The following is a 55355-nucleotide window of genomic DNA, read 5'->3' on the forward strand; positions in this document are numbered from 1 at the left end:
CGTGGTGCGGCACCCCTTCGGCGGCGAGCGCCTCGTCGAGCAGACGACCGAGGGTCTCGGCGTTGCGGTCCAGGGCGGCGTAGACCTCGGCGTCGGCGGCACGCAGGCTCGCGAGGCCGGCGGCGACGGCGACGGGATTACCGGACAGGGTGCCGGCCTGGTAGACCGGCCCGCTCGGGGCGAGATGGGCCATGACGTCGGCGCGACCACCGAAGGCCGCGGCGGGCAGACCACCGCTCATGACCTTGCCGAAGGTCATCAGGTCGCCGGAGACGCCGTCGATGCCGTGCCAGCCGGTCGGGCTCGCGCGGAAGCCGGTCATCACCTCGTCCATGATCAGCAGCGCACCGTGCTCACGGGTGAGCTCGCGCAGGCCCTCGTTGAAGCCGGGCACCGGCGGGACGGTGCCCATGTTGCCGGCGGCGGCCTCGGTGATGACCGCGGCGATCTCACCGGGGTTCGCCTCGAAGGCGGCACGCACGGCAGCGAGGTCGTTGTAGGGGACGACGACGGTGTCGCCCGCCTGGGCGCCCGTGACGCCGGGCGAGGTGGGCAGACCGAAGGTGGCGAGGCCGGAACCGGCGTCGGCGAGCAGCGCATCGACGTGACCGTGATAACAGCCCGCGAACTTCACGATCTTCGATCGTCCGGTGAATCCGCGCGCGAGACGGACAGCGCTCATCGTCGCCTCGGTGCCGGAGTTGACGAGCCGGACCTGCTCGACGGGCGCGATGCGGGCGACGATCTCCTCGGCGAGTTCGACCTCACCCTCGGTGGGGGCACCGAACGACAGACCCGCCACGGCGGTGGATCGGACGGCCTCGACGACCGCCGGATGCGCGTGCCCGAGAATCATCGGACCCCAGGAACACACCAGGTCGACGTAGGTTTTTCCGTCGACGTCGGTGAGCAGCGGACCCGATCCCGATGCGAAGAAGGGAGGATTGCCGCCGACCGATCCGAACGCGCGGACCGGAGAGTTGACGCCCCCCGGTGTCACCTTCGATGCCCGGTGGAAGAGTGCAGCGGATCGAGTGTCGTGGGTGGACGAAGCATCGGGGGTCGCAGTCACGACTTCCAGTGTCCGTAGTTTCGCGGGATTTGCCAAAAACAGCGGTCCTCAAACCTCATGTGTTTTTTCTCCCTTACCAGGAAAAAGGGACACCGTGAGTGACGTGTCGCACCTATCGTCTGAGGCATGCCGACGACAGCCGAACACCTGCGCATCGCACTCGACGGTGCGTGGCACGAAGCCCGCGAACGCGCCCGCAAGGATCTCGCGCACGAGAAGTTCGCGCCGCACTACACCCCCGAGACCGACAAGGCCCGCGCCATCACGCTCGAGCAGATGCGCATCCTCGCCGAGCACGGCTACGCCGCGGCAGGTTTCTCCGTCGAGTCCGGCGGCACGGGCGACGCGGGCGGTGCGGTCGCATCCATCGAGATGCTCGCGATGTCCGACCTGTCGCTGATGGTCAAGGCCGGCGTGCAGTGGGGACTGTTCGGCGGTGCCGTCGAGAACCTCGGCACCGAGCGGCACCACGAGAAGTACGTCAAGCGGCTCATCGATCTCGATGTGCTCGGTTGCTTCGCGATGACCGAGACGGGGCACGGCAGCGACGTGCAGTCGCTCGAGACCACGGCGACCTACGATCCGGACAGCCAGGAGTTCGTGATCCACTCCCCCACCCCGTCGTCCCGCAAGGACTACATCGGTGGCGCGGCGCAGCACGCCCGGTTCGCGTCGGTCTTCGCGCAGCTCGTCACGCAGGGTGAGACACATGGCGTGCACTGTTTCGTCGTCCCGATCCGCGACGAGGACGGCAACGACCTGCCGGGCGTGACGACCTCCGACTGCGGTTACAAGGGCGGCCTGCCGGGTGTCGACAACGGCCGCATCGTCTTCGACCAGGTCCGCATCCCCCGGGAGAACCTGCTCAACAAGTACGCCGACGTCGAACCGGACGGCACCTACGTCTCGGACATCGACAACCCGAGCCGGCGGTTCTTCACGATGCTCGGCACGCTCGTCCGCGGTCGCATCACCGTCGGCGGCTCGGCGGGTGCGGCGGCGCGGGTCGCGCTGAGCATCGCCACCCGCTACGCCGAGAAGCGCCGCCAGTTCGACGCCCCCGGACGCGACGGTGAGGTGCCGATCATGGACTATCTCGTCCACCAGCGTCGCCTGCTCCCGCTGATCGCCCGCTCGTACGCGCTCGGCTTCGCCCAGAACGAGCTGCTCACGACGATGCACCGGCTGCAGTCGACGTCGCTGCAGGAACTCGACGCGCAGGAACAGCGCGAACTCGAGGGTCGCGCGGCGGGCCTCAAGGTCGCCAACACCTGGCACGCGTCGCGGGCGATCCAGGAGTGCCGCGAGGCGTGCGGTGGTGCCGGTTACATGGCCGAGAACCGGCTGACGGCGCTGCGCGCGGACGTCGACGTGTTCACCACCTTCGAGGGCGACAACCACGTCCTGACCCAGCTGGTCGCGAAGGAACTGCTCACCGCCTACGCCGACGAGGTGCAGGGCATGAGCCCGGTGGAGTGGATGCGCTTCGCCGCGACCACCATCTCCGACATCGTCAAGAAGCGCACCGCGGCGCAGCAGATCATCCAGACGATCGTCGACACCCGCCAGGACAACGAGGAGGACGGCAGCCTCTTCAACCGCGGCACCCAGGTAACGATGTTCGAGGACCGCGAGCAGTACCTGCTGTCCACCGCGGCCCGGCGCCTGCAGGCCGCGATGAAGCGCGAGGACAACCCGTTCGACGCCTTCAACTTCGTGCAGGACCACGTGCTGCACGCCGCCCGCGCCCACATCGACCGCGTCGTGCTCGAGGCGTTCGTCGCCGCGATCGAGGACTGCAAGGACGAGACCGCCGGCGACCTGCTGTCTGAGCTGTGCGATCTCTACGCGCTGACGATCATCGACGAGGACAAGGCGTGGTTCATGGAGCACCGCCTGCTGTCGGTCGAACGTGCCAAGGCCGTCACGCGCGGGATCAACGAGCGGTGCCGCAGCCTGCGTCCGCACGCGCTGACGCTCGTGGACGGGCTGGGTGTGCCCGACTACCTGCTCGGCTCGGCCATGCTCGACCGTGAGGGAGCGGTCGTCCCGCCTCAGGAAGTCGCGGTCTGACCCGGGTCGCCGACGAGCTCACCGAGCCGTGCTCGCAGCTCGTCGGCGTCCTTCGCCCACGCCCGCACGAACGTCCCTCCGGTGAGCCGTAGTCCGACGGGCTTGCGGCCGCGCGGCACGTCGGCCAGTTCGCCGAGGCTCCGGGCGGTCTCCCAGCGTTCCGGATCGCGCCGGTCCTCCGGTGGCGGCGGCAGCACCGCCTCGATCTCGGCGACCGGTAGTTCCTCGGTGCCCTGCCGAAGGGTCGTGGAGGTGAGCTCGACACTGACGTGCCGACGGGCCGCCACGACCATCACGTAGGAGAAACCGGCGAGCACGATCGCGATGATCGGCAGTGCCGCCCAGTGCACGACGGGACCGGTGAGCAGTTCGACGACCAGGGCCACGACGCAGAACAGCGGACCGATGGCGACCGTGCGCCATCGCGCCCCGGGTTCGTGGAACAGCGGCCCGGTCGCGTCGGTGCCCATCGGGTCGGGGGTCGTCGGGTCGGTCAAGCGGCGAACGCGCCGGGGATCACCAGCAGCACGGTGGTCACCAGGCCGAGGAGGGCGATGAGAGCGATCAACACCAGTTCGCGACGGCGCCCATAGGGCCGCGGTTCCACCTGCATGACGTCCTTTTCGCTCGACGGAAAGGGCCGTGCGGCCCACATGGTGAGCCCACCGTACTCTTCCGTCGCGCCCGACGAAACCGAGTGGTACGTCTATTCTTCCGGCAGTCGCAGGAAGAACCGGTTGGCATCCCGCCGGTGCATCAGCACGATCGCTCCGACGGTCGCGACGGCTTGCAGAATGCCCACCACACCGAGTATCCAGCCCGCGCCGCCCTCCCCGACGCCCACACCGAAGACGGTGGGCAGGGTCGACAGCGACATGAACACCCCGAGCAGGGTGAGCAGCATCCGGGCCCAGTTCTTGGCCTTCAACAGCTGCCTGACCACCAGATACAGCAGTCCGACGATCACCAGGCCGATGCCGGCGGTCAGCGCGACCAGCACCGGAACCGCCGATTCGAGCTGCTCCGTCGTGACCCCCTCGACGGCCTGATCGGTGGCCATCATCGTCATCAGATCGAGCAGTTCGTCGCGTCGACCGAGCAGATCGGCGAGACTTGCCGCCAAACTCACGACGGCGAGAGCGAGTACCCCGCACCACAATTGGTAGGCCGTCGTGACGTCTCCGGGAACGGGACGATTCGCCGCGGGACCGGGCCCGACAGGAGGTGCGGGGAAGCTCATGACAGGCGACCCGCGACCTCGGCGGCCCAGTAGGTGAGGACGACGTCCGCGCCGGCCCGCCGGATGCCGACCAGCGATTCGAGGATCGCCGCGTCGCGATCGATCCAGCCCTTCTGCGCGGCCGCGGTGATCATCGAGTACTCCCCCGAGATCTGGTAGGCGGCCACCGGGACGGGCGATCGGTCGGCGACCTCGCGCAGCACGTCGAGGTACGACATCGCCGGCTTGACCATCACCATGTCGGCGCCCTCGGCGAGGTCGAGGTCCACCTCGTGCAGCGACTCGCGACGGTTCGCCGGATCCTGCTGGTAGGTGCGGCGATCGCCCTCGAGGGACGAGCCGACGGCGTCGCGGAAGGGACCGTAGAACGCCGAGGCGTACTTCGCGGAGTAGGCGAGCTGACCGACCTCGGTGTGCCCGGCCTCGTCGAGCGCCGACCGGATGAAGCCGATCTGACCGTCCATCATGCCGCTCGGGCCGAGCAGATGCGCTCCGGCCTCGGCCTGCGCGACGGCCATCTCGGCATAGCGCTCCAGGGTGGCGTCGTTGTCGACGACACCGGTGTCGGTGAGCACACCGCAGTGGCCGTGATCGGTGAACTCGTCGAGGCAGGTGTCGGCCATGATCACCGTGGAGTCGCCGAGTTCGCTGCGCAGCGACCGCAGCGCGCGGTTGAGCACACCGTCGGGATCGCTCGCCGCGGAACCGCGGGCGTCCTTGTCCTCGGGGCGCGGCACACCGAAGAGCATCAGGCCGCCGACACCGGCGGACACGGCCTCGGCCGCGGCCTTGCGGAGCGAATCGGCGGTGTGCTGGTACACACCGGGCATCGACGCGATCTCGCGCGGCTCGTCGAGACCGTCGGCCACGAACATCGGTAACACGAGGTGGCGGGGTTCGAGGGAGGTCTCTGCCACGAGTCGTCGGATGGCAGGTGTGCTGCGAAGCCGGCGGGGACGGATGTCGGGAAACATGGGGAGAACACCTTCCATACGGGCCGTGCGCGGCCCCGGTAGTGGCGACTACCGGAACCGCGCACGGATCATCGGATCACGAGAGATCAGCGGCGGGCGCGGGACTTCTTCCGCGGCGGGGGCAGCGCGCCCTCGGCGCGGAGCCGGGCCGCGTGCTCGGCGAGCGCGTCGACCAGGGGCCCGATCTGCGCGGTCTCGGGCTGCACGTCCACCCGCAGACCGAACTCGATCGCCGTCTCGGCCGTCTTCGGGCCGATGCACGCGACGATCGTGCGGGCGTGCGGCTTGCCGGCGATACCCACGAGATTGCGGACCGTCGACGACGACGTGAAGCACACCGCGTCGAAACCACCGGTCTTGATCATCTCGCGGGTCGCGGCCGGCGGCGGAGCGGCACGCACGGTGCGGTAGGCGGTGACGTCGTCGATCTCCCAGCCGCGCTCGCGCAAGCCCTCGGCGAGGGTCTCGGTGGCGATGTCGGCGCGCGGCAGCAGCACCCGGTTGACCGGGTCGAAGACGTCGTCGTACGGGGCGAACTCCGCGAGCAGGCCGAGGCTGGACTGTTCGCCGCTGGGCACGAGCTCGGGGATGATGCCGAACGAGCGCACCTTCGCGGCGGTGGCCTCACCGACGCACGCGATCTTGACGCCGGAGAACGCCCGCGCGTCGAGACCGAACGCCTCGAACTTCTCCCACACCGCACGCACCGCGTTGGTAGAGGTGAAGACCACCCACTGGTAGCGGCCGTCGACCAGTCCCTTGACCGCGCGTTCCATCTGCGCGGGACTGCGCGGCGGCTCGACCGCGATGGTCGGCACCTCCATCGGGATGGCGCCGTGCGTGACGAGCCGCTCGCTCATCTCGCCGGCCTGATCCTTGGTGCGGGGCACGAGCACGGTCCAGCCGTACAGCGCGCGCGACTCCCACCACGACATCTTGTTGCGGTGCGAGACGACCTTGCCGACGGTGACGACGAGCGGCCCGACGAGCTCGGAACCCGCATCGTTCAGGGTCGCGAGGGTGGCCTCGACGGTGCGCTGCTGGCGGGTGGTGCCGCGCACGGTGATCGCGGCGGGGGTCTGCGGCGCGAGACCGTGCTCGACGAGCGCGCTGGCGGTCTCGGCGAGGTGACCGGAGGTCGCGTGGAGAACGAGGGGGCCGGGGGCTGCGGCGAGCGCGGCCCAGTCGACCTCTCCGCGCACGTCGACCTCGGTGTGGCACGAGCCGAGCGCCATGCCGGCGTAGCTCGGCACCGACGACCCGGCGGGCAGGCCCGGCAGGACCTCGAAGACCACCTGGGTGCGGGCGACGGCGTTGACCTCGGCGATCACCGAGTCGGTGGTGAGGGGGTCACCGGCGACGAGGCGCACCACGTCGCGTCCGGCCTTCGCCTCGGCGACGAGCGTCTTGGCGACCTCGGCGGGCTCGCCGAGCGCGGGGCGGACCTCGGCGACGGGCTCACCGGTCTCCGGGTCGGTGCCGTGATCGACACCGACGAGGGCCACGACACCCTTGTCGACATCGGGGTCGGTGAAGGCGATCGTGGCGCCCGCCAGCACGTCACGCGCGCGCACGGTGAGCAGCGCAGGATCGCCCGGACCCGATCCCACGAACAGGATGCGCCCGGGGTTGTGCTTACGGACTCGGCTCATCGGTCATTCTCCAGTGCGGTCAAATCAGCGGTAAGGGCAAATCGGGTGACGGTGACGGCTGGGTCAATCATCGGCAGGTCTCGTCTCGGGGACGACCCCGTGCTCGACCATGAGCTCGCGCGCACCGAGCTCGAGCAGTTCGCGGGCGACACGACGACCGAGTTCCTCGGCCTTCTCCGGCGCCCCCACCGCGCTCGCTCGCAGCACATCCGATCCGTCCATGGCGGCGGCGCATCCACGCACCGACAGTTCCTCGATCACCCGGCCGTCGTCGTCGAGCGACTCGACGACGTCGGCGATCGCCCCCACCGGTGCGGTGCATCCGGCTTCGAGTTCGGCGAGCAGCGAGCGCTCCGCGACGACGGCGGCGCGGCTCGGCGCGTGGTCGAGTCCGGCGAGCAGCTCGATCATCTCGGGATCGTCCGACCGGCACTCGACGGCGAGTGCACCCTGCGACGGCGCGGGCAGCATCTGCACCGGTTCGAGGGACTCGGTGACGCGGTCCAGGCGTCCGATGCGCGACAGTCCGGCCCGCGCGATGACGATCGCGTCGAGTTCGCCGGAGTCGACCTTGCCGATGCGGGTGTCGATGTTGCCGCGCAGCGGTTCGATCTGCAGTCCCAGGCCGAGCGCGGCGAGTTGTGCCCGCCGGCGCGGCGCCGAGGTACCGACCTTCGAGCCGGGCGGCAGCTCGCCGAGGACGAGTCCGTCGCGGGCGACGAGCGCGTCACGCGGATCCTCCCGCTCGGGGACGGCCGCGACGACCAGACGCGGATCCTGGAAGGTCGGCAGGTCCTTGTAGGAGTGCACGGCGACGTCGACCTCACCGGCGAGCAGCGCCTCGCGCAGCTCGGCGGTGAACACGCCGACGCCGATGCGCTGCACCGGGCCGGGCGTCACGTCGCCCTTCGTGGTGATGACGACGAGCTCTGCCGGGCGACCCGCGGCGATGAGTGCGTCGCGCACGGTACCGGCCTGGGTCGTGGCGAGCACGCTGCCGCGGGTACCGATCCGCAGAGGACGATCCTGCCGAGCAACATCGTCGCGGGAAACCGATGCGGCTTCGGTGCTCATGCGGTGCCGTCCTTTCGTGAGGCCTGGAGTTCGGTGGTGACAGCGGGGTCCAGCGCGGCGGACAGATCCCCCGAGAGGGTGGGATCGGTCAGCGAGCTCAGATCCTTGGTGGGTGTCGCGACCGCCTCGACCGAGCCCGGGCGCAGCTCGAACAGCTCGCGCAGGGCCTCGGCGTACTGGTCGCCTCCCGGCGTCGACGCGAGCTGCTTGACGCGCACCGTCGGGGCGTGGAGGAGCTTGTCGACGACCCGGCGCACGGTGCGGGCGACCTCGCCGCGCTGGCCGTCGTCGAGATCGGGCAGTCGCGATTCGAGGCGCATCAGTTCGCCCTCGACCACCTCGGCGGCGCGCTGACGCAGTGCCGTCACGGTGGGGGTGACCTCGGCGAGTCGCTGCGCGGTGAGGTACTGCGACAGCTCGGCGGCGACGATCTTGCGGGCGGCCTCCGCGTCGGTCGCGGCGGCACCGGCCGACGGGTCGCGTTGCAGCGACTCCATGTCGAAGACCTGCACGCCCGGCAGACCGGCCACGGCGGTGTCGACGTCGCGGGGCAGACCGAGATCGCAGATCGCGAGGGGGCGTTCGCCGCGGCCGGGCTGCGCGAGTGCGCGGTGCGCGTCGGCGAGGGTGACGACGGCGCCCACCGCTCCGGTGCAGGTGACGGCGACGTCGGCGCGGCTCAGCGCGGTCGCGAGATCGTCGAATCCGACGACCTCGGCGTCGACACCGGCGGCCCGTGCGGTCTCGGCGAGTCGCTCGGCACGGTCGCGGGTGCGGTTGGCGACGACGATCGAGCCGACCTCGGCGCGGACGAGATGCGCGACCGCGAGGCCGCCCATGGCGCCGGCGCCGATCACCGCGGCGGTGCGACCCTTCAGGTCGCCTCCGAGGAAGTTCGCGGCCTTCTCGAGCGCGACCGACACGACGGACGCACCGGCGGCGTCGATGCCGGTCTCCGAGTGCACCCGCTTGCCGACGCGCAGCGCCTGCTGCGCGAGTTCGTGCAGGGTGCGGCCCGCGGCCTGCTGGGCGTCGGCGGCGGCGTAGGCGGTGCGGATCTGGCCGAGGATCTGCTGCTCCCCCACGACCATCGAGTCGAGCCCGCTGGCGACGGAGAAGAGGTGTTCGGCAGCGGCCTCGCTGTACCGGACGTAGGCGTGCTTGTGCAGTTCGGTGACGGGCAGACCCGAGTGCTCGGCGAGCAGTTCGCTGACCGCGGCGAGCGCGCCGTGGAAGGCGTCGACCACCGCGTAGATCTCCACCCGGTTGCAGGTGGAGACGATCATCGCTTCGGAGATCTTGTCCGACGCCAGCATCTTGTCGGTGAGCTTGGGACGGTCGGTGTCCGTGACCGCCACCTTCTCGAGCACCGGGACCGGTGCGCTCCTATGCGATATCCCGACGAGGAGAACACTCACGGTGCGATCACCGATCCGTTTCTGGTCGCGGCCGAGCCCATCGGACCCGCCTTTCCTGTTGTGGTACGCCGTGCAGAGCTCCGGGTGGACACCCGCGGGATGCCGGCGGGGCGTACGTCGCCGGCTGCAGGACGAACGTCAGCGGTCGCGGCGCGGGGGGTCTCCCCGTTGCGCGTGCTGTTGAACGAGAGAACCTGCATCTCGACGGACAGATCGACGCGTCGGATCTCGACGTGGTCGGGGACATCGAGTTCGACGGGAGCGAAGCTCAGGATGCTGCGCACTCCTGCGAGCACGAGCCGATCGCACACCTGCTGCGCTGCCTCGTCGGGGGTGGCGACGACACCGATGGTCGCGCCGAGTTCACGGGCTCCGTTCTCGAGATCGTCGACGTGACGCACGACGAGATCGCCCACACGTGTGCCCACCACGTCGGGATCGGAATCGAAGAGTCCGGCCATCGTGAATCCGCGGCGGTCGAAGCCCGGATACCGGGCGAGGGCGCGGCCGAGGCTGCCCACTCCGACGAGCACGACACGATGGCCCCGGTCGAGTCCGAGAGCTGCTTCGATGCGGGACTGGAGGCGCAGGACGTCGTAGCCGACGCCGCGCACTCCGTTGGGTCCGAGGAAGGACAGATCCTTGCGCAGTTTGGCCGAACCGACCCCGGCCGCGGCCGCGAGTTCCTCACTGGAGACGATGAGGGTGCCCGCTTCGGCGAACGCACCGAGGACCCGGAGGTAAGTGGCGAGACGCGTCACAGTAGCCTGTGGGATATCGCGGACCGGAGGGGTGGGAGTGGCACCCTCGCCGGACTCGGCGGTGCCGCGAGCGTCCTCGCCCTGCGGTGGGTGCAACTGCGTCACGGTACGTGGCTCCTCGTCCGGCCGGTGGATACACGCCTGGCCTCACGGTGATCCGGGAATTCGTTCACACCACGGTAACCGCTTGTGAAGCCATGCACAAAGTTGCTCGAAGCACCCCGAATGTGCTTCCCACCTGCTGTACGACAAGGACCTGCCGACTCAGCGGGCGAGATCTGCGCGCAGTCGCGGCTCGTCCACCTCCCAGTAGCTGTGCTCGCGTCCGTCGAGGAGAACGACGGGCAGACGGTCCCCGAATTCGGCCCGCAGATCGGGATCGGTTGCGGCAGCGACATCCACGTCGATGCAGGTGACCTCGACGCCGAGCTCCTCCGCGAGCGCCTCGAGCTGCTCGCGCGCCGGACCGCACGCACCGCACCCGGCGCGCACCAGAAGGGTCAGGTGATGACGGCTCGCGGAGCCGCTCGTTGCCGATGACGATTGCTCACTCATGCCTCCACTGTGCGGCACGACCTGTCGAGATGAACGTCACACCCGGTCACGGGGGCGACGGCCTCCCGGTGACGGGCCGTATCGCGGGCTAGGCTTGGCGCGGGTCACCCGTGTATGCGGGCGCCGTGTGCGCGGCGCCCGGAGCACAGGGGTCACACGGGGCCCGCCCGTTTCGACAGCCCCGCCCGTTACGACACCGGAGGTGCGAGTGCCAGGACGTTCGTTTCCCTACGGATGGGGCATGGGTGAGACGTGGGCGCGCATCATCCGTCCCGGACGTCGGCTCTTCTCTCGCAAGTTCGGGCCCAGCGAGGAAGAGGTCCGCGCCAATCTCGCAGGTGAGGCGAGCGCCGATGCCGCCCTCGCGTTGCAGGAATCCCGTGTCGAGCCCGAGCCCTCCCCCGACACCACTCCCGTCCCGCGCGATCTGACCGCGGCGGCGTTCTTCGACGTCGACAACACGATGGTGCAGGGCGCGTCGATCATCCACTTCGCCCGTGGCCTCGTCGCCCGGGACTACTTCGACAAGTCCGACCTGTTCGAGTTCGCCTGGCAGCAGGTCAAGTTCCGCCTGACGGGCAAGGAGAACATGAACGACGTCGCGTCCGGTCGCGACAAGGCTCTGTCGTTCGTGCAGGGCCGCTCCACCGAGGAACTGCGCCGGCTCGGCGAGGAGATCTACGACGACATCATCGCCGACAAGATCTGGCCGGGCACCCGCGCGCTCGCGCAGATGCACCTCGACGCGGGCCAGCAGGTGTGGCTCGTGACCGCGACGCCGGTCGAACTGGCCGACGTCATCGCCGAACGCCTCGGCCTGACCGGTGCGCTCGGCACCGTCGCCGAGTCGGAGGACGGCGTCTTCACGGGCCGCCTCGTCGGCGACATCCTGCACGGTCTCGGCAAGGCGCACGCGGTGCGGGCCCTCGCGATCCGTGAGGGTCTGAATCTCAAGCGCTGCACGGCCTATTCGGACAGCCACAACGACGTGCCGATGCTCTCGGTGGTCGGCACGGCCGTCGCGATCAATCCCGATCCGGACCTGCGGCAGGTCGCTCGCACACGTGGGTGGGAGATCCGCGACTTCCGGACGGCGCGCAAGGCCGCGAAGGTCGGGGTTCCGACGGCGCTCGGCCTCGGTGCCGCGGGTGGTGCGGTCGCGGTCCTCGTGGGCCGCCGCCGCGACCGAGCGGCCTGACAGTACAGCCGCGACCGAGCGGCCTGACAGTACAGCCGCGACCGAGCGGCCTGACAGTACAGCCGCGACCGAGCGGCCTGATTTCCGTCTTTCTCAGCCGAGGAAGACGTTCCGCCGGCGCGTGAGCAGCTTGTAGAGGGTCTGCTGGATCGTCTCGCGCACGTGGTCGGTGACCTCGAACAGGACCATCGGATCCTCCGCCGCGGCGTCGTCGTACACGTCGGTGACGATCGGTGTGCCGAACTCGATGTACCACTTCGACGGCAGCGGCACGATTCCGAGCGGGCCGAGCGCCGGGAACAGCGGGGTGATCGGGAAGTAGGGCAGGCCGAGCAGACGCGCGAGCGAGGTGAGGTCGGCGATGTTCGGGTAGATCTCCTCGGAGCCGACGATCGAGCACGGCACGATGGGCGCCTGGGTGCGCAGGGCGGCCGACACGAAACCGCCGCGGCCGAACCGTTGCAGTTTGTAGCGCTCCTTGAACGGCTTGCCGAGTCCCTTGTAGCCCTCGGGGAAGACCGCGACCACCTGGTCCTGCCGGAGGAGCCGTTCGGCGTCGGGATGGCACGCGAGGGTGTGGCCGGCCTTGCGCGTCACCGTTCCGACGACGGGCATACCGAAGGCGAGGTCGGCGGCGAGCATCCGCAGGTGACGATCCGCGTGATCGTGCACGGCGACGGAGGTCATCAGTGCGTCGACGGGGAGCGTGCCGGCGTGGTTGGCGACGACGAGTGCGCTGCCTTCGGCGGGGATGTTCTCGACGCCTCGGACCTCGACGCGGAACCACTTGTCGAACAGGGGTCGCAGGACCGGCAGGACGACGTTCTCGGTGAAGTGCGGGTCGAAGCCGAAGTCGTCGACCTCGTAGTCGCCGGTCATCCGGCGACGGACGAACTCGGCGGTGGCGGTGACCTGTTGTGCGAGGGTGCCGCGCAGGTCGTCGAGGAACCGGTCGGTGCGGCTCACCTGTTCGGGGGTGGGCGGTGGCCCCATCGACGGATGGGGTGTGCGTGTGACCCGTTCGCCGGGACGGCGGTTGCCGGCGTGCAACGGGATGACCTTCGCGACCTCCGTCATCGCGTCTCCCTCGTCTCTCCGAGCACGGAGAGCGCCATCGACTCGGCCTTGTCCACCCATTCGGTCTTCACGATGCGGGTGAGGGCGAGGCCCCGGGCGAAATCGTCGAGCGCTTCTCTCGTGGTCCAGCGTGGTTCGAATCCGAACTCGTTGCGCATGCGCGTGGTGTCGAGTCCGCATCCGAAATGGAAATAGTCGAGTTCTTCCTTGGTGAAGGAGTTCATCACGGAACCCATGAGTGCGTGCCCGGCCGTGCGGAACAGCGCGTAGGGCATCGGCACGGTGACGCCCCCGGCCCGGCGCACGGCCTGGGTCATCATGACGATGCCCTCACCGGCGATGTTGTACGTCCCGGGTGGTCCGGCGACGACCGCGTGTTCGAGCGCGCCGAGCGCGTCCTCCTCGTGCAGCAGCTGCAATCGCGCGTCGCGGCCGAGCACGTTGGGGACGAGCGGGGAGGTGAGATAGCTCGACACCGAGCCGGGCAGCCGGTTCCCGACGGTGGGTGCGAGCCGGAGGATGGTGGTCGCGATGTCACTGCGCCGGCGGGCGACGCCACGCAGGTAGCCCTCGACCTCCATCATGTCGCGGGCGAAGGCGCCCGTGGGCCGGCGGCGGGCGCTCATCTCCTCGGTGAACTTCGCGGGATCCTTGGCACTCGAGCCGTAGACGACGGACGACGAGCGCAGCACGATCCTGCGCACCGAGGGTGCCTTCTGGCACACCGCGAACAGCTGCATCGCGCCGAGGACGTTCATGTCCTTCATCGCCGTGCGGCTCCCCGACTTGGGGGCCTTCGTGACGGCGGACGCGTGGACGACGGTGTCGACGTCCATGTTGCGGATGATCTTGCCGATGAGAGGGTTGCGGATGTCGGCGAGCACGAACTCGGCCCGCCCCATGCGCCGGAGCATGTCCTTCGACGGCGACTGGGTGTCGACGCCGATCACCCGCTCGATGTCCGGATTCTGAGCGAGCCTGGTGACGAGGAAACCACCCAGGAACCGACTTGCTCCGGTGACCAGCACGACTCGTGGACGTGCCACTTCGTGCCCCTGCGAAACCACTCGTGAAACCCCCTGCTGCACCACACGCGTCATCGGTCACATTCGCCCCGACGCGGTATGCCGTCCCACAATACGGCCACTTCGCTGCCATCGCACGACTCGCGGGTGAACTTCCGGGTACCGGGATGCACAGACGAACGATGCCCGTCACCATGGAGGTGACGGGCATCGGACAGGCGCAGGGCTTACTTGCCGAGTTTACGACGCTGCACTCGGGTGCGGCGGAGCAGCTTGCGGTGCTTCTTCTTCGACATGCGCTTACGGCGCTTCTTGATCACAGATCCCATGTGGGCATCCCTCACGTTCCTTGTAGCGTTCCTGCGCACGCCGGTGACGTACGCCTGATGTATGTCGACGCTGGGCCTCGTGGCGACGAGTAACAGCGCCTCACGACACCGGCTGGCCGGTACGACGACAAGCAATCCTACCGGGGCGGCCCACCCGGCGTGAAACCGAGGTCCGCCCCGGAACGCGACTTCCCTCGCGCACCGGAACGGTTCGTCGTACCGTCGTCCCCCGACGACGCGCCGACCGTCCCTGTCCGACCTCTATCCGACGTCGAAGTACGACGTCTCGAGGTAGTCGTGGACGGCCTTCGCATGCACGCGGAACGAGCGTCCCACGCGCACTGCGGGTAGTTCGCCACTGTGCACCAGCCTGTACACGGTCATCTTCGACACCCGCATGAGAGCTGCCACCTCGGCAACCGTCAGGAACTGGGTACCGGCGAGAACCGACTGTCCGTCTTGAGGTTGACCCTTCGACGGCGTGTTTCCTGAAACCATTACACACCTCCGGCACGCCCGCGCCGCCGGCTTCCCCTCCGGCGGAACAGACACGCACGTGCTGATTCGAGCTTAGCGTGACGAATGGTTCCTGTGCGACGATGCAGCTGGGGAATTTCCGGCGGGCGGCTGTTCGTCGCCACGCTACGCCCCGCAGTGACGTCTGTCAGCCTTCCGCAGTGACGCCTGTGAGCGTTCCGCAGGGACGCCTGTGAGCGCTCCGCAGTGACGCCCTGCGAGAGCCTCGGGTGGACGCCCTGTCAGGCGGTTCCGGACAGCCCCTCCCGGGCCGCGGGCGACGGCTGGTCCGATGCCGCCCCGAGCTGCGCGGAGCGACGCTTCGCGGCGTCGAGCGCCTCGTAGAAGGCCGTACGCAGCCCTCCACGCTCGAGTTCACGGATGGCAGCCGCCGTGGTGCCACCCGGCGAGGTGACCGCGGCGCGCAGATCGGCGGCGTTGTCCCCCGAACGCGCGAGCATCGCGGCCGAGCCGGTCATCGTCTGCACCACCAGATCGGTGGCCACGGCCCGCGTCAGGCCGAGCGAGACACCGGCGTCGATCATCGCCTCCGCGACGAGGAAGAAGTAGGCGGGGCCGGATCCGGAGACCGCGGTGACCGCGTCGATCTGCGATTCCGGGACCACCGAGACCGTTCCCACGCTCGCGAGGATCTCGCGGATCGTGTCGAGATGCTGCTGCTTGACGTACCGGCCGGCGGACAGCACGCTCGCGCCCTCCCCGACGAGCATCGGGGTGTTCGGCATCACGCGTACGACGGGGAAGCCCGCCGGGAGCTTGGTCTCGTAGCGAACCGTCGGGATGCCTGCGGCCAGCGACACCAGGATCTGCTCGTCGTCGTTCCCGGCGTCGACCGCTGCGAGAGCGGTGACGACGACGTCCACGTCGTTGGGCTTGACGGCCACGACCACCACATCGGCGCCTTCCGCGGCGTCGGCGGTGCTGTCGGTGACCCGGATCGAGTAGGTCCGCGACAGTTCCTCGCGCCGTTCCTCGAACTTCTCGGCGACCACGAGGTCCTTGGTCGCGAAGCCGTTCTTCAGCAGACCCGAGACCAGCGCCTCGCCGATCCTGCCGCCACCGATCACTGCGATTCTCGTCATGGGGACAGCCTGCCACGACCGTCCGTGCGGCCTACACCACGGTCGCCGCCCGTCGGGACGGGCCGCTGTCGGGCGGATCAGCGCGGCATCATGGCCAGCTGACGCGACTGCACGACCACCTGGCCGGTCGAGTCGACGACGGTGTGGTCCTCTTCGAACCAGGTGTTGCCGAGGACGCTGCTCTCGGCGATGACGCGCAGCCATCCCGGAGCCGGCACCCGCCGCAGATATGCGGTGAGTTGCACCGTCGGCGCCCAGCCGAAACGGCCGAGGTTCATCGCGACGGGAGCCGACACGTCGCCGCACATGAGCGCGAACAGCACCGAGGTGTCGACATCGGCCTCGTCGCCCGGCGACGGCCGCGTCCACATCGACACGAGCGGTTCGCCCTGCTGCCCGTCGAGGAAACGCGCGGTGGCGGAGTCGATCCGGAGGCGGGAGGTGGCGGCGAACTTCACGATCTGCCCCATGGGGTGCTCGGGGGTGACGAGCACCGACTCGGCCGGCGGGTCGGCGGGCATGGTGGTCGCGCGGTGCGGCACGGTGTGGAAGGGCTCCTCGGAGTCCGGCGTGCCGAGGGTGACGCTCGCCCGCACCGCCACGCGTCCGGCCTGGGACAGTTCGACGTCCACGAGACCGATCTGCTTGCCCTGTTTGCGCAGCACGGTGGTGATCTCGACGTCGCCGGGATCGGGCGCGGCGACGAACGAGGCGCTGACGGCGAGGGGCTGGGTGAGCGGGTCGACGCCGGCGTCGAGCACCGACCTGCGCGCCGCGGACGCGCACACCGCGAGCATGCATCCGCCGTGCACCTTGGGTCCGATGGTCCACACCGGATCGATGTGCGCCTGCCAGGCAGAGGTGCCGTCGGGGTGGTCCCCCGGCACCCGGGTGACCGAGGTCAGGTCGAGGAAGGGCCGGTCGGTGAGGGTCACTGCTGCTCCTGGTCGTCGTTCGGGGCCGGATCGGCGCCGGTCGTGGGGAGTTCACCGGACCCGAACATGCGGGCGGCGAGATGTTGGTGGGCCAGTCGGCGCATGGCCGTGAGGACCGGTTCGTACAGGGCCGTCCCGAGCACGGCCGCTTCCACGGTGGCCTCCCGGGAGTGCGTCGGCAGCAACTCGAGATCGACTTCGGCGATGGCGCGGACGTGACGGCCGTAGGCGTCGATCCGGCGGTCGTCCATCCGCAGGCCGGCGGCCTCGAGGGCCGCGAGCGCGTGTTCGAGTTGGGCCACGCCCGCGAACCGCGGGTCGTAGATCTGGCCGAGGTGTTCGAGCACGCGGCGGGCGCGGGGGTAGTCGGGGCCGACCGAGTCCTCGACGTAGGGCGGCAGCGCGGCGATGGCGTGGCCGAGTTCGACGAACAGGTCGTCGCGCGGGTTGTCGACGAGGTCCACGACGGTCTTGATCTTCTCGAGGGGCAGACCCTGCGCGGCGAGAGCGCGGACCAGACCCAAACGGCGGACGTGCCGGTCGTCGTAGGTCGCCGAGGTGACGCTCGTCGCCACGCCCGGCATGAGCAGCCCTTCACGCAGGTAGTACTTCACCGTCGGCAGCGGTACGCCGCAGCGCTCGGCGAGTTCCGAGATACGCACAGATCACCTCCATCCCTTGACACCGGATACTACAACTATCCAGTATTGGATAGTGAAACTATCCAGTGATGGAGTCCCGGCCGAGGAGGCCCTCATGCATCCGCTCGTGACCATCGTTCTCGGGAGCACCGTGCTCACCGTCGCAGGCATCGCCTTCGGAGGCACCTTCCTGCTGCGCGTCGCCGCGGGCGGCGTACCCACCAACGACCTGCAGAAGACGTTCTTCCGTGCCGGTCACGCCCACGCGGGAGTACTCGTCACGCTCGGGCTGCTCATCGCCGTTCTCACACACGTCGTGGGCGCATCACCCGGTTGGTCGGCGGCCGGTGCCATCGCCGTGCTCGTCGCCGCGATCCTGATCCCGGCAGGCTTCTTCCTGTCGGTGCTCGGGCCCGATCCGGCCCGGCCCGGCCGGATGTTCGCGGCGGTCCGGCTCGGCGCCGTCTCCCTCACCGCGGGCGTGCTGATCTCAGGCGTCGCCGTGCTCGCCGCCGGAATCGCGGCCCTCTGAGGCGGGGACGCGCGCAATGTCCGTGTGCCGGGGACTCTCGGGGCCGGCGGTGATCGCACGCGTCGCCGAGCGATCCAGGTGCGTGCGCGCGAAGGCCAGCGAACGCGCCAGCATCCCGGCGCGCTCGGCACGCGTCCGTGCGCTCTGGGTGCTGATCTCCAGGACCACGTGACCGCCGAAGTCGCTCGCGGCGAGCCGGCGGCACACGTCCGCACAGGGTTGCGTGCCCGTTCCCGGGACGAGATGTTCGTCGAGCGAGGAGCCCCGGCCGTCGGCGAGATGGAGGTGAGCGAGCCCCTCCCCCATCCGATCCGCGAGCGCGAGGGCGTCGGCCCCGGCGGTCGCGGTGTGCGACAGGTCGAGCGTGTAGTGCGCGAAACCGGTGTCGGTGGGGTCGAGCGACGGGCTGTAGGCCGAGACCGCGCGGCCGGGTCCGCGCCGGCGCAGACGTTCGGCGCCGCGATCACGACCGCCGAAGACGACGTCGGCCCTCATCGGGTACATGTTCTCGACCGCGACCACCACGTGACTGTCTGCCCCGAGTGCTGCGACCTGGTCGGAGAATCCCTCCGCATAGCGACGCTGCCACCGGAAGGGCGGATGGACCACGACGGTCTCCGCACCGAGGATCTCGGCGACACGCACCGAACGGTCGAGCTTGGCGGCGGGATCGGATCCCCACACGCGCTGCGAGATCAGCAGGCACGGCACATGCACGGCGAGCACCGGCACGCCGTACTCGCGGACCAGACGTTCCACCGAGGTGGGGTCCTGGCTCACCGGTTCGGCCCACACCATCAGTTCGACCCCGTCGAAACCGAGATCGGCCGCGAAGCGGAACGCCGCTTCGGTGTTCTCCGGATAGACCGAAGCGGTGGACAGCCCTACCCGGATTCCCTGCGCGGTCGGCATCGGCTCACCCGGGCAGCAGGAACAACAGCGGCCCGAAGGCCACGAATGCTCCCACCGCGAGCGCGATGAGCTGACTCGTGATGTCGTCGGTGCGCCGCAGGACGCGCACCAGCGCGACCAGGCCCACGATCACCAGCAGCGCGAGGGCGAAGGCGACCCACGGCAGGAGATCCCACAACCGCTCGAATCCCTTGAAGAGCAATCCGCCCGCGACGATCGCGGCAACGCTCTCGCCGATCAGCAACGCCCACTGCTTGAGGCCGCTGCCCTGTTCCGCGTCGGCGGACTCGTCGTCCGCACTCTGCCGTGCCGAGTCGTCGGTGGCGCCGGCCGCTGCCTTCTTGCTCTTGCCGCGCGACTTCTGCGACCGCGACGATGCCGACCCCTCGGCGGCGTCGGACGCGGCGTCCGCGGCACCGATGGTGTCGGTCGAGTCGTCGGCGTCGGAGCCGGTGCCCTGCAGGTCGCTGGCCGGGCCGGAGAGCAGTCGCGGTTCGGCGACGTCGGCCTTGCGCACCGACACCGCCGGGGCGCCCGCCTTCTCGGACTTCGTGTCCGACTTCTTGTCGGCGACCGCTGCTCCCTCACCGGACGGCGAGCCGGTCGCGGCCGCTCCGAGATGCGCCCGCGCGCGACGGGGAAGCGCCTCGGGACGGATGACCTCGGTCGGCGACTCGATCTTGGGCGGAGCCGCCTTGGACGCCGCCTCCGTAGGTGCGGCCGCCTTGGAGACCGCATCCGTCTTCGACACCGCGTCCGTCGATGCGGGCGTCTTCGCGGCGGGCGGTGTCTTCGCGGCGGGCGGTGTCTTCGTGACGGCAGGCGTGCTCGTTCCGGTCTTCACCGGCGGCGTCTTCGTCCCGACGGCGACCCGCGGGGTCACGGTGGTCTTCTCGATGTCGGACAGCGCGAAGGTCGCCGCCTTCGGCGTCTCGAGCTTCGGTGTCTCGATGTTCGGAGTCTCGACCTTGCGCGGCGCCGGCACGACCTTCGACGGGGTCCCCGCATCGGCAGTAGCCGTCGAGGAAGCCGAATCCGTCTGCGCAGAAGCGTTTTCGGCGTCGGCAGAGGTGTGCCGCTCACCCTTGCCGTCCGCGCGGTCGTCGGCCGCGCGGGTGATCGGGATCTCGCCCGTCAGTTCGGCGACGGAGATGCCGCCGCTCGCGCCTCGTCGGCGTCGTCCCCCGGCCCGCGTTCCCACCTTCTGGCCGTTACGCGCCAACAGCTCGGCCACGGAGATCTGCCCCGTGTCGTTGCTGCGATTCTCGCTCATCCGGTTGCCACCACCAGTTCGCCACCCATATCCGTATCGAGCTTCCGAAGAATCAGGCCTTCGCGCAACGCCCACGGGCAGATCTGCAGCGTCTCCACTCCGAGGGCACGCATGCTCGCCTCCGCGACGAGGGCGCCGGCGACGAGTTGCTCGGACCGGTCCGAGCTGACGCCTTCGAGTTCTGCCCGGTCGGCCGTGGTCATCCGGGAGATGAAGGCGATGAGCTGGCGCAGTCCGCTCGCCGTCAGGGTCCGTTGTACCCGCAGGCCGGCCGAGGAGGGGGCCGCGCCGGTGAGGCGGGCCAGGGTCCGGAAGGTCTTGGAGGTACCCACACATAGGTCGGGGTCGCCCGCGTTGCGTATGACCTTCGCCGGTTCGGCGAGTTCCGCGTCGAGCCAGTCGCGCAGCGCCGAGATACGGCGCTTGCCGGGCGGGTCCTCACGGAACCAGTCGCGCGTGAGCCGTCCCGCACCGAGCTGGAGGGAGTAGGCGATCTCGGGGTCCTCGTCGCCGCCGAAGGTGAGCTCGAGCGAACCACCACCGATGTCGAGGTCGAGGATGTTCCCGGCGCTCCAGCCGTACCAGCGGCGCACGGCCAGGAAGGTCAGCCGCGCCTCGTCCTCACCGGAGAGCACGTCCAGCGACACCCCGGCCTCCCGGCGCACCCGATCGAGGACGGCCTCGGAGTTGCCGGCGTCGCGCACCGCGGAGGTCGCGAACGCCATGAGCTCGCCGCATCCCGAAGTGCGGGCGATGCCGGCGAACTCGGCGGTGGTCTCGACGAGCCGCTCGGCGCCCTTGGGGGTGATGTCGCCGTTGTCGTCCATGTTCTCGGACAGCCGCAGCGTGGCCTTCGTCGAACTCATCGGCGTGGGGTGCCCACCACGATGGGCGTCCACCACCAACAGGTGAACGGTGTTGCTTCCGACGTCGAGTACCCCTAAGCGCACATCAATACGGTACTGGGTCTACCGTCGGGACCTGTGACAGCAGGTATGTCCCATGCCCCACACAAACTCGACCCGGCCCCCGAAGTCCCTCTGGACTTTCCTCGGGAATGGGTGGAGTTCACCGACCCCGACAACGACGAACACGTCATCGCCGCAGACATGACATGGCTGCTCTCGCGGTGGACCTGCGTGTTCGGCACTCCGGCGTGCCAGGGCATCATCGCCGAGCGACCCGACGACGGGTGCTGCTCGCACGGCGCGTTCCTGTCCGACGACGACGATCGCAAGAAGCTGGCGAAGGCAGTGAAACACCTCACGCCGGCCGATTGGCAGTTCATGGACAAGGGCCTGGGCAAGAAGGGCTACCTCGAAGAGGACGAGATCGACGACGAGCCCGCCCTGCGCACCCGCCGCTACAAGGGTGCGTGCATCTTCCTCAACCGTCCCGGATTCGAGGGCGGTCAGGGCTGCGCCCTCCACACCATGGCGTTGCGACGCGGCATCGAACCGCTCGAGATGAAGCCCGACGTGTGCTGGCAGCTCCCGATCCGTCGCACCCAGGACTGGGTGGAGCGCCCCGACGGCACCGAGATCCTGCGCACGGTCATCACCGAGTACGACCGGCGCGGCTGGGGCGAGGGTGGCCACGACCTCGACTGGTACTGTTCCGGCTCCCCCGACGCGCACGTCGGCGAGCGTCCGGTCTGGCAGTCGTACGCCCCCGAACTCACCGAACTCCTCGGTGCGGCGGCCTACGACGAGCTCGCGCGCCTGTGCCGGCGACGCCAGGGACTGGGTCTGATCGCGATCCATCCCGCGACGTCGGCAGCACAGGCGGGCTCGCCTGCCGGTTCCGGTCAGGCTTCGAGCTTGTAACCCAGGCCGCGCACCGTCACGAGGTGGCGCGGCTTGGCCGGGTCCTCCTCGATCTTCGAGCGCAGTCGCTTGACGTGGACGTCGAGGGTCTTGGTGTCGCCGACGTAGTCGGCGCCCCACACCCGGTCGATGAGCTGTCCGCGGGTGAGCACCCGCCCGGAGTTCCGCAGGAGATATTCGAGCAGGTCGAATTCCTTGAGCGGCATGGCAACCGGCTCGCCGTTGACGTGCACGACGTGACGGTCGACGTCCATCCGCACGGGCCCGGCCTCGAGCAGGCCGTCGTCCGCCGCCGTCTCGCTCTCGGTGTCGGCGCCGCGTCGCAGGACCGCCCGGATGCGGGCGATGAGTTCGCGCGCCGAGTACGGCTTGGTGACGTAGTCGTCGGCGCCGAGTTCGAGTCCGACGACCTTGTCGATCTCGCTGTCGCGGGCGGTGACCATGATGACCGGGACACCCGAACGGGTCCGCAACTGCTTGCACACGTCGGTGCCGCTCATTCCGGGGAGCATCAGATCGAGCAGGACGATATCGGCGCCCTCCCGGTCGAACTCGGCGAGGGCCGACGGGCCGTCGCCGGCGATCGTCGTCTCGAACCCCTCCTTGCGCAGCAGGAAGGCGAGCGGATCCGCCAACGATTCCTCGTCCTCGACGATCAGCACACGCGTCACGAGCTGGTCCTCCGTCTGTTTCTCGGTGTCCGTCCGCCCGGGAACCCGGGTGGGGTCTGCGTCACGATCCGACCGCCTTCTCGGTGCGGTCGACGGTGTCGTCCTCGTCGTCGGCGTCCTCGACGTGGGCCGGGACGAGAAGGGTGAAGGTGGAGCCGGTACCGGGCTTGCTCCACAGGGTGATCTCGCCGTGATGGTTCGCGGCGACGTGCTTGACGATGGCCAGGCCGAGGCCGGTGCCTCCGGTGGCCCGCGACCGGGCCTTGTCGACGCGGAAGAAACGCTCGAAGACCCGTTCCTGGTCCTCCTTCGCGATACCGATCCCCCGGTCGGTGACGGCCATCGCGACCTTGCCCTCGCGCAGCGACCTGCTGATCGTCACCGGTGAGCCGGCCGGCGAGTAGGCGATCGCGTTCTCGATGAGGTTGGTGAGGGCGCTGACGAGCAGCGTTCGGTCGCCGAGGATCTCGAGACCGCTCGGCCGGTCGGTGCTGATGGTGATCGAGGCGTTCTCGGCGGTCAGGCGCGTGCGGTCGAGGGCCTCCTCGACGACGGCGTCGACGTCCACGACCTCGAGATCGGGCAGTTTCTCGGCGCCCTGGAGCTTCGAGAGCGCGATCAGCTCGGTCACCATGTTGCCTAGGCGCGTCGCCTCGCGCTGGACCCGTTCGCCGAAGTGGCGGACGGTGTCGGGATCGTCGACGGATTCGAGCAGCGCCTCCGCGAGCAACGCCATCGCGCCGACGGGCGTCTTGAGTTCGTGGCTGATGTTGGCCACGAAGTCGCGCCGGGTGGCCTCCATGCGGACGTGCTCGGAGTCGTCGAAGGCGTAGAGCACGACGAAGCGCGGGTCCTGGTCGAGCAGCGGCCGGACGGTACAGCGCACCGCCACGGGCTCGCGGCCGAGCAATGCCTTCGCGCCCAGGTCGAGTTCGATCGGCTTCCTCGTCTCGAGCACCCGGCAGGCGGCCACCCAGGCCCGGTCGTCGATCTGCCGGTTGCGGACGAGACCGAGTTCCTCGGCGCGCGGGTTCGACAGGACGACGTCGTGGAACTTGTCGACCACCGCGATCCCGGTCGACGCCCCGTGGACGACCCGGTCGAGCACGTCGAACATCGTGAGGTCGGCTTCGTCGCTACCGTGGGCCCGGCGCTGCACCAGCCTCCCGATGGCGACGGTGACGATCCCGCCGAGGACCGCTGCGACCACGGCCAGCAACACGGCCTGCGTAACACTCACACTTCGAATCGTAATGACACCGGTACCCCACCGGACACCGGGTCGACGGCATTTCCCGCACGTCACACCGCATTTTTCGGTTGTTGGAGTGTTGTTCACCCTTTGTTCGCCCGGAACGGACGACTCCGCGACGGACCTGCACGAACGAACCGACCCCGTCACCGATCGGCGACGGGGTCGGTTCGGTTCCGAGGAACTGTTACTTGGCGCCCTGGTTGGCGACCGCTGCCGCACCGGCGGCCGCGGCCTCGGGGTCGAGATAGGTGCCGCCCGGATTCAGCGGGCGCAGGTTCTCGTCGAGGTCGTAACGAAGCGGGATGCCCGTCGGGATGTTGAGACCGGCGATGTCGTCGTCGGAGATCCCGTCGAGGTGCTTGACGAGCGCACGCAGCGAGTTGCCGTGCGCGGTGACCAGCACGGTCCTGCCCGCGAGCAGATCCTTGGAGATCGTCGACTCCCAGTACGGGATGAGGCGGGCGACGACGTCCTTCAGGCACTCGGTGAGGGGGACCTCGTCGACGTCGGCGTAGCGCGGATCGGCGTCCTGGCTGTACTTCGAACCCGGCTCGATCGGCGGCGGCGGGGTGTCGTAGCTACGACGCCACAGCATGAACTGCTCCTCGCCGAACTCGTCCTTGATCTCGGACTTGTTCTTGCCCTGGAGCGCACCGTAGTGGCGCTCGTTGAGACGCCAGTCGCGGATGACGGGGATCCAGTGCCGGTCGGCGGCGTCGAGCGCGAAGTTGGCGGTGCTGATCGCGCGGCGCAGCAGGGAGGTGTAGGAGACGTCGGGAAGCACGTTGTGCTCGACGAGGAGGGCACCGGCCCGCTTGCCCTCGGCGATCCCCTTGTCCGTCAGATGCACGTCCACCCAGCCGGTGAACAGGTTCATCGCATTCCATTCGCTCTCGCCGTGGCGGAGCAGAACAAGTGTTCCGATAGTCATGACCCAATCCTGACATGCACGGATGGCGATTTCGCCACGGGCGCCCCCGATCGTGGGCTATATCTGACAACGCGCGTTGCCAGGAACGCGGGAGTCGGCGCCGCGCACCACAGTTCGTCATCACCGAAACACACGGGGGGTTCGATGTCACACGGGGGTCCGAAGTCACACGGGGGTCCGCAGCCCGACACACGCATGTCCCGCCGCACCGTCCTCACCGCCCTCGGGGCGCTCGGTGCCGCCGCAGCCCTTCCACCCACGGCAGCCGCCCTACCACCCACAGCGGCACAGCCGGGCCGCCGCGCGCCGGCGGTGCACTCCGGCGGACGCCGGGTCGCGATCCTCGGTGGCGGGATGGCCGGACTGGCCGCCGCGCACGAACTGATCGAGCGCGGCTTCGAGGTCACCGTCTTCGAGCCGACCGCGCTCGGCGGCAAGGCGCGCAGCATCCCCTCCCCCGGCACCGCGGCAGGCGGCCGCCTCGATCTGCCCGGCGAACACGGTTTCCGCTTCTTCCCCGGCTTCTACCAGCACATCCCCGACACAATGCGGCGGATCCCGTTCCCCGGCAACCCGAACGGCGTGTTCGACAATCTCGTTGCGGGACACGGATTCCGGATGGCGATCCCCGGGGCGCCCGACCTCACCGCCCCGGCCTCCATCGCACCGCTGCGCTTCGACGTCTACGACCCGCTGAGCCTGCAGGAGAGCCTGACGGCAGCCTTCTCCCTCGGCGGCTCGATCCCCCCGCACGAGCTCGCGGTCTTCATGCGCAAACTCGTCATGTTCCTCACCAGCAGCCTCGAACGTCGCAACGACCAATGGGAACACGAGACGTGGGCGCAGACCCTCGAAGCCGACGGCAAGTCGAAGGGCTACCGCGAGATCCTCGTCTCCGCACTGACCCGTCAGCTCGTCGCGGCACGGCCGCAGACCGTCTCGACCCGCACCATCGGCATCATGGGCCAGGCCTTCGTGTGGAACGCGATGGGCACCGTGCCCCAGTACGGACATCTCGACCGCATGCTGTCGGCACCGACGAACGAGGCGTGGATCGACCCGTGGGCGCAACTCCTGCACGATCTCGGCGTGAAGTTCGAGATGGGTTGGGCGGCCGAGGCTCTGGAGATCTCCGGCGGACGGATCACCGGTGCACGGGTCGTCGACGGGTCGGGCAACCGTGCCCGCGCCGAGGCCGACTGGTTCGTCGCGGCGATGCCGGCCGAACGCGCGGTCTCGCTGTGGTCACCCGAGATCCTCGCGGCCGATCCCGGCCTCGAACGGATGAACGCTCTGGTCACCGACTGGATGGTCGGCATCCAGTACTTCCTTCGGCGGCCCACCCCCATCACGCCGGGTCACGTCGCCTATCTCGGTTCGCCGTGGGCGCTCACATCGATCAGCCAGGCCCAGTTCTGGCGCGGCGACTTCGCGCAACGGTACGGCGACGGTTCGGCACACGACTGCCTGTCGGTGGACATCTCCGACTGGGACACCCCCGGCATCCTCTACGGCAGAACCGCCAAGCAGTGCACGCCGGAAGAGATCGCCCGCGAGGTATGGGCGCAGATGTCGGCCTGCCTCGAGGACGGGACGGGCGCGATCGACGAGAACGACATCGTCTCGTGGTTCCTCGATCCCGGCGTGAAGTGGGGAGCCGGCGGCGTCACCAACGACACCCCGCTGCTCATCAACACCGCCGGGTCGCTCGCGAACCGGCCCGAGGCGCACACCGCGATCCCGAACCTGTTCCTCGCGGGCGACTACGTCCGCAACGACATCGACCTCGCGACGATGGAGGGCGCGAACGAATCGGCGCGGGCGGCAGTGGGTGCACTGCTGCAGACGGCGGGCTCCCCCGCCGCACCACCCGCACTGTACAAGTTGCACGAACCGCCCGAACTGGAACCGTTGCGGCGCATCGACTCCGACCGGTACCGGGCGGGACAACCGCACATGCTGGCCTGATCGGACAGGCCCGGACAGCGGAATCCCCGGGAGACACACGGTCTCCCGGGGATCCACATTTCGTCGGCCCGTCCGTCAGGCGTTCAGGGCACGCAGATCCTTCCGAAGGATCTTGCCCGCAGAGGATTTCGGCACCGTGTCGATGAACTCGACCTGCCGGACCTTCTTGTGCGGCGCGACCCGCGCGGCCACGAAGTCGATGACCTCGTCCTCGGTGACCGTCGAATCCGGCTGCCGGACGACGAAGGCCTTCGGGACCTCCTCGCCCTCGTCGTCGCGGACCCCGATCACCGCGGCGTCGGCGATCTGCGGGTGCGTGAGGAGCAGGGCTTCGAGTTCGGCCGGCGGCACCTGGTAGCCCTTGTACTTGATGAGTTCCTTGAGCCTGTCGACGATCCGGACGGCACCTTTCCCGTCGACGGTGGCGATGTCACCGGTGTGGAGGAAGCCGTCCTCGTCGAGGGTGTCGGCTGTGGCCTCGGGGTTGCCGAGATAACCGGCCATGACGTTGGGCCCCTTGCACCACAGTTCGCCGGGCGCCGAAACGCCGTCACCGGTGGGATATTCGACTTCTTCGCCGGTCGCGGGATCGACGATCTTGCATTCCATGTTCGCGATCGTCGGACCCACCGAATCGAGCTCGGTCTCGTTGTCCTCGAAGGGGATCGCGTGCGACACGGGAGACATCTCCGACATGCCGTATCCCTGTCGGACGTTGCAGCCCAGGCGCTTCGCGACGGATCCGGCGAGTTCCTTGTCGAGCGGTGCGGCCCCGGAGAAGACCGTGTGCACGCTCGACAGGTCGTACCGGTCGACGAGGGGGTGCTTGGCGAGCGCGACCGCGACCGGCGGCGCGATGAACACGTACGTGCACTTGTGTTCCGAGATGTAGGTGAGGAAGTCGACGAGATCGAACTTCGGCATCGTCACCAGCGACGCGCGGTTGTACAGCGCGGCGTTCAGCAGCACCGTCATGCCGTAGATGTGGAAGAACGGCAGCAGTGCGAGCACGCGGTCGTCGGCCGCGATGCCCATCCGCGGGGTGATCTGGCAGACGTTCGCGACGAGATTGCGGTGCGTGAGCATCACGCCCTTGGGTCGGCCGGTCGTGCCCGAGGAGTACGGCAGCACCGCGAGGTGGGTGGCCGGATCGAACTCGACGGTCGGAGCCGGGGAGCCCTCGGTGAGCAGGTCGCGCAGGGACGGATGGCCCTCGGCGCCGTCGAGCACGAAGAGCAGCTCGTCAGGGATCCCGGCGGCCGCGGCGGCCTCCCTGGCCTGCGGCAGGAACGGGGAGACCGTGAACAGTGCGGCGGCCCCCGAGTCGTCGAGCTGCTTCGAGATCTCACCGGCCGTGTAGAGGGCGTTGATCGTGGTCGCCGTGGCACCGGACCTCAGTATGCCGTGGAAGACCGAGGCGAAGGCCGGCACGTTGGGTGCGAGCAACCCGACGACCTTCCCGACACCGATGCCCCGGGCGGCCAGCGCTCCGGCGACGGCGTCGATGTGGGCCACGAGCGTGCGGTAGTCCGTCACGGCGCCGGACGAGCCGTCGATCAGTGCGGGTCGATCGAGCTCGGACTCGTCGAGCGAACCGAACAGGAAGTCGTAGACACTCGATGCCGGGATGTCGACGTCGGGAAAGGGACTGCGGAAACTCATTACTCATCCTCCGAGCATTCTGCCGGCACGCCGTGCCGACTTTCGGTCGAGTTCACACTACCGCAGCGGTTGTGAAGCCCGTCACACGTGCTGTGTGAGGATTGCGAGGATACCGTTCCCGGCGCGATTCGCCTGCCGGAGAGCACGAACCCCGCGTGCGACGGGTCGCACGCGGGGTTCGGAAGCTGCTGGAGCTGCGCTCACGATCGTGCGTGAGCTGCGCTCGCTACGCCAAGAGGCGCTGCGCTCAGAGGTACTGACCGCAGACCGGCCATGCACCGGCGCCCTGTCCGGCGAGGACGTTCTCGGCGACGCGGATCTGCTCCTCGCGCGAGGCGTTGTTCGCGGTTCCCGAGCCACCGTAGGCCTCCCAGGTGCTCTGCGAGAACTGCAGACCGCCGTAGTAGCCGTTACCGGTGTTGATCGCCCAGTTACCACCGCTCTCGCACTGCGCGACGGCATCCCAGTTGCCGGATGCGGCGTTGGCGGTACCGGCACCCAGAGCGAACGGGGTCGCAACGAGTGCAGTGGAGGCAGCGAGGGTGCCCAGGGCGCGCTTGATCGTGAACTTTGCCATGTGGATGAATCCTTTCCGGCTGCTTGCGAGGCCCCCGACGCAATGGGTCCGCCACATGTGGGCTGGACGGTCGGTGCCGGCAACACGGTGCGGTGCTGGCGCACGCCCGGTCGCTCTCTCGCTCCACCCCTCGGCAGGTTGTGGATCCGACAATCCCGCGGGGTGGAACGAGCGGCTGCGGGGCCGGTGTGTAACGCCCGTCGGTATCGGGCCTACATCGACGGTAAGGGTTCATCACGGCGAGGTCACGGGTCGATTTTCCGGTACGGCTGTGCGAGAAACCGGACCGGCGATCGACAAAACCCCAGGTCGCTTCGCGGGAACGCACCGTTTCCCGGACGTTTCCAGCGGATTTCGATTGTGGTGATGGTCACACGATACGGCCGTGCAGACCTCTCCAACCGGACATGCTCACGGCGCGGTAACGGTGTTCGGCGACGCCGTCACCCGTTCGCTTCGCGCCGATCCTCGGGTTCGTCGTCGTCCACATCGGGTTCGAACGGCGTACCGGTCTCCTCCTCGATGAGGTGACGGAAGGGCTCGAGATTGCGCAGCGGCTCGCCGCGCGAGACCCGCCATTCCCATTCACGCTTGATCGACGTGATGAACCCGATACCGAGGATGATGTTGAAATCGTAGTCGGCCGCCTCGAGGACCTGCCCGAGGACCGCGTCGATCTCCTCGGGGGTCACTGCGTGCGCGGCGATACGTCCCACCAGATAGATGTCGCCGACCTTGTCGAGCGTGTACGCCACGCCGTAGAGGCGCCGGTTGCGGCGCAGCAGGTAGCGGTACACCGATTCGAAGTTCTCGTCCGGCTTGCGGCACACGAACGCCTCGACCCGCACACCGTGCTGTCCGACGCTGAGCAACGTGGTCGTCTTGAGCTTCTTCTCGCCCGGGAGCTCGACGACGAAGTGCCCGCCCTCCTTGACGGAGAACTCGAGCTCGCGATCGCGCAGCGTCGAATCGATCAGTTCGATGAGCCGGTCGCTCATGCCGTGACTCCCCTCGTCCGTCGCAACTTCCACACTCCACGCTGCCGTCGCAGCGAATGCTCACCGGTACCGAAGGTGCGGTTGCGGCGCATCCCGGCCCGCCGATAGCTGTCGAGCAGTCCTTCCGCGGTGTGTTCCCACGAGAAGGACTCCGCATGCACGGGCGCGGTCGCCGCGAACCGGGCGAGACGATCCGGATCACCGACGAGGGAACGCAGCGCCGTCGCCCAGTCGTCGATGCGGTGCCCGTCGACGAGCATGCCGGTCTCCCCGTCGCGCACGGCGACCCCGAGACCACCGACGTTCGCGGCCAGCACGGGCGTGCCGCAGGCCTGCGCCTCGATCGCGACGAGACCGAAGGACTCCGAATAACTCGGCACCGCAACGAGATCCGCAGCACGGTAGACCTGGACGAGACGGTCGGGCGGCTGCGGCGGGAGGAAGGTGACCCGCGACGCGATACCCAGTGCGGATGCGAGTTCGATGAGCGCGTCGGGGCGCTCGAGACCCGTTCCCGACGGGCCTCCCACCACCAGGACCCGCAGCGGCATGCCGGGGTCGTCGGCGAGTGCCCGCGCTGCGGCTTCGAGCAGCACGTCGGGAGCTTTGAGCGGCTGGATGCGGCCCACGAACGCCACGACGGTCTCGCGCGGGTCGAGTCCGAGTTCGGCACGGGCGGCCGCGCGGTCGCCGGGCCGGTAGCGGTTCAGGTCGGCGCCCGGAGCGACGACGTCGATCTTTGCGGGATCGGCCCCGTAGATACGTTCGAGCTGCCCCGCCTCGTCGGCGGTGTTGGCGACCAGGCGATCGGACTCCGCGACGACCTGCTGCTCCCCGATCTGCCGGGCCGCGGGTTCGGGGGTGTCGCCCTCGGCGAGCGAGGCGTTCTTCACCGCGGCGAGCGTATGGGCGGTGTGCACGAGCGGCACGCCCCAGCGGTCGCGGGCGAGCCAGCCGACCTGCCCCGACAACCAGTAGTGCGAGTGCACCAGGTCGTAGTAGCCCTGCGGGTGCCGTGCCTCCTCGCGCAACACGCCCGCGGCGAACGCACACAGCTGCGTCGGCAGGTCGTGTTTGTCGAGTCCTTCGAACGGGCCGGCCTCGATGTTGCGGACGAGCACCCCCGGCGCGGCCTGCTGGACGGCCGGATCGGCCGACGAGGTCGCACGGGTGAAGATCTCGACTTCGACGCCGCGACGCGCGAGCTCGACGGCGGTCTGCAGGACGTACACGTTCATACCGCCTGCGTCCCCGGTTCCGGGCTGCGCCAGCGGCGAGGTGTGGACCGAGATCACGGCCACGCGGTGCGGGCGGCTGGGCTGGGACGTCACCCCTCCATACTGCCCTGCTGCCGATCTTCGCGTGTCGCCGCCTCCGCCGTCGCAGCTCGAGCGAACTCGCCGACCTCCGACACGAACCGGTCGGGATCCTCGACGAACGGACCGTGGTCGACGCCCTGCCAGATCGAGGTCGTGGCGCGGCGCAGCAGCGACGCCGCATGGTGCGCCACGGAGACGTCGACGACCGAGTCGGCGTCGCCGTGCAGGAGGAGAACCGGCACGTCCAGGCCGGCGAGCAGCTCGTCGTTGCCCACCGCACGGTCGAACAGCGCCGCACGGACCCGGGGCGGGGTGGACAGGCTCGCGCCGAACAGGGCCTGTGACACCGCACCCTTGCCTTCGAGGAGAGCGCTGCCCTCGACGACGGGACCGGTGAGGGCGTTGCCGAAGGAGCCGAGCGCACGCACCGCTTCCTTCGGGTCCTCCGACATCGCGGCGGGGATCGCGGCACGCATCGAGGCACCGACGCGTCCGCCCTTCTCACCGCGGCCGATGCTCGTGATGGCACCCACGAGGACGAGGCCGGCGACGGCCCCCGCGCCGTGTTCGGCGAGATAGTCGCAGATCACCAGGCCGCCGTAGGACCAGCCGAGCAGCACCGCCGGGTTCGTCTCGGAGACGTTCTCGGCGGCGAGCACCGCGGCGAGGTCGCCGGCCCACAGGTTGCGATCGGCGTATCCGGTCTCGGGGGCCTGCGAATAACCGTGTCCGCGCAGGTCGACGGCGACCACACGGAAGTCGCGGGCGAGTGCGTCGAGAACCCCGTCGCCCCAGCACCGCGACGACTGCGCCCACCCGTGGAGCAGCACCAGAACCGGTGCCGACTCGGAGCCGAATACGCGATACACGAGGGAGGTGCCGTCGATACCGGCCACTTCACGAACTGCCATGCGCGTCACTCTAACCGTGCCCGCACATGGATCCCGCCGGCACAGGTGACCGCGAGGATGCCCGCGGCGACCGCCACGAGATAGCCGGTGCCGGCATCGGTCCGGTCGATGACCTGTCCCACCAGCGCAGAACCCGCGGCGACACCGACGCCGAGACCCGCGACCGTCCATGTGATGCTCTCGGTGAGCCGGTCGGGCGGCACGATCTGCTGCGTCAGCGACGTCGCCACGATCATGATGGGCGAGATCGCACATCCGGCAACGAAGTACAGCACCGTGAGCATCGGCACCGAACCGGCGAGCAGCAACGGGCACAGCAGGACGGCGAGAGTGCCGGTGGCGACGAACAACTGGCGGGTCGGGGCATTCGAGCCCACCCGGCTCCCGAAGACCAGGCCGCTCAACGCCGAACCCGTCGCGAACAGTGCGAGCGCGAAGGTGGCCGATCCCGGGGAGTCCTGTTCGGCCGTGAACGCGACGGCCGCGACGTCGATCACCCCGAAGACCACACCCATCGCGACCATCACCACGACGATGGACAGGAGGACGGGCATGCGCAGGATGTTCGTCCGCGCACGGCCGTCGGTGTTCGGTTGCACGGGAGGTTCCGTGCTGCGCAGCGCCGCGAGGGCGAGGGTGCCGACGAGCAGCAGGACCGCGCCGAGCAGCGGGCCTGCCTCGGGGAAGACCGCCACGCTCAGGCCCACCGACAGGACGGGGCCGACGATGAAGCACAGCTCGTCGACCACCGCTTCGAGCGCGAAGGCGGTGCGCAGTCGTGGAGTGCCGCCGTAGAGCTGCGTCCACCGCGCCCGCACCATCGCCCCGATCGTGGGCATGAGTCCCGCCGGGATCCCGCAGACGAACAGCCATATCGTGGGCACCTCGAATCGGACGCCGGCGAGCATCGCGAGGGTGGCGACCGCGCTGACGGCCGCCGCCGTGGGGAGGACCCGCCGCTGGCCGTACCGGTCGACCGCGCGGGAGACGAGCGGGGTGAGCACGGCGTACGACAGCGCGAACACCGCGGACAGTGCGCCGCCGACGGCGTAGTTCCCCTCGAGCTGGGAGAACATCGTGACGATGCCGATCCCGACCATCGCGATCGGCAGGCGTGCCACGAATCCCGCCAGGCAGAACGCGGCTGCGCCCGGCGCTGCGAACAACTCGCGGTACGAGCCGCCCTTCTCTCCTGTCACGTACTTCTCGCGTTCTCTTCGGTCAGATCCGGTCCGGTCAACGTTATGGCCGACCGACCGCGCCGGGTGCAGGTACCTCCCGCGCCCGCACATCGCTGCCCGATTCCGCACGTTCCGTGACGGGAACGGCCATGCTGGGTACATCCGGAGAACGGACAGGACGGATCGACGGAACGGAGCGGGAATGGCGGTGCACGAACGACACGGACGGCTCTCACCGAAGGAACTCTCACCGAGGAGTCTGTGGGCCCGCTACCGCGCATCGGGAGCGGATCTGCCCTTCGGGAATCCGCTCGCCGCGCACGGTGTCGCGATGGAGGGTTACTTCTGGCGCTTCACCCAGCCCGGAACCGACCGCGTCGTCATCGCCCTGTGCGGGGTCAACCGTGCGGACGACTCGGCAGGACCGGGCTCGCACTGGGCGACCCTCGGCCTGGCCGCCCATCCCAGGGGTTTCCTGCGCACCGCCGCGCATCCGGTAGCCGCCGCCGAGCCCGACCGGCTCGGCGCATCGGCCGGCGACGTCTTCTGCGGCGACAGCGAACGCGTGTGGATGGATCTCGGCGACGACGCCCGTCTCGACATCCGGCTGTCGGATCTGCGGCCCTGGCCGCGACGCCGCTTCGGCGCGTCGAGCGTCTTCCATTCCGTCCCCGGCCTCAACCAGTACTGGCATTCCTGGCTGCTCGGCGGCCGGGTGGAGGGCCATGCGATCCTCGGCGACGAGAAGTGGGATCTGACCGGATCACAGGTCTACGGCGAGAAGAACTGGGGCAAGGGAGGTTTCCCCGAATCGTGGTGGTGGGGTCAGGCGCAGGGATTCGCCGACCCGCAGGCGTGTGTGGCGTTCGCCGGTGGGCAGGTGCACTCGGGTCCGCTGCGCACGGAGGTCACGGCGGTCGTCGTCGCGTTGCCCGACGGGCGCGTGGTGCGACTGGGCAATCCCGTCACGTCCCCGGTACGGGCGACGGTCACCGACGAGAGCTGGCACCTGCGCGGACGCAATGCCCGCTGGAGCGTGGAGATCTCGGGGAGTTCACCGATCGGAGCGGCGCACGTCCTGCCGGTCCCCCTCCCCGCGGAACGACGGAACGTCGCCGGTTCGATCGAACATCTCGGCGGTCGCATGACCGTGACGGTCCACGAACGCGGGAAACTGGTGTGGGCCGACGAATCGCACTCGGCCGCACTCGAACACGGCGGGCTCGACCGGGCCCGGGCCGAACTCGATCGGCGGGGTGCCGCTGCGGACGCGACGGACGCCCCACCGATCGTGTGAAGCCGGCGGGGCTCCGTCAGAGCTCGGTGCGCTTCATCGCCGCGATCGGATCCGAGAACAACGAGCTGAGCGAGACGACCCCCGCGGCATGGGCCTGCACCCGGTTGCCGAAGCCGGTGATGCGGATGTCCTTGCGCGGCAGGGTGGTCGACGCGGCGAACGCGCGGGCGACGTGCGGGACCGCGGCCGGGTACTCGGTGAAGGCCTGTCCGCCGAGGATCACACGGTCGGGGTTGAACAGGTCGCGCAGCATTCCGACGGTGCGGCCGAGCACCGTGGCCCGCTCGACGAGCAGACCGTGCGCGGCCTCGGATCCGTCCCGTGCGAGGCGGTAGAGCGACCCGATGGTGGCGTCGCGGTCGGTGAGGATGCCCTCGGCCACGGCGCGCTGTACGACCGCCCGGTCGCTCACCGTCGCTTCGAGGCAGCCCGTGCCGCCGCATGAGCACCGCGCCGACGAACCGGTGGGGAAATGCGTCACCGAGCCCGGACCGCCGGCAGGGGTGTGCACCTTACCGTCGAAAGTGATTGCCACACCGGCCGTCTCACGAACGTAGAAGTACAGGCCGGTGTCCTTGGCCTCGGGGGCGTCGCGATCGGGAGTGAGGAGCAGTTCGGAGGCGGCCATCGCCTCGACGTGCGCGGCCACCGAGACCGGCAGTCCCATACCGCCACCGACGATCGCGCCGACCCGGGCGTCGACCCAGCCGAGCCGCGGGTGCGTGACGACGGCGGTGTTCGAGTCCACCCGCCCGCCGAGTGCGACGCCCACCCACAGCGGGGTGCGGCGGTGCCACCGTGCGGCGAAGGCCTTGGCGCTCGCGGTGATCGACGCGAGCGCGGCGTCCTGGTCGCCGGTCGGCGTGGGGACCTCGACGGCGCCGATGATGCGTCCGCGCAGGTCGCTCGCGACGATGCCGGTGGTGACGGCACCGATGTGGATGCCGACCGTCAGGTACCGCTCGTGGTCGACCTCGACGGGAACGCGCGGTCGGCCGACGGCGCCGGGTTCGGTGAGGTCGGCGCGCTCACGCAGCAGACCGGCCGAGAGCAGGGCCGACACCTGACGGTTGACGGTGGCGATGCTCGCACCGGTGACCTTCGCGATCACGTCGCGCGAGACGGGGCCGCGGTTGGCGGCGACACGGAAGACCGACGCCCCGGTACCGTCGGCGATACGCAGGTCCGGCGGAACGATCCTGACCGGGCTCGACACACGGGAGGTGCGGGGACGGACGACCGTCGCACGCGTGGATCCACGGACGGCGGAGCCGGTGGCGCGGCGGGGCGCGGACGACCGCGAGGGAAGGGAAACGGACGGCGAGAGAGTGGGAACCGACACGGCGCTGATCCTTGGCTGCTGATCCGGACGTGATGACCGGAGAACGGGCGGGAGACGATCGGCGCACCGAGACCCCGGCGTGGAGAACACGATCGGAGACGGACCCGCACGACGAGGGGCGGGATCGGTGCGGAGTTACTTTCCGCAGCAGCGACAACAGAGTTCGCGCGCCAGAGGCAGCCGTGATCCCAGCGCGGCGGTCACGTAGGTGACCCGCGGTGCGGAGGTGTGGCCGACTGACATGTCGATCAAACTATCGCCCCGACCGCGCCGTGTCCAATCCTCACCGACCCGGTGGGAAACCTTCCCGCACATCCCCGCGCGCCTGCGCGGTCTCCGCCGACACCGGGGCGAGCAGCAATGCCTCCCACGCGTCGACGAGCGCGGCGAGTTCGGCCGTGGTGGGTGATTCGCCCGCACGATGACATCGCGCCAGCGCACCGACGGTGCCGGAGTAGACCAGTCGCAGACGTTGCCCGGCGATGTCGTCGGGCAGCGGCCCGAGCAGGGTCCGCAGCGCGGTGTCGGACCGGCGGCCGCTCTCGGTTCCCGTCGGTCCGGTGACGCGGAAGCACTCGGCGAACCGGTCGTGGTTCGACAGCCGGTCGAGGAAGGCGACGTAGTGGTTGGTGCGGCCGAGCGTGCCGGCCAGGGGGCGGATGATCACCCACAGCAGGTCGCGGACCGAGAGGGTCTCCCGCGTCCGCAGCATCTCGGCGAGAAGCGCTTCCCGCTGGGAGTTCAGGGCGGGCAACCGGTGGGAGAAGACCGCCTCGAGCAGTCCCTCCTTGGTGCCGAAGTAGTACCCGACCACCGAGGAGTTGTGCTGTCCGGCGGCCTTGCGGATGTCGGCGAGGGTGACCCCGTCGTATCCGCGGCGGGCGAAGAGCCGCTCGGCGGCCTCGACGAGCCGGATCCGGGTCTGTTCTCCCGAGCTGTATCGACCGCGGGTGGTGGTCATACGCCGCAGGGTAGCCGCACGGAGGGGACTTCGCAGGCCGGGAGGTGGGGCGTCATCCGGTGCCCGACACTACGATTGCCCCCATGAGCATCTCTCCCGATTCCCGCGTCGCCGTCGTCACCGGAGCCTCCTCCGGAATCGGCGAGGCGACCGCCCGCACGCTCGCCGCACAGGGCTTCCACGTCGTGGTGGGCGCACGCCGACTCGACCGACTGCAGAAGCTCGCCGACGAGATCGGCGGCACCGCCCTCGAGCTCGACGTCACCGACGAGGATTCGGTCGACGCATTCACCACGGTGCTGCCGCGGGTCGACGTGCTGGTCAACAACGCCGGGGGCGCCAAGGGGCTCGCACCGGTGGCCGAGGCCGTCGAGGACGACTGGCGCTGGATGTGGGAGACCAACGTCATCGGCACCATGCGCATCACCAAGGCGCTGATCCCCAAGCTCATCGCCTCGGGCGACGGCCTGATCGTCACCATCACCTCGGTCGCGGCCTTCGAGGCCTACGACAACGGCGCCGGTTACACCTCCGCGAAGCACGCGCAGGCCGTCCTGCACCGCACGCTGCGCGGCGAACTGCTCGGACAGCCCGTCCGTCTCACCGAGATCGCGCCGGGCGCCGTCGAGACCGAGTTCTCGCTGGTGCGCTTCGAGGGCGACAAGGATCGGGCCGACAAGGTGTACGAGGGCATCACCCCGCTCGTCGCCCAGGACATCGCCGAGATCATCGGCTTCGTCGCGTCCCGTCCGTCGCACGTCAACCTCGACCAGATCATCGTCAAGCCTCGCGACCAGGCCAACGCCGGCCGGTTCCACCGCGTCACCGAGTGATCCCGTCACGGTGGTGGGCGCGGCGGGACGCTCGCGTCCACCACCGTCGGTACTGTCCCGGACTATGCGCCAACGACGCCTCGCGCCCGGCCCGCTGCTCGACGACGACGGAGTGCTCGCCGAAGCCGGCTGGAACACCTCCGAGGTCCGCACCTACGACCGGCAGCGGGTCGCGGCGCCGCGGTTCCGCATCAAGGAGTGGGACTACTACTGCGTTCTGTCCGACGGGGTGGACGGACCGTTCGGGATCGCGCTGACCGTCGCCGACAACGGTTACATGGGGCTCCTCGGAGTCAGCGTGCTCGACCTCGCGGGTCGCTCCGAGACCACGGAGAACGCCCTCGTCCCCTTCCCGCTCGGCCGGATGCGCCTGCCGCACACCGCCGACGGCGGCGATGTCGTCGTCGAGCACGGCGGACTCCGCATCGAGTACCACCACGAGGGGCTCTCGCGGCGGCTGATCGTCGACCATCCCCGTTTCGGCGGTGGGCGCGGACTGTCCGGAGAACTCGTGCTCACGCAGCCGGCGGACGACCGGATGGTGATCGCGACACCCTTCCCCCGCGCGCCGAAGGCCTTCTACTACAACCAGAAGATCAACTGCCTGCCCGCGCAGGGCACGATCACCGTGGGTGGGCGCGATCTGGTCTTCGATCCCGCCACCGCGTTCGGGGTGTTCGACTGGGGTCGCGGGGTGTGGACCTACGACAACACCTGGTACTGGGGGTCGGCCTCGGGGATCCACGAGGGTGTGCGGTTCGGGTTCAACATCGGCCACGGCTTCGGCGACACCACCGCGGCGAGCGAGAACATGCTCTTCCACGACGGTGTGGCGCACAAGCTCGACCGCGTGCACTTCCACCTGCCCCGCGACACCTACGACGGGGCGCCGTGGCGGTTCACCAGCAACGACGAGCGGTTCGAGATGGAGTTCGAACCGATCCTCGACCGCGCGGCCGACGTGAACGCCCTGCTCGTGCGGTCCACGCAGCACCAGGTCTTCGGGCGGTTCACCGGCAGTGTCGTGCTCGACGACGGCACCCGGCTCGAGATCGAGAACCTGCTCGGCTTCGCGGAGGAGGTCCGCAACCGCTGGTGACGGCCCGAGCCGTCCGTCAGATCGCGCAGTTCACGGTGACGGGTTCGGGATGCAGACGCACCCCGAAGGCGTCCTCGACACCGTCGCGTACCGTCCGCGCCAGCGCCACGAGATCCGCCGCCGATGCCGCTCCCCTGTTGGTGAGCGCCAGCGTGTGCTTCGTCGACAACCGTGCCGGTGCGTCGGCGGCGGGGAAACCCTTCGCGAAACCGGCCCGCTCGATGAGCCATCCGGCCGACAACTTGGTGCCGCCGTCCGCGGGGAACTGCGGGATCCGCACGTCCTCCCCCACCTTTTCCGCGATGACCGCGAGCACCTGCGGCAGGCGGTCGTCGGGGACGACGGGGTTCGTGAAGAACGATCCGGCGCTCCAGGTGTCGTGGTCGTCGGCGTCGAGCACCATGCCCTTGCTGCGGCGCAGCGCGAGGACGTGCTCGCGGACCTGGTCCGCCGGCCGGCGTTCGCCCTCCTCCGCACCCAGCGCGACCGCGAGCTCCCGGTACGCCAGGGGTGCGGAGGAACCGTCGCTCCGCACGTCCAGTTCCACCTCGAGGACGACCGCCGCATCGGTGTGCTTGAGGATGCTGGTCCGGTAACCGAGACCGAGGGCCTCGGGGCCGACCCACGAGTCCTGCCCGGTGGCGCGGTCGAGCAGGCGGACGCGGCGCAGGATCGAACCGACCTCGACGCCGTACGCCCCGACGTTCTGCACCGGCGTCGCTCCCGCGGAGCCCGGGATGCCCGACAGACATTCGAGGCCGCCGAGGCCGGCGTCCACGGTGGCCGCGACGACGGCGTCCCATTCGGCTCCCGCGTCCACCCGGACGTGGTCGTCGCGGAGGTCGACACCGGTGGTCGCGACACGGACCACGACGCCATCGAAACCGTCGTCGCCGATGACGAGGTTGGAGCCGCCCGCGAGGAGCAGCAACGGCACCCTCTGCTCGTCGAGCAGGCGCACGACCTCGATCAACGACGCGGTGGACGTGCATTCGACGAGATACCGGGCGGGGCCGCCGAGCCGGAGGGTCGTGAATTCCGACAGCGACACCTGCTCGGACACCGTGGCTCCCGTTTCGACGAGCCGGGCCCTGGTACGTGGATCAAGCACCAGCAAACGGTAGCGTGCCCGGTATGGGCAGCCCTATCGACCACACTGCGAACTACTCGTCCCCGCCTGCTGCGGTCCACGCGGCGTTCGTCGATCCGCAGTACTGGCAGACCCGGCTGCGTGAGGTCGGGGGCCCGGGTGCGGCCGTCGAACGCGCCGACACCGGCGACGGCACCATCGAGCTCGACCTCCACCAGGCCATCCCGGCCGAGCACCTGCCGAGCATGGTCACGAGCCTGCGCCCGGGCGATCTCGTCATCCGGCGTCACGAGGCGTGGGGTGCGTTCGCCGACGGTCGCGCCGAGGGCAGGTTCTCGGCCCACGTCGACGGCATGCCCGGCGAGGTCACCGGGGGGATGACCCTCATCGCCGACGGGACGGGTTCGTCCGTCGTCATCGACGGCACCGTCGAGGTGAAGATCCCGTTCCTCGGTTCCAAGATCGAGGGCATGATCGTCGAGCAACTCGTCGAGCTGTTCGACGCGGAGCGCACCTTCACCGAGCAGTGGTTGAACGGGGACCACTCGGCCTGATCGCACGCCCGCGGGGCTCCCCCGTGGACGATCGCGATTTCCGGAGAGGCCGTCCGGCGCGGTAACCTGGCCGGTCGTGGCACGGCGTATCGACTACTCCGCCCGCTTCCCTCATCCACCGGAGCGGGTGTACGAGGCTCTCGCCGACCCCGATCACTGGGAAGCGCGGATGACCGAGATGCGCAAGTACTCGGAGAACCACGTCCGCGAGTTCACGGTCTCCGAAACGGGCATCGCGCTGGTGTTGCACCACGTCCTGCCGCGTTCCGACCTGCCGGAGATCGCCCGCACGGTGATCAAGAAGGACATGGTCATCACGCGCAAGGAGACCTACGGGCCGTTCACCGACCGCGCGACCGGCACCTACCAGGCGTCGATCCCCGGCGGTCCGGGCAGTCTCACCGGCACGATGGACCTCTTCGGCGACGATCACGGTGCCACGCTCCGCACCACCTCCGAGGCCAAGGTGCACATCCCGTTCGTCGGCGGCAAGCTCGAAGAACTCATCCTCACCAATCTCGTCGACGTGTTCCGCACCGAAGCGGCCATCACCGCCGACTGGCTCGCCGGTCGGTAGCGCGTGCGGAATCGAGGACCCGTCGGTGTCGTCACGCGCGGCACCACCGGCATCAACAGGCTGCGCCGCAGCGACCGCTGGGCGATGCACGATCCCCACATCACGAGGGCGTTGACGCACGCCACCGACCCGCTGGTGGTCGATCTGGGTTACGGCGCCATGCCGGTGACGACCCTCGAACTCGCCGCGCGGCTGCGTCGGGTCCGCAGCGATCTGCGTGTGGTCGGTCTCGAGATCGATCCGGACCGTGTGGTCCCGGGCCGCGACGGTGTCGAGTTCGCCCGGGGCGGTTTCGAGCTCGCGGGCCTGCGCCCGACCCTGGTCCGGGCCTTCAACGTGCTCCGGCAGTATCCGGAGGAAGCCGTCGAACCGGCGTGGGCGCGCCTGCGTTCCGGCCTCGCTCCCGGCGGCCTGCTCATCGACGGCACGTGCGACGAGCTGGGCAGGCGCTGCGCCTGGGTGCTCCTCGACGAGCACGGTCCCCGTTCGCTGACCCTGGCGTGGAGCCCGTTCCACGTGGAGAGACCGTCCGACGTCGCCGAACGGCTGCCGAAGGCGCTGATCCACCGGAACGTCCCGGGTGAGCCGATCCACGCGCTGCTCCGCGCGGCCGACCGGGCGTGGGCGACGAGCGCTCCGCACGCGGCGTTCGGGCCGCGGATCCGGTGGAAGGCGACGCTCGAGCTGCTGCGGGATCAGGGCTTCCCGGTGTCCCCGCCCCGCCGCCGTCTGCGCGACTGCGTGCTGACGGTGCCGTGGGACGCGGTCGCGCCCACCGGCGCACCTGTCGCATCCGAGCGAGTCGGCCGAGGAACTGCGCTCGTCGCGGTCTGAGACCCCGTCGGTCAGCCCGCGGCGAGGAGCGCGAGCTCGATCCGGTCGACCACCGCGGCCGGCTGGTTCGCCACCGCGGCGTGCAGCTGGTCGGAGTCGACCCGGCCGAGCGCGATCGCGTCGCCGACGAGTTCGTCGAGCACTTCCTGGGACACGCCACCGGCCGCGAGGTCGACCGCGGTGCGGGCGGGAGTGGTGATCCGGAAGGCCCCGACGACCTCGCAGTCCTCCTCCGCCAGCGTCCGGTGGTGCAGCGCGAGCCGGTTGCTCGGCACGGTGCGCTGGTCGGGGGTGGACAGGTGCAGGAAGCGCGGCTGGAGGTGACCCATGCCGTGCAGGTCGGCGGCGCTCTGGTGCGAGACGACCGCTTCCCCCTCGTACCAGGTGCACCACTGGGCGAACTCGTCGAACTTCGTCCGTGGGCTGTCGCTGAGGCGGAACAGCTCGGTCTCGACGCGGATCCACAGTCCCGCCTCGATGCGTTCCGCGAAGTCGTGAGCTGCTATTCCGTGACCGACGGCCTGGCGTGCGGTGAAGAACCCGGCTTGCGTGGCGGCGAGGCGCCGCAGCGAGTCGTCGGCATCGGCCCGCCCGGTTGCGTCGTAACCTGAATCCGTCCACCCTGTCATGGCGCCCAGCGTAGCCGACGAATGTGGTACACCTCACATATTTTCCTCATCCGGCGGCCGTGTGCTCAGTCGATCCTCAGTGTCTTCCGGAAGAATCGGCGACCATGACGCAACGGAAGCGCAACCGCACCGTCACGATCGCCGTCGTTCTCGTCGCGGCGCTGGTCGCAGTCCTGGTGGGCGCGGAGGTGTACGTCCGCAACCGCGCGACGACCTGCCTCGCCCAGTCCTTCGAGAGCGAGCTCGGCACGGGAGTCGACGTCGACCTGAGCTGGAAGCCGGTGCTGCTGCAGCTGCTCGACCGGCAGGTTCCCTCGGTCGCCCTCGACAGCGACGACACCGCCTTCGGTCCGGCCCAGCAGATGCAGGTGCACGCCGAGGTCAACGATGTCGACCTGCGCGACTCCGCCGAGGGCGCCGGCACCATCGGCAGCTCGAGTGCCGACGTGTCGTGGCCGACCTCCGGGATCCTCGCGACCGTGCAGAGCCAGCCGGTCGGTGGCCTCGTCACCGACGTCACGGCCGACGAGAACGCGGGCACCCTGACGTTCACGGTCGGCGGTCAGGGTCTTGCGGAGTTCACCGCGCGACCGGTGGTGAACGGCGGCGTGGTGACGGTCGAGACGACGGACGCGACGATCCTCGGCATCGGGCTCCCGACGGCCCTCGTCGACGGCGTCGTGGAGATCCTGACCTCGGGTCTGCAGCAGTACCCGCTGGGGATGCAGGCCACCGAAGTGAACGTCACCGACGCCGGTATCGATCTCCGCCTCGAGGGTGGCCGCTTCGTGCTGCCGGAGGCCCCGCAGGGACAACAGCAACAGCAGGAGGGCAGCTGCGGCCTCCTGTCGTGACCGAGGAGGCCGGTCCGGCAGACCGTCGAGAGCTGCTCAGCTCTGCAGACCGTCGAGGACCGCGCGACTACCGGACAACCCGAGGCGCGTGGCCCCGGCGTCGATCATCGCGATCGCGTCCTCGGCGGTGCGGATTCCGCCGCTCGCCTTGACGCCGAGCCGGCCGCCCACCGTCTCCGCCATGAGCGCGACCGCGTGGGTGGAGGCGCCGCCCGCGGGATGGAAGCCGGTGGAGGTCTTCACGAAGTTCGCCCCGGCCTTCTCCGCGGCGCGGCACACCTCGACGATCGCCTCGTCGGAGAGCACGGCGGATTCGATGATGACCTTGAGGACCGGGTCGAACCCGATCGCTTCGCGCACGGTGAGGATGTCGGCGAGGACGGCGTTGTAGTCCCCGGCCACCGCTGCGCCCACGTCGATCACCATGTCGATCTCGCGTGCACCCTCGTCGACGGCGAGTCGCGCCTCGGCGCCCTTGATGAGCGAATGGTGCTTGCCCGACGGGAAACCGACGACCGTCGCGACCGTGACCCCCTCGGCCCGCAGGGGCAGCATCGACGGCGACACGCACACCGCATACACGCCGAGCTCGACGGCTTCGTCGACGAGGGCCCGCACGTCCTGTGAGGACGCTTCGGGTTTGAGGAGGGTGTGGTCGATCATCGACGCGACCTGCGCGCGGGTCAACGGGGTTCCGGACATGACTGCAGCTTCCCACACGGCGGGCCCGACCGTCCGGCACCGCCTATCGTCCGGCACCGCATCGCGGCTTCGGTAATCCGCTCGCGCGCGGTCCCCTCCGCCACCCACAATGATCGCGTGCTGATCCGCCGAGAACTCCCCGCCGACGTCCCTGCTATCGCCGACGTGCACCGCGCTGCCTTCGCGCCGTTCGCCCCGGAGGGCTGCGAGCCGGTCGAACCCGGTCTCGTCGCGTCGTTGCGGGCGAGCGACGCGTGGCTGCCCCCGTTGTCGCTCGTGGCCGAGGACGCCTCGGGCACGATCGTCGGTCACGTCGTCGCCACTCGCGGTCATGTCGGCAGCACTCCTGCCCTGGGCCTCGGTCCGCTCGGTGTCCGTCCCGATTCGCAGCGCTCCGGTGTGGGCGGCGCTCTCATGCACGCCGTGCTCGGAGCGGCGGACGCTCTGGACGAGTCGCTCGTGCTCCTGCTCGGGCATCCCGACTACTACCCCCGTTTCGGTTTCGTGCCCGCCGCCGAACTCGGGATCTCCCCGGACGTCGAGGAGTGGACGTCCCATTTCCAGGCGCGGGCGCTCACGGCACACGATCCCGAGCTGCGGGGTGCCTTCCGGTATGCCGAGCCGTTCTACGCTCTCGAGGAGCCGGCATGAACGACGATCCCGAGAATGTCCGGGCCGCCTCCGATGTCCGGGCCGATCCAGCCGAGACCGCACGCACCTTCGACGCGGCGAGCAGTGATTTCGACGAGTTGACCCCGACGGTCTGGGGACCGGCCGGGCAGGCTCTGGTCTTCCAGCTCGGCGTCTCTCCCGGCGAGGCGGTGCTCGACGTGTGTTGCGGAACGGGATCGTCCGCGCTTCCCGCCGCCGCAGCCGTCGGACCCGAGGGTCTCGTCCACGGCGTCGACATCGCCGACGAGATGCTCGAACACGGCCGCCTGACCGCGGAACGCCGCGGCCTGAAGAACATCGAATTCGTCTGTGCGGACGCCTCGCAGTGGGAGGCGCCGTCGGACGTACCCGACGCCGGCTACGACGTGCTGTCGATCTCCTACGGCGTGTTCTTCCTCCCGGACATGGACCGCACCTTCTGGCGTCTGGTCTCGCTCGTGCGGCAGGGCGGACGCGCCGGCGTGACGGTCTGGCGACACGGCGCGATGGAGGAGTTCTCGTCGATCGTGTTCGACGTCGCGTCGCGCCACTCCCCCGAACTGCGCGAACGCGGCGCCCTGCGCGATCGCACACCGCTGCACCGGATCGACACGCCGGACACCCTCGAGGCGTGGATCGCGGATGCCGGAACCGATTCCGTGGAGGTCCGCACCCTGTCGAATCATCTTCCGGCGACGGACGAGTTGTGCTGGTCGCTGGTGACGGGCACCGGTCTGCGCGGGGTGCTTGCCGGGCTCGACTCCGGGCAGGTGGCGTCGGTGCGGCAGCAGATCGCCGAAGAGGTCACCGCTCGCGGACTGCACACGATCGACGCGACCACCCTCGTCGCCACGGGCACCGTTCGACGTCCTCCGGTCTCGGGCTGACGACCGACGGCAGGGTCTACCGGGAGCAGAGCCGACCGGAAGTAGGACGCCGTGTGTCACCTGAGACAATCGGGGCATGACGCTCGCCTCATCCGCCGACGATCGACGTTACGTTCTGACCCTGGGCTGCCCGGACACCACCGGGATCGTCGCCCGCATCGCGACCTTCCTCGCGGAGGTCGGCGGTTCGATCGTCGAGGCGGCCTACCACGCCGACCAGGACACCGGCTGGTTCTTCACCCGCCAGGCCGTCCGGGCGTCGTCGATCCCGTTCGGCCTCGACGAGCTGCGCGAGAAGTTCGCGAGCGTCGCCGCCGACATCGGCCCGCAGACCGAATGGACACTGTCCGACACGGGCAAGCGCAAGCGCGTCGTGCTGCTCGTGAGCAAGGAAGGGCACTGCCTGCACGACATCCTCGGGCGGGTCGCCGCAGGGGAACTCGACGCCGAGATCTGCGCCGTGATCGGTAACCATCGCGATCTCGAACCGGTCGCGCAGCGGCACGGCATCACCTTCCACTACGTGTCGTTCCCGAAGGATCCCGCCGAGCGCGGACCGGCCTTCGAGCAGGTCCGCAAGCTCGTCGACTCCCACGACCCGCACGCGGTGGTCCTCGCCCGGTTCATGCAGGTGCTCCCGGAGGAGCTGTGCGAGCACTGGGCCGGCCGGGCGATCAACATCCACCACAGCTTCCTGCCGTCGTTCATCGGCGCACGGCCCTACCATCAGGCCTTCACGCGCGGTGTGAAGCTCATCGGCGCGACCTGCCACTACGTCACCGCCGAACTCGACGCGGGCCCGATCATCGAGCAGGACGTCATCCGCGTCAGTCACAGCGACAGCGTCAGCGACATGGTCCGGCAGGGCCGCGACGTGGAGAAGCTGGTCCTCTCACGCGGTCTGCGCTGGCACCTCGAGGACCGGGTGCTGGTGCACGACAGCAAGACCGTCGTCTTCCGGTAGATCCCCGGAGCCGAAACCGGCCCACCCGCGAGGGGATGGACCGGTTTTCGTGCGTGAACGATCGGCTCAGCCGACGGGCACGCCGGCTCGTTCGACGAGGTGCGCGAGCTCCTCGTCGAACCGGTCGATCGCTTCGACCGAACTCATGTGGCCGACGCCGTCGAGCACCACCAGCCGTTCGAGGTTGCCCGCTCGTTCGAGTTCCTCGGCGAGACGACGGGCGTGGACGGGCGGGGTGAGACGGTCGGCGGTGCCGACCAGCACCGTCGTCGGCACGGTGAGGTTGTGCAGGCCCTCACGGATGTCGAGGGCGCTCAGGGCCCTGCCCCAGCCGCCCCGTGTCCGCGGCGGGCAGCCGAGGACGATCTTCTCGCAGAACCGCACCTCCGCGGCGCTCGCGCCCGGTGACAGGGCGACGTAGCGCAGGGCCCGGGTCGTCACCGGGGACGCGGTCAGCGGAACCGTCGCACCCATGAGCCGACTTGCGACGGGCACCGGTACCCGCGGGAAGCGTTGCGGCAGCGGCACGATCGCCGAATCGGCGACCAGCCGGTCGGTGCCGGTGCTCGCGAGCAGCACTCCCGCGACCGTGCGGTCGACGTTCTCCGGGTACTTCTCGGCCCACGCGATGATGCTCATCCCGCCCATGCTGTGACCGGTGAGTACGGCCTTCGCGCCGGGCCGGACCACGGCGTCGAGGACCGCCTGCAGATCGTCGGCGAGCACGTCGGCTCCCAGCGGCCGTGCCCCGGCCTCGCTGTCGCCGTGCCCGCGCTGGTCGTAGACCACCACCCGGTAGTTCTCCGCGAACGCGTTGATCTGCGGGGTCCAGTACGCGGCATTGCACGTCCAGCCGTGGCAGAACACCAGGACGGGAGCGTCCGCGTCGCCGTAGGCGAGCACGTTCAGGCGGGCACCGTCCTCGGCGCGGACGTCGAGGATCTCGGGTTCGAGTTCCGGTTCGCGCAGCAGTTCGTGCGGCGCGACGTCCTCGGTACGGACGACCGTCCGACGACGCCGGCGGACGAGCACGGCGGTGGTCGCCGCGGCAGCGAGGACGATCGAGCCCGCGGCGATCGACGTGGTCGGGGACGGCTTTCTCACGGGTGGGATTCTCCTGTCGGTTCGGTGGAGCAGCGCGACGTCACAGGACGCGCGCGCGACGCAGAAGCAGAGTGGACGGACCGCCGATCAGCCCCACTTCGTCGAGGAACTCGACCGTGCGGCGAGTGCCCTGGCGGAGCTTGTCGTGGTAGTGCCTGTTCTCCTGCGCGGCCTTCCTCGCTTCGGCGACGTCGAGTCCGGCAGCGGCGTAGACCTGGTCGTTCACGAGGCTGGTGACGACGAAGTACGCGCTCACCCCGAGGTGGATCCGGATCCATGCCCGCTCGAGACGACCGAGCCGGGCCGAGCGCCTGCGGGTTTCCTCGCGGGCGTAGCGGATGTGCCGCGACTCCTCCACGACGTGGACGTGGCTCACCGTCCGGGTGATGGGCTGCACCCGCTCGTCGCGCGCGAAGTCGCGCTGCATCATGTCGAGGATCTCCTCGGCGAACAAGGTGCCGCCGTAGGCGAGGGCGCCGCGCGCGACGGCCTTGAACAGCCGGCCGGTCTCGCGGATCCAGCGCTTGGGCCGGTAGGAGGGGATGCCGTATCGCTGCGCCGACCGCGCGAACATGATCGAGTGCCGGCATTCGTCGGCGATCTCGGTGAGCCCGAACTGCACGTAGGGGGTTGCCGGATCGTGCCGGTAGAGATCGCGCACGAGCATCTGCATGAGGATCATCTCGAACCAGATCCCGGTGCCGGCGATGCTCGCGGCCTCGTGTTTTGTGAGGGTGATGCGCTGGTCCTCCGACATGCGTTCCCACAGGTCGGTGCCGTAGAGACTGCACCACTCGGGGGTCATGCCGTACTTGCCGTCCACGAGCGGCGCGTCCCAGTCGATCTCGAGCCCGGGATCGTAGGAGAGCCGCGCCGACGAATCGAGCAGGCGTTGCGCGGTTTCCTGCCGGTGATCCGTGGAATGTTCACCAGGCAGGCTGTCGTGCTTTCGCAGGAGCGTCATCGCCGACCACCTCGTCTCGGAAAATTATCCGTTACCCGAAGTGTCATTATCTGGATCACACTTGTCAAGCGAAAGGGAGGCCCACCCGCCCTACCACCGAGGACGACGGACCTCCCTGATCACCACCGCGGAGTTCGGACCCCGCAGTCATCACCGCGAAGCGGTCACCACCGAGGGCGCTGGACCTCCTCGACCCGCGGGCGGACGTCCACGAGGTACACGCACACCGCGACGACCGCGATGATCCCGAGCAGACCCACCGCGCCGAAGACGACGAGGACGAGCAGCGCAGCCACGAGGATGCCGAGCCAGACGGGCTTGGTCAGCTTGTCGACGGCCGGAAACGCCTCGGCGGGCTGACGCACGACGTGGAACAACGCGAATCCCGCCCCGGCGATGGCGATGATCTGCAGCGCGAGGATGATCAGACCGGCAAGTGAATCGACATTCGTCACCACACCAGTCTACGAGAATCGGCCCCCGTGCGAGTTCGCACGAGGGCCGACCGATCGCTGCAGGTCAGGAGCCGCTGGTCTTGCGCGGAGCCGCCTTCTTGGCAGGGGTCTTCTTGGCCGGAGCCTTCGCCGGGGTCTTCGCGGCGGTCTTGGCCGGAGCCTTGGCGGCGGGCGTCTTGGCAACCGTCTTGGCCGGGACCTTCGCCGGGGTCTTGGCGGGAGCCTTCTTGGCCGGAGCCTTGGTGGGGGTGACCTCGACCGGCTCGACCGGGGTGGCCACCGACTCGACCTTCTCCGCAGCCTTGTCGGCCGCCTCGCGGACGTCGCCGCGGGCCGACTCGACCCGGCCGGCGGTCTCGGAGCCGGTCTCCTCGGCACGCTCACCGAGCTCGACGACGCGCTCGGCGGCCTTGTCGCCGGCGTCGGACACGGCCTCGCTCACCTCGTCGCTCGTCTCGGAGATGCGACCGGCCGCGCGACCCGCGAGCTTCGCGGCCTGCTCGCCGACCTCGCGGGTCCGACGGGCAACCGTCCCGAGTGCTTCCTCGGTGAGGTCGGCAGCGTCGCCGAGTACGGCTTCGGCGCGACCGAGGCCGTCCTCGAGGGCCGGCTGGGAGCGCAGACGCTCCATCGTCTCCTCACCGCGCTCGGCGAGTGCGGTGTAGAGGTCGGATGCGACCTTCAGGTACGCCTCGGCGACCTTGCGCAGTTCCTCGGCGCTGAAACGCTCGCGCAGCTCCGCGATCTCCTCGGGCAGCTCGGCCGGGAGTTCGGCGAGGCGCTCGCGGAGGGACTCGACGGTCTCGGTGAGATCGGCGGGCAGGGTCGCGAAGCGGTCGCGGGCGGTCTCGACGCGCTCGGCCACCTCGTTGCGGTTGGTCTCCGCACGTCGGCGCGCCTGGGCCACGAGGTCTGCGACGGCCTGGACGACGGCGTCGCCGGCACCGACCGCGGCGTAGAGGGAGGTACGGATGCTGGTGGGATCGGTCATGAAGATTTCTCCTCGTCGAAGTCTGTCGGATGGTCGGGCCGGGCATCGCCGGTGTTCTGCTGGTTCTCCCGGCAGAACGAGTCGTAGATGTCGAGCAGGACCTGCTTCTGCCGCTCGGTGAGAACGGTGTCGACGAGCACCGCGTCGCGCACGGCGCTCTCCGCTCGATGCTCGAGGATCCCCGCTCGCACGTAGAGGACCTCTGCCGAGAGCCGCAACCCCTTGGCGATCTGGGCGAGAACTTCGGCGGACGGCTTGCGCAGTCCGCGTTCGATCTGGCTCAGATACGGGTTGCTGACACCGGCCAGTTGCGACAACTGCCGGAGCGAGACCTGTGCAGCCTCGCGTTGCGACCGGATGAAGGCGCCGATGTCCTGGGCGGCGTTGTTGACCACCCGGGCGGCGAGATCCCCCGGTCCCGCGCTGTCGTCCGGCGTGTCCGAGCCCTCGATCGGATCTGGTTCCGTGGACACACCGACCACTCTACGGACAGGTGCTAGCTACAGCAAGCACTCTGCTAGCACGTGACGGTTGTCACGCGAACAGCAGCTCCGAGACCGTGTAGATCGCGAGTCCGGCGAGCGAACCGACCACCGTGCCGTTGATGCGGATGAACTGCAGGTCGCGCCCCACGGCGAGCTCGATCTTGCGACTGGCCTCCTCGGCATCCCAGCGCTCGACGGTCTCGCGGATGACGGACGTGATCTCGTCGGCGTAGTTCGACGCGACGAAGCGCACCGCGTCGAGCAGCCAGCCGTCGATCTTGGTGCGCAGCTCTGCGTCCTCGCGCACCCGGATGCCGAACGCCATGACGTTCTCGGCGATCTTCGTGCGCAGGGTGCTGTTCGGGTCGTCCACCGAGTCGAGGATCATCCGCTTGGCCGTCCGCCAGGTCGCCGCGGCGAGACCGGTGATCTCGTCGCGGCCCATGATCTCCGCCTTCACCTTCTCCGCCTTGGCGATGGTCACGGGATCGTTCTGCAGGTCGCGGGCGTAATCGGCGAGGAACTTGTTGACTGCGAGGCGCACCTCGTGGTCGGGATTCGACCGCACCTTCCACGTGAACTCCACGAGTTCGCGGTGGATCTTCTCGCCGAGCAGCAGGTCGACGAACTTCGGCGACCACGACGGCGAGTCGCGGCTGATCACGCGGTCGATGGTCTCCTGACTCCCGAGCGCCCACTGGTGCGCGCGTTCGGCGAGCATGTCGACGAGCGGGAGGTGCCGGTTCTCGGCGAGGAGTTCGGTGAGGACACGCCCGATGGGCGGTCCCCATTCAGGTTCGGCGATGCGCTTGACGATGGTGTGGTCGATGATCTGCTGGATGTCGTCCTCCCGCAGGATTCCGACCACACCGCGCAGGACCGTCGACGTCTCCTTGGCCACACGCTGGGCGTTCTCGGGTTCTGCGAGCCAGGTACCGACCCGCAGCGGGATCTGCGCCGACTCGACCTTGGCGGACACCACCTCGGGCGCGAGGAAGTTGTTGCCGACGAACGAGCTCAGATTGGCGCCGAGCTGGTCCTTCTTCCGCTTGATGATCGCCGTGTGCGGGACGGGAATCCGCAGCGGGTGCCGGAACAGGGCGGTCACGGCGAACCAGTCGGCGAGCGCGCCGACCATGCCGGCCTCGGAGGCCGCGCGCACGTAACCCACCCACGCGCCGGCGCCGCGGGTTTCCTGCCAGCGGCAGAAGAGATAGATGATCGCGGCGGCGACGAGGAAGCCGGTCGCGACCGCCTTCATACGGCGGAGTTCTCGGCGCTTGATCTCGTCGTCGGTCGTCAGGAGCTGCACCCGATCGATTGTGCCGAAAGTCGGCACTCGGCGGACGGATCGCCCTCGAGTTCTGAAGGACGAGAGACCGGATCGTAGACTGAGCCGACGATCGAAACCGAACGGATGTGCCACACAGTGTCCAGCAGACCGCAGACGACTTCGAACCCGACCTCGAGCGAGGCCGCCCCGCCCGTGAAGCAGGACGGCCGCAAACGGCGCTGGCACGAGCACAAGATCGCCCGCCGGGAAGAGCTCGTGGACGGCACCATCAACGCAATCCGTACCCGCGGCCACGAGATCGGCATGGACGAGATCGCCGCCGAGATCGGCGTGTCGAAGACGGTGCTCTACCGCTACTTCACCGACAAGAGCGACCTGACGACCGCGACGATGCTGCGGTACGTCGAGACGGTCCTCGCTCCCCGGATCTACGCGGCGGTCGCGGAGGATCTCGACGAGTACGAGCTCACCCGGGAGGCGATCACCGCCTACGTCGAGACCGTCGCCGACGATCCCGAGGTCTATCTGTACGTGATGAGCAACAGCGCGTCGGCGGGACGCGACGTGGTGGCCGATTCGGAGCGGATGATCGCCGAGCTCGTCGCCACCGTCCTCGGGGAACGGCTGCGGCTGCTCGAGATGGATTCGGGCGGCGCCGTGCCGTGGGCGTACGGGATCGTCGGCGGCATCCAGCTCGCGACGCACTGGTGGATCTCGAACAAGTCGATGACCACCGAGGACCTCATCGACTACCTGACGATGATGATCTGGGGCGGCATGACCGGCATCGCCGGGGTCGCCGGATCCCCGGTGCGCTTCAAGTCGCAGCCGCATCCGCTCCTGCCGGAGTCGTCGACCACTCCCTGATCGACACCTTTACTGTTACTCGAAGTTGCACGTATAGTGCGGGCATGAGCGACCACGCCGACGACCTGCACGACGAGGACGACCCCGGCTACCGCGGTCCCGCCGAGGTCACCGTGGACGACCGCACGGTCGTCGTCGACGTCGAGATCTCCGGACGGTTCGATCCCCTGCTCGGCCGGCACGTGTGGCGCGGCCGGCTCCGCAGGCTCGCCGAGGCCCTCGGAGCAGACGCCTCGCCCGCTCCCGGTACCAATGTGACGATCACTGTGCCGGACGCCCCGGAGGCCGCGACCGCCCGTATCTCGGAGGTCGATCTGTGGGGCAGCCACATGGTCGACGGCGTCTCACGTCCGCCGTATCCCCTGCCCACCGAGACCGATGGTGTCGATCCCACCTGAGCACGACCGCGTGTGACACGCTGGCGGGATGACGAAGGACGACGTCTTCCGGCCCGCATCGATCGTCGAAGCCCTCCGGGCGACGCCCGAGACGCGCGTGGCCGACCTCGACACGAACGGCACTCCGGGATTCGACGGCGACAAGGCACTCGGCGAACGTCTGCTCGCCGAACGCGGCGCCGTCCTCTCCGACCTGCAGGAGATGCTCTTCGCCGAGGGGCGGACCGGCGGCACCCGCTCCGTGCTGTTGATCCTGCAGGGCATGGACACCGCCGGGAAGGGCGGCATGGTGCGTCACGTCGTGGGCCACGTCGACCCCCAGGGTGTCGACCACACGGCCTTCGGCGTGCCGACGGAGGAGGAGAAGCGGCACCACTTCCTGTGGCGGATCGCGAAGGCCCTCCCTCGCAACGGTCAGCTCGGCGTCTTCGACCGGTCGCACTACGAGGACGTGCTGGTCGCGCGGGTGAGATCACTGGTGCCGGAGAGCGTCTGGCGCGGACGATACGACGAGATCAACAGGTTCGAGAGCGAAGTCGTCCGCGAGGGCACGACCATCGTGAAGGTTGCGATGTTCGTCTCGCTGGACGAGCAGAAGAAGCGCCTCGCCGAGCGCCTCGAGCGTCGTGACAAGCACTGGAAGTACGACCCGAGCGATGTCTCGGAGCGCGCCCTGTGGCCGCAGTACCAGCAGGCCTATCAGGACATGCTGGATCGGACGAGCACCGACGACGCGCCCTGGTACGTCGTGCCGTGCGACCGCAAGTGGTACGGCCGTCTCGCGGTGACGGAACTGCTCATCGACGCGTTCGAACGCCTCGACCTCGATTGGCCGGAGCCGACTTTCGATATCGAAACGGAGAAGCGCCGACTCGCAGAGTCGTGATGCGACCGACTCGCAGAGTCGTGACGGTGTGTGAGTGACGCGAGTCGGCTTTCACCGACTCGCGTCAGGTATCACCCTCAGAACAGGTGCGGGGTGTCGTAGTGCCGTCTGTGGTCCCGGCGCACGGTTCCGACCATCATGCCGAATGCCGCCCCGAGTGCGACGACTGCCGCGACTGCCGCGACCATCGCCCAGCCCGAGAATCCGTACCCGGCGGCGACGATCGTCAGCGCGATCATCAGGATCGAGGTGAGTGCGAGCGCGTAGGCGCTCCAGGCTACGAACAGATTGAGTTTCACGACCGGCCTCCTCGGACGAGGTGTGTCCCTCTCGATGCCGACGGTACCTGCAGGTGACGCACATCACAACCGGCCGGTGGCGTCCTTCAGTACCTCGTAGCGGACGACGGCGAACTCCCCGCTCTGTCCGAGCTCGGTCAAGCGCATCTCCACGTGCCGCGGGAGCAGCGGACGGCCGGCACCGATCGTCACCGGCGCGAAGGAGACGACGAGCTCGTCGAGCAGACCGCGCTCGGCGAACTGTCCGGCGAGATCACCGCCGCCCACCATCCACAGGTCGCGGCCGTTCGCGGCCTCGGCCATCTCGTCGTAGACCTGCCGGACGTCCTTCTGCGTAAAGCGGATGTCGCCGGGTCCGTCGCCCGTCCGCGCGACGGGCAGGTCGTCGCGATGTGTGAACACCCAGCAGGGCAGGTCGTACTCCCACTTGTCCTCGCCTGCATGGTCGAGCACCCAGCGGTAGGTGGACGATCCCATGGCGATGGCGCCGATACCGGCGATGAACTTCTCGTAGTCGAACGGCCCGCCGTCGCCCGACTCTCGGGTGAGCAGCCAGTCGAGCGAATGGTCCTCGGTGGCGAGGAAGCCGTCCAGTGTGCTTGCGGTGTAGTAGATCATCCGGGTCATGAGCTGCTCCTGTTCCAGTCGAGTGGATCTCCGTGATCGACGTCGAGGCCGG

Annotated in this window: 60 protein-coding genes (2 of these 60 cut by a window edge); 18 read left to right on the top strand and 42 right to left on the bottom strand. The window is 69.2% G+C overall.

Annotated features, from left to right (window positions below; all coding sequences use genetic code 11):
* Positions 1 to 1072, bottom strand: partial view of a glutamate-1-semialdehyde 2,1-aminomutase gene (hemL, locus tag AC0LPE_RS18065; RefSeq protein ID WP_106201464.1) — the 5' portion only. The gene continues 254 nt to the left of window position 1, outside the view; only the first 1072 of its 1326 coding nucleotides appear in the window; its start codon is at positions 1070 to 1072; its stop codon lies off the left edge, out of view.
* A 126-nt stretch (positions 1073 to 1198) separates the two neighbouring features.
* Here hemL and AC0LPE_RS18070 point away from each other — a divergent pair, with 126 nt between their 5' ends.
* Positions 1199 to 3145 (top strand): acyl-CoA dehydrogenase family protein, encoded by a 1947-nt coding sequence (locus tag AC0LPE_RS18070; RefSeq protein ID WP_145693272.1) that lies wholly within the window; start codon positions 1199 to 1201, stop codon positions 3143 to 3145.
* Here AC0LPE_RS18070 and mce1N read toward each other — a convergent pair.
* The 8 genes from mce1N to AC0LPE_RS18110 all read right to left on the bottom strand — a co-directional run bounded on the left by mce1N (position 3127) and on the right by AC0LPE_RS18110 (position 10819).
* On the bottom strand, positions 3127 to 3615 hold the full coding sequence (mce1N, locus tag AC0LPE_RS18075) for a transport-regulating membrane protein Mce1N (protein ID WP_088897071.1): 489 nt from the start codon (positions 3613 to 3615) through the stop codon (positions 3127 to 3129). The genes AC0LPE_RS18070 and mce1N overlap by 19 nt on opposite strands.
* A 236-nt stretch (positions 3616 to 3851) precedes the next feature.
* A complete protein-coding gene (locus AC0LPE_RS18080) occupies positions 3852 to 4385 on the bottom strand; it encodes a hypothetical protein (protein ID WP_229565349.1) in 534 nt (177 codons plus the stop codon).
* Entirely contained in the window at positions 4382 to 5359 is a 978-nt protein-coding gene (gene hemB / locus AC0LPE_RS18085) for a porphobilinogen synthase (protein WP_060650866.1), read from the bottom strand. The genes AC0LPE_RS18080 and hemB overlap by 4 nt, the downstream gene beginning before the upstream one ends.
* Positions 5360 to 5445: 86 nt before the next feature.
* A complete protein-coding gene (locus AC0LPE_RS18090) occupies positions 5446 to 7011 on the bottom strand; it encodes a bifunctional uroporphyrinogen-III C-methyltransferase/uroporphyrinogen-III synthase (protein WP_016693742.1) in 1566 nt (521 codons plus the stop codon).
* Between the two features lie 63 nt (positions 7012 to 7074).
* Positions 7075 to 8085: a hydroxymethylbilane synthase gene (hemC, locus tag AC0LPE_RS18095; RefSeq protein ID WP_016693741.1), complete on the bottom strand. Its 1011-nt coding sequence runs from the start codon at positions 8083 to 8085 to the stop codon at positions 7075 to 7077.
* On the bottom strand, positions 8082 to 9503 hold the full coding sequence (locus tag AC0LPE_RS18100; RefSeq protein ID WP_026061480.1) for a glutamyl-tRNA reductase: 1422 nt from the start codon (positions 9501 to 9503) through the stop codon (positions 8082 to 8084). Before AC0LPE_RS18100 ends, hemC begins: the two co-directional genes overlap by 4 nt.
* Positions 9500 to 10369, bottom strand: a complete 870-nt coding sequence (locus AC0LPE_RS18105; RefSeq protein ID WP_026061479.1) for a redox-sensing transcriptional repressor Rex — start codon at positions 10367 to 10369, stop codon at positions 9500 to 9502. Before AC0LPE_RS18105 ends, AC0LPE_RS18100 begins: the two co-directional genes overlap by 4 nt.
* A 159-nt stretch (positions 10370 to 10528) precedes the next feature.
* Positions 10529 to 10819 (bottom strand): glutaredoxin family protein, encoded by a 291-nt coding sequence (locus AC0LPE_RS18110; RefSeq protein WP_006552340.1) that lies wholly within the window; start codon positions 10817 to 10819, stop codon positions 10529 to 10531.
* A gap of 241 nt (positions 10820 to 11060) precedes the next feature.
* Between AC0LPE_RS18110 and AC0LPE_RS18115 the strand changes: the two genes are divergently transcribed.
* Positions 11061 to 12017: an HAD family hydrolase gene (locus tag AC0LPE_RS18115; RefSeq protein ID WP_016693737.1), complete on the top strand. Its 957-nt coding sequence runs from the start codon at positions 11061 to 11063 to the stop codon at positions 12015 to 12017.
* Between the two features lie 93 nt (positions 12018 to 12110).
* Here AC0LPE_RS18115 and AC0LPE_RS18120 read toward each other — a convergent pair whose 3' ends face one another.
* From AC0LPE_RS18120 to AC0LPE_RS18150, 7 genes are all read right to left on the bottom strand, one after another.
* Complete coding sequence (locus AC0LPE_RS18120; protein WP_016693736.1) at positions 12111 to 13094, bottom strand: lysophospholipid acyltransferase family protein; 984 nt, start codon at positions 13092 to 13094, stop codon at positions 12111 to 12113.
* Entirely contained in the window at positions 13091 to 14122 is a 1032-nt protein-coding gene (locus AC0LPE_RS18125) for an NAD-dependent epimerase/dehydratase family protein (protein WP_088897069.1), read from the bottom strand. The genes AC0LPE_RS18120 and AC0LPE_RS18125 overlap by 4 nt, the downstream gene beginning before the upstream one ends.
* A gap of 224 nt (positions 14123 to 14346) precedes the next feature.
* A complete protein-coding gene (locus tag AC0LPE_RS18130; protein WP_003402602.1) occupies positions 14347 to 14448 on the bottom strand; it encodes a 30S ribosomal protein bS22 in 102 nt (33 codons plus the stop codon).
* Between the two features lie 261 nt (positions 14449 to 14709).
* Positions 14710 to 14946 (bottom strand): helix-turn-helix domain-containing protein, encoded by a 237-nt coding sequence (locus AC0LPE_RS18135; RefSeq protein ID WP_006552345.1) that lies wholly within the window; start codon positions 14944 to 14946, stop codon positions 14710 to 14712.
* A 260-nt stretch (positions 14947 to 15206) separates the two neighbouring features.
* A complete protein-coding gene (proC, locus tag AC0LPE_RS18140; protein WP_490604920.1) occupies positions 15207 to 16067 on the bottom strand; it encodes a pyrroline-5-carboxylate reductase in 861 nt (286 codons plus the stop codon).
* 77 nt (positions 16068 to 16144) lie between these two features.
* Positions 16145 to 17002 carry a thioesterase family protein gene (locus AC0LPE_RS18145; RefSeq protein WP_145693270.1) on the bottom strand — a complete coding sequence of 286 codons (858 nt, stop codon included), beginning with the start codon at positions 17000 to 17002 and terminating at the stop codon, positions 16145 to 16147.
* Positions 16999 to 17664, bottom strand: coding sequence for a MerR family transcriptional regulator (locus tag AC0LPE_RS18150; RefSeq protein WP_490604921.1), 666 nt, complete (start codon positions 17662 to 17664; stop codon positions 16999 to 17001). The genes AC0LPE_RS18145 and AC0LPE_RS18150 overlap by 4 nt, the downstream gene beginning before the upstream one ends.
* Before the next feature lie 94 nt (positions 17665 to 17758).
* Between AC0LPE_RS18150 and AC0LPE_RS18155 the strand changes: the two genes are divergently transcribed.
* The gene (locus AC0LPE_RS18155; RefSeq protein ID WP_264721852.1) at positions 17759 to 18175 is read left to right on the top strand and encodes a hypothetical protein; all 417 of its coding nucleotides are present in this window, start codon (positions 17759 to 17761) and stop codon (positions 18173 to 18175) included.
* On the opposite strand, the gene AC0LPE_RS18160 is transcribed toward AC0LPE_RS18155, so the two are convergent.
* The 3 genes from AC0LPE_RS18160 to AC0LPE_RS18170 are packed head-to-tail and all read right to left on the bottom strand — an operon-like array spanning position 18134 to position 21310.
* Positions 18134 to 19087 carry a sugar phosphate isomerase/epimerase family protein gene (locus AC0LPE_RS18160; RefSeq protein WP_490604922.1) on the bottom strand — a complete coding sequence of 318 codons (954 nt, stop codon included), beginning with the start codon at positions 19085 to 19087 and terminating at the stop codon, positions 18134 to 18136. The genes AC0LPE_RS18155 and AC0LPE_RS18160 overlap by 42 nt on opposite strands.
* 4 nt (positions 19088 to 19091) lie before the next feature.
* A complete protein-coding gene (locus tag AC0LPE_RS18165) occupies positions 19092 to 20360 on the bottom strand; it encodes an Rv0497 family membrane protein (RefSeq protein WP_490604923.1) in 1269 nt (422 codons plus the stop codon).
* A complete protein-coding gene (locus tag AC0LPE_RS18170; RefSeq protein WP_490604924.1) occupies positions 20357 to 21310 on the bottom strand; it encodes a Ppx/GppA family phosphatase in 954 nt (317 codons plus the stop codon). The genes AC0LPE_RS18165 and AC0LPE_RS18170 overlap by 4 nt, the downstream gene beginning before the upstream one ends.
* 45 nt (positions 21311 to 21355) lie before the next feature.
* On the opposite strand from AC0LPE_RS18170, the gene AC0LPE_RS18175 reads away from it, so the two are divergent.
* Positions 21356 to 22186, top strand: coding sequence for a DUF3109 family protein (locus tag AC0LPE_RS18175; protein WP_202399780.1), 831 nt, complete (start codon positions 21356 to 21358; stop codon positions 22184 to 22186).
* Here AC0LPE_RS18175 and AC0LPE_RS18180 read toward each other — a convergent pair.
* From AC0LPE_RS18180 to AC0LPE_RS18190, 3 genes are all read right to left on the bottom strand, one after another.
* A complete protein-coding gene (locus tag AC0LPE_RS18180) occupies positions 22168 to 22857 on the bottom strand; it encodes a response regulator transcription factor (RefSeq protein ID WP_016693724.1) in 690 nt (229 codons plus the stop codon). The genes AC0LPE_RS18175 and AC0LPE_RS18180 overlap by 19 nt on opposite strands.
* Before the next feature lie 61 nt (positions 22858 to 22918).
* Positions 22919 to 24097, bottom strand: a complete 1179-nt coding sequence (locus AC0LPE_RS18185) for a sensor histidine kinase (protein ID WP_229565354.1) — start codon at positions 24095 to 24097, stop codon at positions 22919 to 22921.
* A 199-nt stretch (positions 24098 to 24296) separates the two neighbouring features.
* Positions 24297 to 25043 (bottom strand): phosphoglyceromutase, encoded by a 747-nt coding sequence (locus AC0LPE_RS18190; RefSeq protein WP_059383356.1) that lies wholly within the window; start codon positions 25041 to 25043, stop codon positions 24297 to 24299.
* Between the two features lie 195 nt (positions 25044 to 25238).
* Between AC0LPE_RS18190 and AC0LPE_RS18195 the strand changes: the two genes are divergently transcribed.
* A complete protein-coding gene (locus AC0LPE_RS18195; RefSeq protein ID WP_490604925.1) occupies positions 25239 to 27011 on the top strand; it encodes a hydroxysqualene dehydroxylase in 1773 nt (590 codons plus the stop codon).
* Between the two features lie 75 nt (positions 27012 to 27086).
* Here AC0LPE_RS18195 and AC0LPE_RS18200 read toward each other — a convergent pair whose 3' ends face one another.
* The 6 genes from AC0LPE_RS18200 to AC0LPE_RS18225 all read right to left on the bottom strand — a co-directional run bounded on the left by AC0LPE_RS18200 (position 27087) and on the right by AC0LPE_RS18225 (position 33677).
* Entirely contained in the window at positions 27087 to 28673 is a 1587-nt protein-coding gene (locus AC0LPE_RS18200) for a 4-coumarate--CoA ligase family protein (protein ID WP_088897059.1), read from the bottom strand.
* Between the two features lie 247 nt (positions 28674 to 28920).
* Entirely contained in the window at positions 28921 to 29250 is a 330-nt protein-coding gene (locus tag AC0LPE_RS18205; protein ID WP_490604926.1) for a transglycosylase family protein, read from the bottom strand.
* A 443-nt stretch (positions 29251 to 29693) separates the two neighbouring features.
* Positions 29694 to 30248, bottom strand: coding sequence for a type III secretion system chaperone family protein (locus AC0LPE_RS18210; protein ID WP_016693718.1), 555 nt, complete (start codon positions 30246 to 30248; stop codon positions 29694 to 29696).
* Entirely contained in the window at positions 30245 to 31579 is a 1335-nt protein-coding gene (gene mshA, locus AC0LPE_RS18215; RefSeq protein ID WP_452586009.1) for a D-inositol-3-phosphate glycosyltransferase, read from the bottom strand. Before mshA ends, AC0LPE_RS18210 begins: the two co-directional genes overlap by 4 nt.
* A complete protein-coding gene (locus AC0LPE_RS18220; protein ID WP_229565360.1) occupies positions 31576 to 32478 on the bottom strand; it encodes an alpha/beta fold hydrolase in 903 nt (300 codons plus the stop codon). The genes mshA and AC0LPE_RS18220 overlap by 4 nt, the downstream gene beginning before the upstream one ends.
* A 5-nt stretch (positions 32479 to 32483) precedes the next feature.
* A complete protein-coding gene (locus AC0LPE_RS18225; protein WP_145693262.1) occupies positions 32484 to 33677 on the bottom strand; it encodes an MFS transporter in 1194 nt (397 codons plus the stop codon).
* A gap of 184 nt (positions 33678 to 33861) precedes the next feature.
* Here AC0LPE_RS18225 and AC0LPE_RS18230 point away from each other — a divergent pair, with 184 nt between their 5' ends.
* Positions 33862 to 34956: a tocopherol cyclase family protein gene (locus AC0LPE_RS18230; protein WP_088897055.1), complete on the top strand. Its 1095-nt coding sequence runs from the start codon at positions 33862 to 33864 to the stop codon at positions 34954 to 34956.
* A 16-nt stretch (positions 34957 to 34972) separates the two neighbouring features.
* Here AC0LPE_RS18230 and AC0LPE_RS18235 read toward each other — a convergent pair whose 3' ends face one another.
* On the bottom strand, positions 34973 to 36298 hold the full coding sequence (locus AC0LPE_RS18235; protein ID WP_088897054.1) for an ROK family transcriptional regulator: 1326 nt from the start codon (positions 36296 to 36298) through the stop codon (positions 34973 to 34975).
* 283 nt (positions 36299 to 36581) lie between these two features.
* Positions 36582 to 37259 carry a TetR/AcrR family transcriptional regulator gene (locus AC0LPE_RS18240; protein ID WP_088897053.1) on the bottom strand — a complete coding sequence of 226 codons (678 nt, stop codon included), beginning with the start codon at positions 37257 to 37259 and terminating at the stop codon, positions 36582 to 36584.
* Between the two features lie 83 nt (positions 37260 to 37342).
* On the opposite strand from AC0LPE_RS18240, the gene AC0LPE_RS18245 reads away from it, so the two are divergent.
* Both AC0LPE_RS18245 and AC0LPE_RS18250 read left to right on the top strand, forming a co-directional pair.
* On the top strand, positions 37343 to 38092 hold the full coding sequence (locus AC0LPE_RS18245) for an SDR family NAD(P)-dependent oxidoreductase (RefSeq protein ID WP_088897052.1): 750 nt from the start codon (positions 37343 to 37345) through the stop codon (positions 38090 to 38092).
* A 64-nt stretch (positions 38093 to 38156) separates the two neighbouring features.
* Positions 38157 to 39191, top strand: a complete 1035-nt coding sequence (locus AC0LPE_RS18250) for a DUF2804 family protein (RefSeq protein WP_160875289.1) — start codon at positions 38157 to 38159, stop codon at positions 39189 to 39191.
* 16 nt (positions 39192 to 39207) lie between these two features.
* Here the strand turns inward: AC0LPE_RS18250 and AC0LPE_RS18255 are convergent, their stop codons facing one another.
* Positions 39208 to 40302: a UDP-N-acetylmuramate dehydrogenase gene (locus AC0LPE_RS18255; RefSeq protein WP_145693259.1), complete on the bottom strand. Its 1095-nt coding sequence runs from the start codon at positions 40300 to 40302 to the stop codon at positions 39208 to 39210.
* 23 nt (positions 40303 to 40325) lie between these two features.
* Between AC0LPE_RS18255 and AC0LPE_RS18260 the strand changes: the two genes are divergently transcribed.
* The 3 genes from AC0LPE_RS18260 to AC0LPE_RS18270 all read left to right on the top strand — a co-directional run bounded on the left by AC0LPE_RS18260 (position 40326) and on the right by AC0LPE_RS18270 (position 42246).
* The gene (locus AC0LPE_RS18260) at positions 40326 to 40835 is read left to right on the top strand and encodes a DUF2505 domain-containing protein (protein WP_016693708.1); all 510 of its coding nucleotides are present in this window, start codon (positions 40326 to 40328) and stop codon (positions 40833 to 40835) included.
* A 76-nt stretch (positions 40836 to 40911) separates the two neighbouring features.
* Positions 40912 to 41412, top strand: coding sequence for a DUF2505 domain-containing protein (locus AC0LPE_RS18265; RefSeq protein WP_088897050.1), 501 nt, complete (start codon positions 40912 to 40914; stop codon positions 41410 to 41412).
* Between the two features lie 3 nt (positions 41413 to 41415).
* Positions 41416 to 42246: an SAM-dependent methyltransferase gene (locus tag AC0LPE_RS18270; protein ID WP_088897049.1), complete on the top strand. Its 831-nt coding sequence runs from the start codon at positions 41416 to 41418 to the stop codon at positions 42244 to 42246.
* Between the two features lie 11 nt (positions 42247 to 42257).
* On the opposite strand, the gene AC0LPE_RS18275 is transcribed toward AC0LPE_RS18270, so the two are convergent.
* Entirely contained in the window at positions 42258 to 42875 is a 618-nt protein-coding gene (locus AC0LPE_RS18275) for a type IV toxin-antitoxin system AbiEi family antitoxin domain-containing protein (protein WP_490604927.1), read from the bottom strand.
* A gap of 104 nt (positions 42876 to 42979) precedes the next feature.
* Here AC0LPE_RS18275 and AC0LPE_RS18280 point away from each other — a divergent pair, with 104 nt between their 5' ends.
* Entirely contained in the window at positions 42980 to 43729 is a 750-nt protein-coding gene (locus tag AC0LPE_RS18280; protein ID WP_088897047.1) for an LmeA family phospholipid-binding protein, read from the top strand.
* Between the two features lie 36 nt (positions 43730 to 43765).
* Here the strand turns inward: AC0LPE_RS18280 and deoC are convergent, their stop codons facing one another.
* The gene (deoC, locus tag AC0LPE_RS18285) at positions 43766 to 44431 is read right to left on the bottom strand and encodes a deoxyribose-phosphate aldolase (RefSeq protein WP_490604928.1); all 666 of its coding nucleotides are present in this window, start codon (positions 44429 to 44431) and stop codon (positions 43766 to 43768) included.
* Between the two features lie 117 nt (positions 44432 to 44548).
* On the opposite strand from deoC, the gene AC0LPE_RS18290 reads away from it, so the two are divergent.
* The 3 genes from AC0LPE_RS18290 to purU all read left to right on the top strand — a co-directional run bounded on the left by AC0LPE_RS18290 (position 44549) and on the right by purU (position 46933).
* The gene (locus AC0LPE_RS18290) at positions 44549 to 45082 is read left to right on the top strand and encodes a GNAT family N-acetyltransferase (RefSeq protein ID WP_160875299.1); all 534 of its coding nucleotides are present in this window, start codon (positions 44549 to 44551) and stop codon (positions 45080 to 45082) included.
* On the top strand, positions 45079 to 45969 hold the full coding sequence (locus tag AC0LPE_RS18295; protein WP_088897045.1) for a class I SAM-dependent methyltransferase: 891 nt from the start codon (positions 45079 to 45081) through the stop codon (positions 45967 to 45969). Before AC0LPE_RS18290 ends, AC0LPE_RS18295 begins: the two co-directional genes overlap by 4 nt.
* Before the next feature lie 76 nt (positions 45970 to 46045).
* Positions 46046 to 46933, top strand: a complete 888-nt coding sequence (gene purU / locus AC0LPE_RS18300) for a formyltetrahydrofolate deformylase (RefSeq protein ID WP_016693701.1) — start codon at positions 46046 to 46048, stop codon at positions 46931 to 46933.
* Between the two features lie 66 nt (positions 46934 to 46999).
* On the opposite strand, the gene AC0LPE_RS18305 is transcribed toward purU, so the two are convergent.
* The 6 genes from AC0LPE_RS18305 to AC0LPE_RS18330 form a co-directional block, all read right to left on the bottom strand.
* Positions 47000 to 48037, bottom strand: coding sequence for an alpha/beta fold hydrolase (locus AC0LPE_RS18305; RefSeq protein ID WP_490604929.1), 1038 nt, complete (start codon positions 48035 to 48037; stop codon positions 47000 to 47002).
* Between the two features lie 40 nt (positions 48038 to 48077).
* A complete protein-coding gene (locus tag AC0LPE_RS18310; RefSeq protein WP_490604930.1) occupies positions 48078 to 49001 on the bottom strand; it encodes an AurF N-oxygenase family protein in 924 nt (307 codons plus the stop codon).
* A 164-nt stretch (positions 49002 to 49165) separates the two neighbouring features.
* Positions 49166 to 49456, bottom strand: coding sequence for a DUF2516 family protein (locus AC0LPE_RS18315; protein ID WP_024101750.1), 291 nt, complete (start codon positions 49454 to 49456; stop codon positions 49166 to 49168).
* Between the two features lie 64 nt (positions 49457 to 49520).
* Positions 49521 to 50447, bottom strand: a complete 927-nt coding sequence (locus AC0LPE_RS18320) for a heparin-binding hemagglutinin (RefSeq protein ID WP_088897042.1) — start codon at positions 50445 to 50447, stop codon at positions 49521 to 49523.
* Entirely contained in the window at positions 50444 to 50920 is a 477-nt protein-coding gene (locus AC0LPE_RS18325) for a helix-turn-helix domain-containing protein (protein ID WP_051033041.1), read from the bottom strand. Before AC0LPE_RS18325 ends, AC0LPE_RS18320 begins: the two co-directional genes overlap by 4 nt.
* A gap of 61 nt (positions 50921 to 50981) precedes the next feature.
* Positions 50982 to 52193, bottom strand: a complete 1212-nt coding sequence (locus AC0LPE_RS18330) for a DUF445 domain-containing protein (RefSeq protein WP_202399791.1) — start codon at positions 52191 to 52193, stop codon at positions 50982 to 50984.
* Between the two features lie 156 nt (positions 52194 to 52349).
* Here AC0LPE_RS18330 and AC0LPE_RS18335 point away from each other — a divergent pair, with 156 nt between their 5' ends.
* From AC0LPE_RS18335 to AC0LPE_RS18345, 3 genes are read left to right on the top strand one after another with little or no spacing between them, the layout of a single operon-like run.
* Complete coding sequence (locus tag AC0LPE_RS18335) at positions 52350 to 53093, top strand: TetR/AcrR family transcriptional regulator (RefSeq protein ID WP_026061465.1); 744 nt, start codon at positions 52350 to 52352, stop codon at positions 53091 to 53093.
* 44 nt (positions 53094 to 53137) lie between these two features.
* A complete protein-coding gene (locus AC0LPE_RS18340) occupies positions 53138 to 53491 on the top strand; it encodes a DUF4873 domain-containing protein (protein WP_016693694.1) in 354 nt (117 codons plus the stop codon).
* A gap of 28 nt (positions 53492 to 53519) precedes the next feature.
* Positions 53520 to 54377, top strand: a complete 858-nt coding sequence (locus tag AC0LPE_RS18345) for a polyphosphate kinase 2 family protein (protein ID WP_088897041.1) — start codon at positions 53520 to 53522, stop codon at positions 54375 to 54377.
* 77 nt (positions 54378 to 54454) lie between these two features.
* Here AC0LPE_RS18345 and AC0LPE_RS18350 read toward each other — a convergent pair whose 3' ends face one another.
* The 3 genes from AC0LPE_RS18350 to AC0LPE_RS18360 form a co-directional block, all read right to left on the bottom strand.
* Entirely contained in the window at positions 54455 to 54676 is a 222-nt protein-coding gene (locus AC0LPE_RS18350) for a hypothetical protein (RefSeq protein WP_016693692.1), read from the bottom strand.
* 63 nt (positions 54677 to 54739) lie between these two features.
* A complete protein-coding gene (locus AC0LPE_RS18355) occupies positions 54740 to 55303 on the bottom strand; it encodes a dihydrofolate reductase family protein (protein WP_088897040.1) in 564 nt (187 codons plus the stop codon).
* On the bottom strand, positions 55300 to 55355 hold the 3' end of the coding sequence (locus AC0LPE_RS18360) for a helix-turn-helix domain-containing protein (RefSeq protein WP_145693254.1). 952 nt of this gene lie beyond the right edge of the window; 56 of the gene's 1008 nt are visible here — the last part of the coding sequence; the start codon falls outside the window, past its right edge; it ends in the stop codon at positions 55300 to 55302. The genes AC0LPE_RS18355 and AC0LPE_RS18360 overlap by 4 nt, the downstream gene beginning before the upstream one ends.

Source organism: Rhodococcus sp. S3 (assembly GCF_058211795.1).

Bases quoted from the DNA above. Each gene is read 5' to 3' on its own strand.
- AC0LPE_RS18070 (WP_145693272.1), top strand. From the start codon at position 1,199: ATGCCGACGACAGCCGAACACCTGCGCATCGCACTCGACGGTGCGTGG.
- mce1N (WP_088897071.1), bottom strand. From the start codon at position 3,615: ATGGGCACCGACGCGACCGGGCCGCTGTTCCACGAACCCGGGGCGCGA.
- AC0LPE_RS18080 (WP_229565349.1), bottom strand. From the start codon at position 4,385: ATGAGCTTCCCCGCACCTCCTGTCGGGCCCGGTCCCGCGGCGAATCGT.
- hemB (WP_060650866.1), bottom strand. From the start codon at position 5,359: ATGTTTCCCGACATCCGTCCCCGCCGGCTTCGCAGCACACCTGCCATC.
- AC0LPE_RS18090 (WP_016693742.1), bottom strand. From the start codon at position 7,011: ATGAGCCGAGTCCGTAAGCACAACCCCGGGCGCATCCTGTTCGTGGGA.
- hemC (WP_016693741.1), bottom strand. From the start codon at position 8,085: ATGAGCACCGAAGCCGCATCGGTTTCCCGCGACGATGTTGCTCGGCAG.
- AC0LPE_RS18110 (WP_006552340.1), bottom strand. From the start codon at position 10,819: ATGAGTGAGCAATCGTCATCGGCAACGAGCGGCTCCGCGAGCCGTCAT.
- AC0LPE_RS18115 (WP_016693737.1), top strand. From the start codon at position 11,061: ATGGGTGAGACGTGGGCGCGCATCATCCGTCCCGGACGTCGGCTCTTC.
- AC0LPE_RS18120 (WP_016693736.1), bottom strand. From the start codon at position 13,094: ATGACGGAGGTCGCGAAGGTCATCCCGTTGCACGCCGGCAACCGCCGT.
- AC0LPE_RS18130 (WP_003402602.1), bottom strand. From the start codon at position 14,448: ATGGGATCTGTGATCAAGAAGCGCCGTAAGCGCATGTCGAAGAAGAAG.
- AC0LPE_RS18135 (WP_006552345.1), bottom strand. From the start codon at position 14,946: ATGGTTTCAGGAAACACGCCGTCGAAGGGTCAACCTCAAGACGGACAG.
- proC (WP_490604920.1), bottom strand. From the start codon at position 16,067: ATGACGAGAATCGCAGTGATCGGTGGCGGCAGGATCGGCGAGGCGCTG.
- AC0LPE_RS18155 (WP_264721852.1), top strand. From the start codon at position 17,759: ATGCATCCGCTCGTGACCATCGTTCTCGGGAGCACCGTGCTCACCGTC.
- AC0LPE_RS18160 (WP_490604922.1), bottom strand. From the start codon at position 19,087: ATGCCGACCGCGCAGGGAATCCGGGTAGGGCTGTCCACCGCTTCGGTC.
- AC0LPE_RS18165 (WP_490604923.1), bottom strand. From the start codon at position 20,360: ATGAGCGAGAATCGCAGCAACGACACGGGGCAGATCTCCGTGGCCGAG.
- AC0LPE_RS18175 (WP_202399780.1), top strand. From the start codon at position 21,356: ATGTCCCATGCCCCACACAAACTCGACCCGGCCCCCGAAGTCCCTCTG.
- AC0LPE_RS18190 (WP_059383356.1), bottom strand. From the start codon at position 25,043: ATGACTATCGGAACACTTGTTCTGCTCCGCCACGGCGAGAGCGAATGG.
- AC0LPE_RS18195 (WP_490604925.1), top strand. From the start codon at position 25,239: ATGTCCCGCCGCACCGTCCTCACCGCCCTCGGGGCGCTCGGTGCCGCC.
- AC0LPE_RS18200 (WP_088897059.1), bottom strand. From the start codon at position 28,673: ATGAGTTTCCGCAGTCCCTTTCCCGACGTCGACATCCCGGCATCGAGT.
- AC0LPE_RS18205 (WP_490604926.1), bottom strand. From the start codon at position 29,250: ATGGCAAAGTTCACGATCAAGCGCGCCCTGGGCACCCTCGCTGCCTCC.
- AC0LPE_RS18210 (WP_016693718.1), bottom strand. From the start codon at position 30,248: ATGAGCGACCGGCTCATCGAACTGATCGATTCGACGCTGCGCGATCGC.
- AC0LPE_RS18220 (WP_229565360.1), bottom strand. From the start codon at position 32,478: ATGGCAGTTCGTGAAGTGGCCGGTATCGACGGCACCTCCCTCGTGTAT.
- AC0LPE_RS18230 (WP_088897055.1), top strand. From the start codon at position 33,862: ATGGCGGTGCACGAACGACACGGACGGCTCTCACCGAAGGAACTCTCA.
- AC0LPE_RS18240 (WP_088897053.1), bottom strand. From the start codon at position 37,259: ATGACCACCACCCGCGGTCGATACAGCTCGGGAGAACAGACCCGGATC.
- AC0LPE_RS18245 (WP_088897052.1), top strand. From the start codon at position 37,343: ATGAGCATCTCTCCCGATTCCCGCGTCGCCGTCGTCACCGGAGCCTCC.
- AC0LPE_RS18250 (WP_160875289.1), top strand. From the start codon at position 38,157: ATGCGCCAACGACGCCTCGCGCCCGGCCCGCTGCTCGACGACGACGGA.
- AC0LPE_RS18260 (WP_016693708.1), top strand. From the start codon at position 40,326: ATGGGCAGCCCTATCGACCACACTGCGAACTACTCGTCCCCGCCTGCT.
- AC0LPE_RS18275 (WP_490604927.1), bottom strand. From the start codon at position 42,875: ATGACAGGGTGGACGGATTCAGGTTACGACGCAACCGGGCGGGCCGAT.
- AC0LPE_RS18280 (WP_088897047.1), top strand. From the start codon at position 42,980: ATGACGCAACGGAAGCGCAACCGCACCGTCACGATCGCCGTCGTTCTC.
- deoC (WP_490604928.1), bottom strand. From the start codon at position 44,431: ATGTCCGGAACCCCGTTGACCCGCGCGCAGGTCGCGTCGATGATCGAC.
- AC0LPE_RS18295 (WP_088897045.1), top strand. From the start codon at position 45,079: ATGAACGACGATCCCGAGAATGTCCGGGCCGCCTCCGATGTCCGGGCC.
- purU (WP_016693701.1), top strand. From the start codon at position 46,046: ATGACGCTCGCCTCATCCGCCGACGATCGACGTTACGTTCTGACCCTG.
- AC0LPE_RS18310 (WP_490604930.1), bottom strand. From the start codon at position 49,001: ATGACGCTCCTGCGAAAGCACGACAGCCTGCCTGGTGAACATTCCACG.
- AC0LPE_RS18320 (WP_088897042.1), bottom strand. From the start codon at position 50,447: ATGACCGATCCCACCAGCATCCGTACCTCCCTCTACGCCGCGGTCGGT.
- AC0LPE_RS18330 (WP_202399791.1), bottom strand. From the start codon at position 52,193: ATGAAGGCGGTCGCGACCGGCTTCCTCGTCGCCGCCGCGATCATCTAT.
- AC0LPE_RS18335 (WP_026061465.1), top strand. From the start codon at position 52,350: ATGTGCCACACAGTGTCCAGCAGACCGCAGACGACTTCGAACCCGACC.
- AC0LPE_RS18340 (WP_016693694.1), top strand. From the start codon at position 53,138: ATGAGCGACCACGCCGACGACCTGCACGACGAGGACGACCCCGGCTAC.
- AC0LPE_RS18345 (WP_088897041.1), top strand. From the start codon at position 53,520: ATGACGAAGGACGACGTCTTCCGGCCCGCATCGATCGTCGAAGCCCTC.
- AC0LPE_RS18355 (WP_088897040.1), bottom strand. From the start codon at position 55,303: ATGACCCGGATGATCTACTACACCGCAAGCACACTGGACGGCTTCCTC.